Genomic DNA, 55,765 nt, shown 5'->3' with positions numbered 1-55,765 from the left:
TGCTCGGCGAACTCCTCGGCGATGGCGCGACCGAGCCCGCTCGCCGCGCCGGTGACCAGCACTGCGCGCATCAGGCGAACTCCTCGTCCTTGGTCTCGGGCATCGTCAGGTAGACGATCAGCGAGATCAGCGCCGAGCCGGAGACGTAGAGCCAGAGCAGGTCGCTGTGCCCGATGTCGTTGAGCCAGGTCGTGATGTAGGGCGCGGTTCCGCCGAACAGCGCCACCGCCAGGGCGTAGGGCAGCGCGATGCCGGTGGCGCGGACTTCCGGCGGGAACTGCTCGGCCATGATCACCGCGCAGTTCGCCGAGTACCCGAGCACCAGGACCATGCCGACGAGCTGCACCAGGAACAGGCTCCAGAAGCTGTTGCCGAGCAGGTTCAGCAGCGGCCAGGACAGCACCACGAAACCGCCCGCGAACACGCCGAGCGTGGTCTTGCGGCCCACCCGGTCGGACAGGATGCCGACGAAGGGCAGCGCGACCACGAACACCACCAGGCACAACGTCTGCGACAGCAGCGCCTGCGACAGCGGGATCCCGGTGGTGATGTTGGCGTAGGTCGGCAGGTAGTTGACCCAGATGTAGTACGTCAGCGTCCCGGCGATGGTGATGCCGGCGACCCGCAGCGCCGCTCCGGGGTGCTCGACGAACATCGCCTTGAGCGGGTTGGTCCGGGTCCGGCCGTCCGAGCGGGCCCGGGTGAACGAGTCGGTGTCCTCGACCGAGACCCGCAACCACAGCCCGATGAGCCCGAGCAGCCCGCCCAGGACGAACGCGACGCGCCAGCCCCAGGAGTGCAGCGCCGCGTCCGACAGCGCCGAGGTGGCGATGGTGCCCATCAGCGAGGCGATGAGCACGCCGCCGCCGACCGAGACCTGCTGCCAGGACCCGGCGAACGCGCGCCTGCCCGCTGCGGCGGACTCGACGAGGAACGCCGAGGACGACCCGAACTCACCACCGGCGGAGAAGCCCTGGAGCAACCGGGCCAGCAGCAGCACCAGCGGCGCGAACAGCCCGATCGCGTCGTAGCCGGGGGTCAGGGCGATGACGAACGACGCACCGGCCATCAACCCGACGGTGAGCGTGAGGCCCTTCTTGCGCCCGTGCCGGTCGGCGTAGCCGCCGAGCACCGCGGCGCCGATCGGGCGCATCACGAAGCCGACCGCGAACACCGCCAGCGTCGACAGCAGCGCGACGGTCTCGTCGCCGCCGGGGAAGAACTCCTGCGAGATGATCTTGGCGAAGATCGAGTAGAGCGCCCAGTCGACCCACTCGACGGTGTTGCCGATCGTGCCCGCCACGATGGCCTTGCGCTGAGCGCGCGTCATCTTCCCGGCGCTGATCGCCGCGTCCGCTCTCATGAGGTCGCTCCTGCGGTGTCGAGCCGGGTCGCCTCGGCGCGCGCGGCGTCGGCGAGCTCGGCGTGGGTGGCGAACCACACGTCGCCGTGCGCCCGGATGTGGTCGAGCAGTTCCCGCAGCACGACCAGCCGCGAGCGGTGGCCGATGACGTGCGGGTGCGCGGTCAGTTGGAAGACGCCCCCGGCCCGGTAGGCGGCGTCGAACTCGTCGACCCAGATCTCCAGCACGTCGCGCGGGCGGGTGTGGGGCCGCACGGATCCGTAGCGGTCCATCGTGAAGTACGGCGCGTCGTCGCGGATCCAGTCGACGGGGATCTCCACGATCCCGGTCGGCTCGCCCTCGGCGACGATCTCGTAGGGCTCGTCGTCGGCCATCAGCGAGGAGTCGTAGGCGAAGCCGAGCTCGCGGATGGTGTCCAACGTGGACTCGGAGAAGTCCCACGACGGGGTGCGGATGCCGGTCGGGCGCACGCCGGTGATCTCGGCCAGCGACTCCATCGCCCTGGCGAGCAGGTCCCGCTCGTCCTCGCGGGCCAGCAGGGTGTTGCGCTCGTGGATCCAGCCGTGCACGCCGATCTCGTGCGGTTCGCTCGCGTAGTCCCGCGCCTCGGCCGGGTGCAGCAGCGCCGAGACCGCGGGCATGAAGAACGTCGCGGGGACCCGGTGCTCGGCGAGCAGTTCGAGCACCCGGCCCGCGCCGACGCGGGCGCCGTACTCGCCCTGCGCGAGCCGCCCGGGGCTGGTCTCGCCGTCGCGCAGCGGGATCGTCTCGTGGTCCGGGTCGAAGGACAGCGCGACCGCGACCCGCGCTCCGCCGGGCCACTGCTGAGGCACGAGGCGCCGTCCGGCGCGCACGGCTTCGACGTGACGGCGCCAGGCCCGCTCCGGCCACTGCCACGGCTCTGGTGTTTCGGACATGTTCCCTCCGTGCGGTTCTCAGCGGAAGCGGTCGACGCGGGTCCACGCGCGCTTGAGCGTGGCCAGGTGCAAGGTGACGTCCGAGGCGTTGAGCCCGGGGAGCGTGCCGATGACCTCGGTGGTGTAGCCGAACAGGTCGGCCTTGGCGGGCAGCACCATCTGCCCGACGAGGTTGAACCGGCCGGTCGCGGCTGCCAGGAACTTCGTGCCGGGGTGGGCCGCGAGGCGGCGACCGGCCTCGTCGAGGTCTCCCGGGTGAATCGACAGCCAGAGCATGAATTCCACGCCGTAGCCCAGCAGACCGGGTTCGACGAGCGTCCGGAACTGCAATCCGCCCCGCGAGACCATCCGGTCCATCGCGCGGGCGACGCTGGATTCGCTGCACCCGAGCTCGCGGGCGATCGCGCTCACCGGCAACCGGCCGTCCGCGGCGAGTTCCTCGGCCACGGCGGTTTCGAGCTCACCCGGTGCTTTCGGCGGAGTGCCCCAGTCCGCCCGGTCGTAGGGCGGCGCGTGGGTCGGTCGCAGCTCGGCGGCGGCTTCGGGCGGCAGCAGACCGGTGTCCCAGCCCGGTGCCGAGGCGAAGGTGCGGATGACGGCGACGCTCTCGGTCCCGGTGATCAGCTCGGCACCGGGCAGGTCGGTGAACAGCAGCCGCAGCAGCTCGTCGTTGTCGTGGGCGACGAAGTCGACGATGAGGTCGGCGGTGCCGGTCACCACGGCGAGGAACCGCGCCTCCGGCCGGGTCGCCAGCTGCTCGGCGAGGTCCCAGCCCCGCCCGGGCTTGGCCTGCACCCGGACCAGCATCGACGACCCGGCGGCGGTCCGGTCGAGGTCGATGACCCCGACGACGTGGACCAGCCCGCGCTCGTGCAGCGCGGTGAAGCGCCGCTGCACGGTCGTCTCGCTGACACCGGCCCACCGCGCGACCGCGCTCCACGGAGCACGCCCGTTGAGCTGCAGCGCCGCGATGATGCGGCGATCCACCTCGTCCACGGCCTCCACGGCCAGCCCGGTTGTCATGGCCGGGGACGTTAAACACCGGGACAACCCCGGTCAACGCCGGAATCCTGCAAACCACCTGGTTAACACGATGTTTCCCGCCGTTTTTCAGGTCCGCGCGCCGGAAAACACCCACGCCAGCCGAACCGGACCGAAGCCCGGCCCCGCGCCGGATCCCGTCAAGAAGATCTTGAAAATCCCCTCACCAGCACGCGGAAGAGCCGCGCGACGAGGCCGCGCGGCTCATGAGGCGATCTCCGGCGAAGGGCTCAGACCAGGGGTTTGCCCTTGCGCATCCGGCGGCGGAGGTCCCACAGGTGGTAGTTGAACGGGAACCTGCGGAGCGGGGTGGGCAGGCGGAGGGCCACGGCGCCGATGGCTCGGGTGAGCTTGTCGAAGCGGCGCTGGTCGCGGTGGGTCCAGTGCAGGCCCATCTGGTCGCGGAAGGTCTGCGGCAGGAAGCCCGTGGTGATGAACTTGTTGAGCGGCGCGAAGGGGACGCGCAGGATCGCCGGGAGGAACCGGAGCTCGGCGATGTCGAGCAGATGCCTGCGGATCGTGTCGTCGATGCTGACCTCGGCGAGGTTCTTCTCCCAGTAGTCGTCGAACTCCGCCCTCGTCGACGGCCACATCTCCGGCTTGACCTGCAGCGTCGTGCCCAGCGGGGCGGAAGCCGCGAAGATCTCCTCGCGGCGGTCGGCCGGGATGGGCTTGCCGGACATGGCCACGAACGAGTCCTCGTAGCCCTTGTAGAGGCACGCCGCCACCCACAGCTGCAGCTCCGGGTCGAAGGCGTTGTAGGACACCGGGCTCGACTCGCCCGAGCGGACCTGGGCGTGCGATCGGTTCACCGAGCGCCGGTAGGCGCGCTTCTCCTCGTCGGTGCCCAACGTCGCGACCGACAGGTAGGTGAACGTGGTACGGGTGCGCTTGACCGGGTGCTTGAACAGGTTCCCGCTGTCCACGGTGCTCTCGTAGACGCCGTAGCCGACACCGGGCCGGCCCAGCTGCATGATCACGTTCGCCGCGCCGGCCATCAGGCCCGCTCCGACGATGACGTCGCCGAACTCCTCCGCCGGTGTCATGACCACCTCCCTGTGGTTGGAAAGCCCACCTGACCCCCGGGAAGAATCATGACTTCTATTGACCACTTGTCAATAGCTGATTCGGGATTCATCCTCAGGTATACACCGCTGTTGGTCCCTGTTCGCAGCCTTCGCGAACAATCAGGCGACGGCTGTTGACATCTGGGCAACAGCGGTTCAGCGTGTTTCGACGCAGGTTCGCAACGGAGGGAACTGGCCGTGACCACAGCCGAGCAGGTAAGCCGGGCCGTCGAGGGACTGACCATCCCCGGACTGCTGCGCCGCAACGCCCGGGACTTCCCCGACCACCCCGCCCTGACCAGCGGGATCGACGCGGACGCCGGCACCTGGTCCTGGTCCCGGCTGCGCACCGAGGTCGCCGCGCTCACCCGCGGTCTGGCCGCGCTCGGACTCGGCCGCGGCGACCGGATGCTCATCGCGATGGCCAAGCGGCCCGAGCACTGGGTCGTCGACCTGGCCGCCATCCACATCGGCGCGCTGCCCTGCACCACCTACGACACCCTGAGCACCGAGCAGATCCGCTTCGTCGCCGAGCACAGCGAGGCGAGCGTGCTGGTGCTGGAGGGCGAGGAGCAGCTGCGGCGCTGGCGCCCGGTGCTGGCCGACCTCCCCCACCTGCGGGCCGTGGTCACCGTCGACCCCGGCGTCGGAACCGACCCCAGCTTCGTCGACTACACCGACCTGCGCGGCGAACCCGGGCCGCCCGACGCGGCTTTCGAGCGGCTCGCCGACCAGGCCGATCCGGACTCGCCGCTGACCGTCGTCTACACCTCGGGCACCACCGGCGAACCCAAGGGCGTGGTGCTCACGCACCGCAACGCCATCCACGAGTCCTTGATGCAGGACCACCTCGTGCCGGTCGCCGAGCACCCGCGCTCGGTCGCCTACCTGCCGCTGGCCCACATCGCCGAGCGGGTGCTGGGCATCTACATGCCGATCAGCAACGCCGGGCACGTCACCATCTGCGAGGACCAGGCGCAGCTGTTGCCGACGCTGGCCGCGGTGCGCCCGCACGGGTTCTTCGGCGTGCCCCGGGTGTGGGAGAAGCTCTCGGCCGGGTTGTCGGCCAAGCTCGCCGCACTGCCCGCCGAGCAGGCCGCGGTCATCGAGCACGCCCGCGAGATCGCGCTGGAGGTGTTCCGGCTGCGCTCGGCCGATCAGCCGGTGCCCGACGAGCTCGCCGCGCGGCACCGGGCGCTCGACGAGCAGGTGCTGCGGCCGCTGCGCGCGGCGATCGGGCTCGACGACTGCGTGCGCGCGTTCAGCGGCGCCGCGCCGATCCCGACCGCGGTGCTGGAATTCCTCGCGGGCGTGGGACTTCCGGTCTACGAGGTGTGGGGGCTGAGCGAGACGACGGGTGCGGCGACGGTGAGCACACCGGAGGTCTTCGCGCTCGGCGCGGTCGGTCGGCCGGGTCCGGGCGTGGAGGTCCGGGTCGCCGACGACGGCGAGCTGCTGGTGCGCGGCCCGGTGGTCTTCGCCGGATACCTGCAGCGCGACGGCTCGATCGCCGCGGCCACCGACGCCGACGGCTGGCTGCCGACCGGTGACATCGGGACGGTCGACGAGCGCGGGATCGTGGCGATCACCGACCGCAAGAAGGAGCTCATCATCACCGCGGGCGGCAAGAACATCGCGCCCACCAAGATCGAATCGCTGCTGCGGGCGCACCCGCTGGTCGGCCAGGCCGTCGCGATCGGCGATCAGCGCCGCTACGTCACCGCGCTGCTGGTGCTCGACGAGGACGCCGCGCCGGGCTGGGCGAAGTCCCACGGCGTCGACACCACCGACCTCGACGAGCTGGCCGAGCACCCCGAGGTCCGCGCGGCGCTGGAGGAGGCCGTGGAGCAGGCCAACCAGCAGCTGGCGCGCGTGGAGCAGGTCAAGGCGTTCCGGGTGCTGGCGGGGCCGTGGACCGCCGAGAGCGGGGAGCTCACGCCGAAGCTCAGCCTGCGCCGCAAGGTCATCGCCGAGCGCTACGCGGAGACCGTCGAGGGGATGTACCCGTGAGGTATTGGCAGCGTGCCAACACCGCGCGAACCGGCCTCCACCAGCACTGCTGGCCTTCCCGACGGGACGGGTGCGGTATCTTGTTGACGTCGGTACGGCCACAGATGAGGAGTCGGCATGAACGCCCAGCGCCCGGTCCAGCGACGACGGTTGGAGCCCGACGCGCGGCGCGCCGAGATCCTGGCCGCCGCCCGCAAGCTGTTCGGCAAGGGCAACTTCTCCACCGTGTCCACTTCGGACATCGCGGCCGAGGCGGGCGTGGCGCGAGCGCTGATCAACCACTACTTCGGCAGCAAGCAGGAGCTCTACCTCCAGGTCGTCCGGCAGATGCTGGTCGTCCCGGCCTCGGTCTCCGAACGGCTGCCCCCGACCACGGCCGAGGAGCGGCTGTCGATCTGCGTGGACCGCTGGCTGGACGTGGTGGAGCGCAACCGCGACATGTGGCTCTCGGCGATCGGTTCGGAAGCCGTCGGTCACGACGACGAGGTCGAGCGGATCATGCTGGAGGCCGACGAGATCGCGACCGACCGGGTGCTGGAGGCCGCGATGATGGCCGACGTGACCGACGGCCGGGAGAAGCTGCGCGGCATGATCCGCGCGCACAGCGCCATGCTCAAGGCCGCCTCGCGGGAATGGCTCGTGCGCGGCAGCCTCAGCCGCAGCGACCTGCACGTCATGCTCACCCGCACCGTGCTGCACCTGGTGAACGAGGTCTTCCCCGCCGTTCGCGCCGACTGAGCCGGAACCGACTCTCCGCCAACGCCTTTCCACGCGATCCTGCCACGCGCGTGGCGCAACTACCCTTTTCCGCACTTCCACGCGGGGAAACGCGCGCAAGCGGCGCAGCCGCGAGCGGGCCCGAGCCGCTCTCGCAGCCGGCACCGCCGCGGGTTCTCAGCGGTTCTCCGGGGAGGACGCCGCGACGCCGTGTATCGGCATACATCAGAAGTGGCGCCCGGACCCGGAGGGCCGCTGAGGTTCCGCTACCCGCACCGCCCAGCAAGGTGACCCGGGAATCACGGAAGACGAGGGAGAAGCGGATGAGCCGTTCTCCAGGGCCTGTTGTCGACGCCCTGCTGCAAGCCGGTTTGCTGCTGGACTTCGGCGCCCGGGCGCTGGCCGCCACCGCGCGGGTCACCTTCCGGGCCCGGCTGGCGTGGCGGGAATGCCTGCACCAGGTGCACTTCCTGGCCGCGGTGACGACCCTGCCCGCGCTGCTGGTGACGATCCCGCTGGGCGTCGTGGTGGCGCTCAACGTGGGTTCGCTGGCCAGCCAGATCGGGGCGGAGGGCTACGGCGGTGCCGTGGTCGCCTTCGTCGTGGTCGGCCAGGCCGCTCCCCTGGTGTGCGCGCTGATGATCGCCGGCATCGGCGGCTCGGCGATGTGCGCCGACCTGGGCGCGCGCACCATCCGCGAGGAGATCGACGCCCTGGAGGTCATGGGCGTGCGCACCGTCGAGCGCCTGGTCGCGCCGAGGGTGATCGCGGCGGTGGTGACCACGGTGCTGCTGGCCTGCATCGTGATGCTGGTCGGCATCGGCACCACGTTCCTGTTCCAGGTCTCGGTGCTGGGCGCCTCGCCGGGCATGTTCCTGCAGACGCTGGTGCAGTACTCGCGCGTCGAGGACTTCGCGATGGCGCTGATCAAGGCCGCGGCGTTCGCGGTGCTGACCGCGCTGGTGGCCTGCTTCAAGGGGTTGACCGCCCAGGGCGGGCCCGGCGGCGTGGCCAACGCCGTCAACGAGGCCGTGGTGATCTGCTTCGTGTGCGTGTTCATCGCCAACACCGCGCTCACCGAGCTCTACCCCGTGCTCGTCCCGGCCAAGGGCGAGTACTGATGACCGCCCCCGTCACGTCCGCTGTGGACACCCTCGTGCTGGTCGGCAGGCACGTGACCTTCTACGTGCGCGCGATCATCGGCGTCCCGGCCGTGCTGGTGCGCTACCCCAAGCACATCGTGCGGCTGGTCACCGAGATCAGCTTCGGCTCGGCGTCGCTGCTGGCCGGGGGCGGGACGATCGGCGTGGTGTTCGCGATGTCGTTCGTCTCCAGCACCCAGGTCGGCCTGGAGGGCTACCGGGGGCTGGACCTGCTCGGCATGTCGCCGATGACCGGGCTGATGGGGGCGCTGGTCAACACCCGCGAGATCGCGCCGATCGTGGCCAGCATCGCGCTGGCCGCCAAGGTCGGCACCGGGTTCACCGCGCAGCTGGGCACGATGCGGGTGGCCGAGGAGATCGACGCGCTGGAGTCGCTGGCGATCCCGTCGCTGCGCTACCTGGTGAGCACCCGGATGGCGGCGGCGTTCATCTCGGTGATCCCGCTGTACCTGGTGGGGCTGTTCGCCTCCTACATGGCAACGGGTTTCGCGATCGTCTACCTCAACGGCGACTCGCCGGGGACCTACAACTCCTACTTCCACCTGGTGCTCACCCCCACCGACGTGCTGTTCTCACTGGTCAAGGCGGTGGTGTTCGCGCTGATGGTGACCTTGATCCACTGCGCCCACGGCTACTACGCGACCGGCGGGCCCGAGGGCGTGGGCAAGGCCGCCGGGCGGGCGCTGCGCACCAGCATCGTCGCGATCACCGTGGTCGACGTGCTGCTGAGCCTGCTGTTCTGGGGCGTGCGACCGTCGTTGCCCGCGTTGGGGTTGTAGGCGATGGCGCGGCGGAGCGAACGCGCGTCGCTGGCCCTGCGCGGGGCCGCGGCGGTGTCGGTGCTGGTGGTGGGCGCGGTGACCGCGGTGGCGGGCAGCGCGGGGGTGTTCACCGCCGAACCGGAGGTCACCACGACGCTGCCCGCGGCGGCGGGCCCGGTCCGGGAGAGCACGCCCGTGCAGTACCGGGGCATCAAGGTCGGCGAGCTGTCGCAGGTGGTGCCCGACGACTCGGGCGCGCGGCTGACGATGAAGCTGGATCCCGAGCGGATCGGCGAGATCCCGGCCGACGTGCGGGTGCGGCTGCTGCCGCGGACCCTGTTCGGCAACCAGTACCTCGACCTCACCGGCCCCGAGCTGCGCGACGGCACGCGGCTGGCCGACGGCGCGCACGTGCCGCCGGACACCTCGCGGCCGACCGCGCAGCTCTACACCACCTACACCCGGATGTACCGGCTGCTCGACGAGCTGGAACCGGCGCAGCTGCAGGTGGCGCTGACCGCGATGGCGGACTCGCTGCGCGGCCGGGGCGAGCAGCTCGGCGGCATGATCGACGACGGCGCGGCGCTGGTCGACGAGGCCGATCCGATCCTGCGGAACCTCGGTTCGGACCTGGAGACGGTGGCCGCTGTCGGTGACGACCTGCGCGCCGCCGCACCGGATCTCGTGCGCTCGCTGGACAACGCCGTCGCCCTGTCCACCGTGGTCGTCGAGCAGCGGGAGGACATCGGGGCGCTGCTGGGGGGCGGCATCGAGGTCACCGACCGCGCGCAGCGGTTCCTCGACGCCAACGGCGAGCGGACCGTGGAGCTGGTGCGCAGCGCCGACCCGATCACCGACGTCCTCGGCGCGAACCCGGGCGCGTTCGGCAACGCCAAGGCCGGTGTGGACACCTTCCTGGACGGCGCGAACCGCGCCTTCTCCACGGGGTTCTTCAAGATCCGCGCGAAGGCCAGCCTGGAGGAACCCCACCCGTACACGCCGCAGGACTGCCCGCGCTACGGCGCTCTCGCCGGGCCCAACTGCGGGAGGGAGACCGCCATCGGCCCGGTCGGGTCCCCGCAGGAGGACGAGACGATGCGACGGCTCGCCCCGCTGCTGCCCACCCCCGAGCAGGCGCCACCGGCGGCCCCGCCGTCGCCGGACCTGCTCGGCCTGATGCTCGGCCCGATGGTGCGCGGAACGGAGGTGATGACGCCGTGAAGCAGGTGCCGTGGATCCGGCTGGCCGCGTTCGCGCTGGTCGCGCTGCTGTGCGGGACGGTCGTGGTCAACACGATCAGCAACCCGGTGACCGGTTCGACCCGCGAGTACCGGGCGGTGTTCACCAACGCCGAGGGGCTCATCCCGGGCAGCGACGTGATGATCGCGGGCGTGCGCGTCGGGAAGGTCACCGAGATCGAGCTCGACGACGGGCTGGCGCGGGTGGCCTTCGACCTGGCCGCCGACCAGCGGATCCCCTCCGACGGCGTCGCCGCGGTGCGCTACGCCGACATGCTCGGCGGCCGGTTCCTGTCGCTGTCGTCCGGACGCGGGCCCGCGCTGCCCGAGGGCGCCGAGATCCCGGTGGAGCGCACCCGCCCGCCGCTGGACCTGACCGCGCTGCTCAACGGGTTCAAGCCGCTGTTCGACGCGATCGACCCGGGGCAGGTCAACCAGCTGGCGGGCGAGATCGTCGCGGTCTTCGACGGCGAGCAGGGCACCATCACCGACCTGCTGACCAAGGTCGTCGCGGTGACCTCTGCGCTTGCCGAGCAGGACCAGGTCATCGGGCAGGTCGTGGACAACCTCAACGGCGCGCTGGGCACCCTGGACCAGAACCGGGAGCAGATGCGCGAGCTCATCTCCGGGCTGGCGCAGCTGACCTCGGCGGTCGCGCAGCAGGCCCCGCAGATCGCCGAGTCCGTCGACAACGGCGCCGCGCTGGCCGGATCGCTCGACGACGCGCTCGACGACCTGGGTCCGGGCCTGTCGCACGACGTGCGGTCGCTTCGGGAGATCACCTCCGGGATGGTGCGCGACCAGCAGCGCTACGCCACGGCGGTGCACGAGCTGCCGGGGTTCCTCAACGCGATCAACCGCGCGGGCGGCTACGGCTCGTGGATGAACGTCTACGTCTGCAACCTCAGCGCCGCGGTCGGCGGGCTCAAGGTCGACCTCGGGGCGGGACCGCACTCGGAGGTGTGCCGATGACGCACGCGATGCCGCCGAAAGCCCTCCGCAACGGCGCGATCGGGGCGATCACCGCGCTCGCGCTGCTGCTGGCGGCGGTCCTGGTGCCGCAGCTGGCCTTCCGCGCGCGCACCCAGGAGCACGTCGCCGAGTTCGCCAACGCCGCCGGGCTGACCACCGGCACCCCGGTCAACGTCGCCGGGGTCCCGGCCGGCCGGGTGACCGGGGTGGAGCTGGCGGGCGACCGGGTGCTGGTGACCTTCCGCGTCGATTCGGGCCAGCGGCTCGGCACCGCCACCCGGGCCGGGATCAAGATCCGCACCGTGCTGGGAACCCGCTACCTGCAGGTCGATCCGGCCGGTCCGGGCGAGCTGGCGGATCCGATCCCGGTGGAGCGCACCGCCGTTCCCTACAGCCTCGACGAGCTCAGCCGGGGTGCCACGGCCACCACCGCCGGGCTCGACACCGCCGCGCTGCAGCGGATGATCGGCTCGCTGCGCCAGGCCGCCCCCGCCGACTCGCGGCTGACCGGCGACGCGCTGACCGGCATCGGCGACGCCGCCCGGATCCTCGGCGAGCGCGGCGAGCAGATCGACGAGCTGCTGCGCGGCACCCAGGCGGTGACCTCCACCTTGCTGGAGGAGCAGAACTCGCTGGTGTCGCTGCTCGGCGACGCCGAACTGGTCGCCGACGTGCTGCACCAGCGGCGGGCCGTGCTGCGGCAGCTCATCGCCGACCTCGACGGCGTCACAACACAGCTCGACGGGTTGCTGCGCGACAACCGCGACGTCCTCGGCCCGCTGCTGGACGACCTGCACTCGGTCACCGACTCGCTGGAGCGCAGCGACGCCGACATCGCCGAGACGCTGCGCCAGCTGGGGCCGGCGAGCCGCTACGTCACCAACGCCTCCGGAACCGGTCCGTGGGGCGAGGTCTCGGCTCCGCTCGGGCCGATCCCGGACAACGTCCTGTGCGTGGCCGGACTTCTCCAGGGGTGCCGATGAGACGGGCGTGGACGATCGTGGCCGCCGTGACCCTGCTGGCGGTGCTGGCGGCCACCGGCTGGTACACCGTGCTGCGACCGCAGCAGACGTTGGTGGTGTCGGCGGACTTCGCCTTCGCCGACGGCATCTTCCCCGGCAACCGGGTGGCGATCCTCGGGGTCCCGGTGGGCACCGTGCGCACCGTGCAGCCGCAGGGCAGCGCGGTGCGGGTGACGATGGACCTCCCACCGGGCACCGAGGTGCCCGCCGACGCGCACGCCTACATCGTCAGCCCGGCGGTGATCAGCGACCGCTACGTCGAGCTCGGCCCCGCCCACACCGGTGGTCCGACGCTCGACGACGGGGCGACGATCCCGCTGTCGCGCACGCACTCGCCGATCAAGTGGGACGAGCTGACCGCCTCGCTGGACACGCTGCTCAAGGCCCTCGGCCCGCAGGGAGCGGCACCCGGCGGGGTGGGCGAGCTGATGCGCCTCGGCGCCGACTCGCTCGACGGGCAGGGCCCGGCGATCCGGGAGGCGATCCGCACCGTCTCCCAGGCCACCGAGGTCCTCGCCGACGGAAGCGGTGACGTCGAGGCCGTGCTGGCCAACGTCGACCGGCTGCTGCAGCTGCTCGTCGAGCGCAAGTCCACAATAGACTCGCTGGCCACCAGGACTTCCGATCTCACGGCGGACTTCAACGCCCAGAGCGACGACATCAGCGCGGCGCTCACCCGGTTGTCGTCGTCGCTGACGCAGGTCGACGGGCTGATCCGCGACCACGGCGACCGGCTCACCGGCGACGTCGCCCAGCTCACCCGGCTGTCCCAGACCTTGGCCGACCACCAGCAGCAGCTCGCCGAGACCCTCGACGTGCTGCCGCTGGGGCTGGACAACCTGCAGCGCACGATCGCGCCCGACGAGCGGATGCGGTTGCGGCTCAACGTCTCCACCAACCTCCGCCAGTTCGACACCACGGCCGCGCTGTGCGAGACGCTGCCGCTGCCGCTGTGCGACGGGCCCGGCATCGTCAACCCGATCCCCATCCCGCTGCCGCCGCTGCCGCTGCCCAGCGGGACCACCGGAGGTGGCCGATGAGGTTGCGCGCGATCCCCGCGCTCGCCGTGGTCCTGGCCACCGCGGGCTGCGGGGTCAACCTGCAGAACGCCGGTATCGGCACGGGAATCAGCGGTCCGAGCAAGCACGTCACCGCCGTGTTCACCGACGCGGGACGGCTGCCGCTGGGCGGCGTGGTGCGCTCGGGGCAGGCCGAGATCGGCCGGGTCACCGCGATCCGCACCCGCGACTTCCGGGCCCTGGTGGAGATGGACATCGCCGCCGACGTCGACCTGCCCGGCGGCACCACCGCGCAGCTGCAGCTCGCCTCACCGCTGGGCGAGGCGTTCGTGATGCTGGAACGCCCGCCGGGAGGGCCGATGCTGGGCGACGGGGCGGTGATCCCGATCGAGCGCACCACCCGAGGCCCCGACATCGAGGACACCCTGGCCGCCGTCGGCACCGTGCTCAACGGGTCCGGGCTGGACCAGGCGCGCACCGTCGTCGGCGAGCTCAGCACCGCGCTGCACGGGCGCGAGGGCGAGGTGCGAGACCTGCTGCACGAGCTGCAGGCGGTGCTCGGGTCGTTGCAGCGGCACCGCGACGACATCAACCACGTCATCGCCGCCCTGCACTCCACCTCCGAGGAGATCGCCCGCAACAAGCCGCTGCTGGAGGCCACGTTCACGCAGGTCAAACCAGGTGTGGACGTGCTGCTGGCGGAGCGGGAGCGGTTCGGGGCGCTGCTGGCCAACACCGCGTCGCTGAGCGCCACCGCCGACGGGCTCGCCCAGCGCACCGCCGGAACGCTCACCGGCGAGGTGCACCAGCTGCGGCCCGTCCTCGACGAGCTGCGCGGGTTCGACGGCGAGCTGGCGGGCACCCTCGACGGGCTCGCCCGCTTCTCGCAGCTGTTCCAGCAGGCCACGCCGGGCGACTACGTGCTGTTCAACGGGACGCTGGACGTGCCGGGCACGCTCGGCGAGGTCGTGGCACCGGGAAGGGGCGCGCCGTGAGGCGGAACCGGTTGATGCTGGTGCAGATCGCGCTGTTCGCGCTGATCAGCATCGGCTGCACGGTGTACGTCGTGACCAACGTCGTGCGCCCGCACATGATCTCCGCACCGCACCACGTGACGGTGCGGATGCCGGAAGCCTCCGGCATCACCCGGGACTCGCTGGTGACGTTCCGGGGCGTGGAGATCGGCGCGGTGACCGGGGTGCGCATCGAGGACGCCGGGGTGAGCGTGCTCGTGGCGATCGATTCCTCGGCGCGGGTGCCCGCCTCCGCGCGGGCGGTGATCGCGATGGACACCCCGATGGCTCTGCAGCACCTGGACCTGCGGGCCGACACCGACGCGGGCCCGTTCCTGCGCGACGGCAGCGTCATCCAGCACGAGCGGACCGCCCGGCCGCTGCCGCTGGAGACGTTGCTGACCGACTTCACCGCGATCAGCGACAGCGTCGACCCGCGCGACGTGGACCGGCTCGGCGAGGCGCTCGCCACCGGCCTCAACGGCACCGGCCCGGAGCTGACCCGCATCCTGGACAACAGCGCGGAACTGCTGCGGGTGACCCGGGAGAACGTGCCGCGGCTGCGCAGCACCCTCGACAACGGGCGCGCCCTGGTGGGGCCGAACGGCGAGCAGGGCGACCGGTTGCGGGTGCTGGCGGCGAACCTGCGGTCGCTGACCGACCAGGTGCGCGCCGACGAGCCGCAGGTGCGGTCGCTGCTGTCCACCGCCCCGGACACGACGCGGCAGGTGGCGCGGTTGATGGCCGACAACGAGCCGTCGGTGACCGCGCTGCTGGGCAACCTCGTCACGACCGGGCAGATCGTCAGCGTCCGGGGTCCGGCGATGCAGCAGGCATTGGTGTCGCTGCCCGGCACGTTCGGCGGGCTGGGGCGCATCGTGCACGGCGACACCGCGGACTTCGACCTGGTCATCACCCAGGGGCCGTCGTGCGTCACGCCGATCGAGCGACGCTCGCCCACCGACACCGAGCCGCGCGAACCGTCCCTGGACTGGCACTGCCCGGGCGACGACCCTCGGATGGGCCAGCGCAGCGCCGCGAACGCGCCCCGGCCGATGGGCACCTACGACACCACCACCGGCGACACCGGCGCCGGCTTCACCCTCGGCACCTCCGGTGGGCAGAGCGAGGTGCTCGGTTCCCGCTCCTGGTACTCGATCCCGCTGCAAGGAGTCCGCTGATGACCGACACCCGGACCGAGCCCGAGACCGCCTCCCGCGCCACCTCTCGCCCCGCTCTTCGCAAGCCGCGAGTCCTGGTCGCGGCGGTGATCGCAGCGGTGCTCCTCGGCGCCCTGGGCTACACCGGCCTGCAACTGCGCGCCCACGTCGCCGCGGAGTCGGCCCGCGCCGCCGCCCAGGAGGCCGCCCGGCGCTACGCGACGGACCTCTCTACCTACGACTACCGGCGCCTGGACTCCAACTTCGCCGCCGTCACCGCCAACGCCCACGGCCAGTTCGCCCAGCAGTACGAGCAGGTCAGCTCCAGCCTCACCGAACTGATCCGCCAGAACCAAGCGATCTCCGAGGGCACGGTCCTCACCACGGCCACCGTCTCCGCCGACGAGAACCACGCGGTCGTCGCCCTCTTCGTCGACCAGAAGATCACCAACAAGAACACCCCGGAACCCCGGGTGGACCGGAACCGCATGCAGATGACCCTCATCCACGACGACGGCCGCTGGCTCATCGACAACATCCAACTCCTCTGATCCCTCCCCGATCGTGCCCCTCAAGACGAGAACCGCGGTTTTCGATCGGTGAGAACCGCGGTTCGCGTCGCGTCGAAAACCGCGGCATTCGTCGGTCGAATACCGCGGTTCTTGACGTGAGGGCACGATCGGGGGGATCAGAGGCCGTAGGTCTTGCCGATGATGTCCCGCTGGATCTCGCTGGTGCCGCCGTAGACGGTCGAGACGACCGTGGAGCGCAGCATCGACTCCATGTCGTACTCGGTGGCGTAGCCGTAGCCGCCGAGCATCTGCATGCCCTCCAGGGAGACGTGCTTGGCGAGCTCGGTGCTCTTGAGCTTGACCATCGAGGCCTCGCGGGCGAAGACCTTGCCGGGTTCGCGGTCGATGGCCGCGGCGACGCTGTAGAGCAGCAGCTGGGCGCACTCGATCTCGGTGGCCATGTCGGCGATGCGGTGCTTGAGCGCCTGGAACGACCCGATCGGCTTGCCGAACTGCTCGCGCTGCTTGACGTAGTCCAGCGTGTCGTCGAAGGCCCGCCGGGCAGCTCCGACCATGTTGGCGCCGAGGATCATCCGCTCCAGGTTCAGCCCGGCCATCAGCTGCGACCACGCCTGCCCGACGGTGCCGACGACGGCGGAGTCCGGCAGGAAGCAGTCGGTGAAGTACAGGTCGTTGACCTCGCGGCCGCCCATCGTCTCGATGCCGCTGATCTGCAGCCCGTCGACGCCGGTCGGCACCATGAACTGGGTCAGCCCGCGGTGCTTGGAGTCCTCCTGCGAGGTGCGGGCGATGAGCAGGATGTGGTCGGCGATGTGGGCGTTGGAGCACCAGGTCTTCTGCCCGTTGATCAGCCAGCCGCCGTCGACCTTCTCGGCCCGGCACACCAGCGCGCCCACGTCGGAGCCGGCACCGGGTTCCGACATCGACACGGCCTCCACCCGCCCGCGCACGACGCCTTCGAGAACGGTGCGCTTCTGCTCCTCCGAGGCGAACTTCTCGTAGGCGGCGGCGGTGATGATCGTGGTGGCGAAGCCGCTCATCGGGGCGCGGCCGTAGGCGGTCTCCTCCAGGAACAGGCACAGCTCGGTCATGCCCTGCCCGGATCCGCCGTAGGCCTCGGGCAGCGAGATGCCGAGCCAGCCGAGGTCGGCCATCTTGTCGTAGAGGTCCTGGTTGTGCGGCTCGGAGCCGTGCGCGGTGAGCTTGTCCCGCTGCTCCTTGGTGCCGCACTCGCGGCGGCAGAACTCGCCGACGGCGTCGACCAGGTCGCGCTGCTCATCGGTCAGGACTCGTGGCATGACGTGCCTCCATGGCTGCTGAATGTTTCTCAGCGGAGTCTGGCGACACTGTTGTCACTCTGTCAATAAGAACTCTCACCCGATCGGCAGGTAGCCCTAGGACAAGCGTTCCTGACAGCCTTTACACCCTGTTGACCCACGACCAACAACGATCTACGTTCGAGTGGTCGACCGCAGTTGGGGAGGTACCTGGGATGCGGCGCTTCGACCGCCTGAAGACGATCCTCGCGATGGACCCGGAGCGGGACTGCGACGAGATCTACCGACTGCTGTTCCAGTACGAATTCCCCTGGGACTTCACGCGTTCCCTCGAACTCGCGCTGTTCCGCACCTACGCGGTGCCGACCATCGGACGGCTGCTCGACCGCACCGGCGAGTTCGAGCGCGGCACGCAGAAGCGCTACGACGACACGGTCCTGGTGCTCTACGAGATCCTCATCCCCGACTCGCCGAGCTCGCGGGAGCGGGCGGTGGACCGGCTCAACCAGATCCACTGGCGCTACCGGATCAGCAACGACGACTACCTCTACACGCTGGCGACGTTCGTGGTGATGCCGGTGCGCTGGATCAACGAGTTCGGCTGGCGTCGCCTGCACCCCAACGAGATCCGCGGCCTGACCGCGATGTGGCGGAAGTTGGGCGAGGGCATGCGGATCGAGGGCATGCCGGAGACCTACGCGGGGTTCGAGCGGTTCCTCGACGACTACGAGCGCGAGCGGTTCGCCTTCGACGAAGGCGGCAGGCGCGTCGCCGACTCGACGATGCGGCTGTTCGGCTCGTGGTTCCCGCGCCCGCTCTCGGCCCCGGTCAGCGACGCCACCCGCCTGCTGATGGACCCGCACCTGCTCGACGCCCTCGACATCCCCCGCCCGCCCGAGCCCGCCCGCCGCGCGGTCCGCCTGGCGCTCAAGGCCCGAGCCCTGCTCCTCCGCCTCGGCTCACCGCGCCCCGACTCCCGCCCGGTCGCCCCCCGCCCCCGCACCTACCCGTCCGGATACACCCTCGACGACCTCGGGCCGGACTCCTACCGCCGCAACCCGACCCACCGCGACGCTCCCCCGGCGTGCCCGATCGCGAGGTAGGGCGGTTTTTCCTCGAATCACCCATGATCAATGTCCGTTATGTCCGGTCAATTCGAGGAAAAACTGCCCCCTGCCCCACGCCTCCACGACCTGACCGCCCTCGTGACACTGCAGTTGAAAACGGTTATCGTTATCGTGTCATTGGGTGAGCTAGGAGGAGGTCGTGGTGGAGTCAGCGACTCGGACCGTGGGATTCACGGCGGTGGTGTGCGACGACTGCCGGGAGCAGCTGCCGGTGCTCGACGCGTTGCGGGAGTCGGTGAGCCGGACCCCGCACGGCGTGCTGGTCAGCGCGCCCTGCCAGCTCGGGAGCCTGTGGTGCCGCACCCGCGCGCAGACCTCCGGCGACGGGACGGTGGTGCTGGTGCAGCCGTGCGACCTCAAGCGACGTCCCACCGGCCCGGTGATCCCCGTGGGCCCGCTGCGCGACCGCGCCGACCTGGCCGCGCTGACCGGCTGGATGACCTCCACCCCGCTGAGCGCGGACACCCTCCCGGCACGCCTGCGCACCCGCACCCCCGCGACTCACGCGCAGAACAACTAGCGGGACGACGAGGCCCGGCATCGCTGAGATGCCGGGCCTCGTCGTGCGGTCAGTGACCCGCGATCGGAGTCGCGATCTCGTTGGGGGCCTGGGGAAGCGCTCCGGTGGCGGTCTTCTGCCCGGAACCCAGGTCGATCGCGTGGATCTCGCGCTTGGCGGGGTCGGTCACGTAGGCCGTCCCGCCGCGGACGAACAGCGCCGGACGCGGTTGCTGCCACTCCAGCGGCTCCTCCCACTGCCCGATGACCGGGATGCTGCGGACCACGCGGGCCTGCACCGGGTCGATCACGTGCAGCTGCCCGTCGGTGCCCAGCACCAGCGCCTCCCCGGCCGGGCCGCGGCCCAGCGAGCGGAAGGTGTAGCTGGTGCCCAGGTCGACCAGCTTCAGCGACGAGTCGGCGGTGTTGACCAGCGCGACCTGCTGCGGGCGTTCGAGCTCGGCGTGCTCGTCCTGCTTGTAGTCGCCGAGCACGATCGGCGAGTGCTCGCTGCCTGCCTGGTTGCCGATCCGGCCGTAGGGCGTCGGGCTGGTGATCTTGGTGATCTGCCCGTCGCGGTACACCAGCGCGCCGTTCTCGCACCCGATGACCACCGCTTCGCCCTGCGCGACGGCCTCGCCGTGCACGCCGGGGCAGTCCTCGTTCCGGGTGATCTCGTGGCGGTGCTCGTCGAGGACCGCGATGCCGGTGCGGTCCTCCTCGTTGCCCAGCGAGAGCACCATCTGCCCGTTGGACAGCTCCACCGCGACGCCGTGGTGCGCCTCGGCGGCGGTGTGCTTGTCGGTGGCGGGCGCGCCGTTGGCGAGCTCGGCGGTGTCGAACGAGGTCACCTCGCCGGTCCCGTCGGCGAACAGCACCGTCCGGCCGGCGTTGCGCACCACGTGCCCGGGCTTGGGCGCCGGGAACTGCACGTCGGTGAGCCGGGCGTGCACGGCGTCGAGCGCCTGGAAGCCCGTCGACGTCGACACCATCACGTGCTCGGCGTCGCCGGCCGGGTTCAGCCGGTTGAAGCCCGGCAGCGGGATGTCCTGGGCCACGGACAGGGTTTTGCCGTCCAGCACCAGGATGCCGCCGTCGTAGGTGGTGACGATCGGGTCGGTGACCGCCTTGGCGGGTTCCACCGGCGCGGGTCCTGCGGCCTGCTCGGTGCCGCACGCGGCCAGGGCCAGCGCCGTCGTGGCGACGGCGATCGGTAAGCGAGCCCGTTTCAACATGGTTTCCTCTCCCTCTTTCCAGGTCAAGCGCCGAGTCCGGAGGCGATCGCCTCGGTGTTGGCGCGGGTCATCTCCAGGTAGGTGGCGGCACCCCGGCCCGGAGCGGTGAGCGATTCGGAGAACAGCGGCGTCACCCGCACGTCGAGCCCGGCCTGCTCGGCCAGCACTCGCGCCAGCCGGTCCGGCTGCGACGAGTCGGCGAAGATCGTGCGCACCCCGGCTCGGCGGACGGCGTCGGCCAGCGACGACAGGTCGGAGGCGCTGGGTGAGGCCAGCGTGGTGCCGCTGGGGATCACCGCACCGATCACCTCGAAGCCGTAGCGCTGCGCGAGGTAGCCGAACACGTGGTGGTTGGTGACGAGCTTGCGGCGCTCCGGCGGGATCTGCTCGAACCGCTGCGCCATCTCGCCCTCGACCGCGAGCACCTGCGATGCGTACTGCGCCGCTTGGTCCTTCACCGCCGCCGCGTCGATCCCGTCCACGTTGGACACGACGTGGTCGGCGATGATGCCGACGGCGCGGGCGACCCGCGCCGGGTCGGTCCAGAAGTGCGGGTCGGCCTGCGAACCCGGTCCGGCGATCGGGAGCGGGTCGACCTGCTCGGCGACCGCGAGGGTCGGAACCCCTTCGGCCCGGGCGGTCTGGACGTGGCGCTGCACGCCCTCCTCCAGGCCGAGCCCGTTGTGCACGACGAGGTCGGCCTGTTCGAGCTCGGCGGCCTGCTGCGCGGAGATCCCGAAGGAGTGCGGGTCGGCGCCCGCCTCCATCAGCACCGACACCGACGCGCGGTCGCCGACGATCTGCCGGGTGATGTCGCCGAGGATGTTGGTGGTCACGACCACCTCGGCGCGCGGCTGGGCTCCGGCGGAGCAGGCGGTGGCGGTGAGCAGCAGGGTGAGCAGCGCGAGGATCGCGCGCGTCGCGGTGCGCTTCACCGGCCCGTCTCCACCACGTGCGCGGCCTGCCCGCCCAGCTGGAAGCTCCGGGCGACGCGGAGACCGTCGTTGTAGTCGATCTCGTGCACCGTCCCGGCGGCGACGTCGTTGACGTACGCGCGGGAGGTGTCGACCTGGATGCTCGGCGGTGGCCCGCCGGGGGCGACGACCTGGTTGCGGGCGATCTCGGTGCCGTCCTGCCGGTAGGCGCGCAAGGTCCCGTCGGTGCCGACGGCCAGCAGCGAACCGCCCGCCCCGACGGCGTTGACGGCGGTCACCGGACCGGTGGGCACGTGCGTGAACGAGCGCTGGGACAGGTCCAGCAGCCAGGCGCCGTCGGTGCCGGCGAGGGCGGCGAGGGTGTCGCTGCCGGGCCGCATGTGGAACTCGGTGGCGCGCGGTGCGTTCGACGGGTAGGGGATCTTCTCGCCGCGGAACTCGCCGTCGTCCGCGGTCACGAGCAGGGCTCCGTCGGCGCAACCGAACACCACGCCGCGCCGCGTCACCGCCGTCCCGGTGGGTTCGGCGCAGGGCTCGGCGATGCGCCCGGTCTCGGCGCCGTTGCGGTCCAGCACCCGCACGCCGGTGTCGGACATGGCCAGCACGCGCTGCTCGTAGGGCACGGCCGCCGTTCCGGGCCGCACGCGGAGGTTCCCGGCCCGCTCGATCTCGCCCTTCTCCAGCGGTTCCCGGTTCAGCAGCGCCACCTGGCCGTCGGCACCGGACAGCGCGACGACCACCTTGTCGCTCTGCGCCTGCGCCGGGGTGGCGAGCGGAACCTCCCCCAGCTCCCGGATCTCGGCTCGGTAGTGGTGGACGTGGTCGCTGTGATCGACGGTCCAGCCGCCGCTGTCGACGACGTGCACCGAGTCGGCGTCGGAGAGGTAGGCGAAGCGGCCGTCGGTGGCGGCCTCGCGCACGCCCGGAACGGGCGCGAGCTCGCGCACCTCCTCGGTGAGCAGGTCCAGCACCCGCACCGCTCCCCCGCCGTCGGCGACGACGAGGCGGGACTGGGTCTCGGCGGTCTCCTCGGCGCCTTCGACGTAGCCGTGCGGGACCGGTGGTGGCGGGGGCGGTGGTGCGGAACAGGCTCCGAGGGCCAGCACGGCGGCACCTAACGAGAGCGCTCTCAGGCTGCGATGTTTCACGCGACGGGCTCGACTTCCTTCTCGACTTCTTCGGTGCTCAGGACCCGGTCCCGCAACGCGGAGACCAGGGCGGACAGGAAGAACAGGGCCACCGAGGTGGCGGCGATGCTGGCGCCGGCGGCGGTTCCCCAGTGCCAGGAGGCCAGCAGGCCCAGCACGGTGGCGGCGGCGCCGACCGCGGCGGCCCCGGCCATGACCACCGGCACGCGGTTCGCCCACAGCAGGGCGGCGGCGGGCGGGGCGATGAGCAGGCCGAAGACCAGCAGCGTGCCGACGACCTGGAAGCACATCACCATCGCCAGCGTCACCAGCCCGGTCATCAGCAGACCGGCCAGGCGCGGGCGCATCCCGAGCGTGTGCGCCTTGCGCGGGTCGAAGGTCAGCGCCAGGAACGGGCGGTAGGCGGCCACCGAGATCACGACCGCCACGACCAGCGCGATGCCGAGCCGCACCAGGTCGCCGTCGGTGACGGCGAGGACGTCGCCGAACAGGAACCCGGTCAGGTCCACGGCGAAGGACTTCGAGTGCGACACCACGATCACGCCGGTGGCCAGCATCCCCACGAACAGCAGACCGATCCCGGTGTCCCGGGACAGTCGGCGCGAGCGGTCCAGCGCCGAGACCCCGGCGGCCATCGCGCCCGCGCTCAGCGCCGCGCCCAGCAGCAGGTCGCCGCCGAGCACCGAGGCGATGGCCACGCCGGGCAGCATCCCGTGCGACATCGCGTCGGTCAGGAACGCCATTCCCCGCAGCACGACCCAGGTTCCGGCGAGCGCGCAGATCACCGAGACGAGCAAACCCGCCCAAAGCGCGCGTTCGACGAAGGAGACCCCGAACGGGACTAATAGCCATTCCATGTGGTTCAACCTATAATGGAAACGATTGTCGTTCTCAAGGTTGTGGCGTGACTTCGCCCACGACGACCGGAGGGGAAACCGTGAGCATCGCGTCCCGACCCGCAGTCGAACTCAGCCGGTTGCAGGCCGGATACCAGGGAAAACAGGTGCTCGACATCGAGGCTGCGGCGATCCCGGCCGCCTCGCTCACCGCCGTGGTGGGACCGAACGGCGCGGGCAAGTCCACCCTGATGGCCGCGCTCGCCGGCACGCTGACCGGAAACGGCGCGCTGCGGACCGGCTACCGCGGGCGACCGGCGTTCGTGCCGCAGCACAGCGCGGTCCCGGAATCGCTGCCGTGCACGGCCTTCGACGCCGTGGCGATGGGGCGGTGGGCCGAGCGCGGCCCGTGGCGCAAGCTCACCGCGGCCGACCGCGCGGCGATCGGCGAGGCGATGGAACGCCTGGAGATCACCGCGTTCGCCCACCGCCGCCTGGGCACCCTCTCAGGAGGTCAGCGCCAGCGCGTCCTGGTCGCCCAGGGGCTGGCCCAGCAGGCGGAGCTGCTGCTGCTCGACGAACCCGACGCCGGCGCGGACCCCCAGGCACGCGGGCTCATCGCCGACGCGATCCGCGCCGAAACCCGCCGGGGCCGCGCGGTCGTCCAGGTCTCCCACGACCTCACCGAGGCCCGCCGGGCCGACCACTGCCTCCTCCTCCACCGAGGGCACCTCCACGCCGCAGGCCACCCCGACGACGTCCTCACCCCCACCACGATCAACCAGGTGTGGGTCCCGTCCTGATCCGTCGGCTCCAGGAGCAGCACGGTTCTTCCTCGAATCACCCATGATCAATGTCCGTTATGTCCGGTCGATTCGAGGAAAAACCGTCCCCTGCCCCCACCTGCACACCTCCGACCACCGGGGAACCGCGGTTTTCGTCTTGCGTCGCTCGGTCGTGCACGGATTGGCGAGGGGGTGTGCGCGGATTGGTGATCTGGTGGGGGTGGGCGGGGGTTGTAGTGACCGGTGACAACGGAGTCACCGGAGGTACCCATGCCGATCACCACCCGCACATCGATCATCCGTCAGGTGCCCGGGACGTACGAGACCGCTGAGGTGGAGCTCGACGATCCGCGGCAGGGCGAAGTGACCGTGAAGCTGGCCGCTTCGGGGCTGTGCCATTCCGACGACCACGTGGCGACCGGGGACGTGCCGGTCGGGGTCCACCCCTACGCCGGTGGCCACGAAGGGGCCGGGGTGGTGACCGCGGTCGGGCCGAACACGCCCGGGTTCGCAGTCGGCGACCACGTCGTCTTCTCGTTCCTGCCCGCCTGCGGTCGCTGCGAGTTCTGCGCGCGCGGGCTGTCGAACCTCTGCGACCTCGGCGCCTCGCTGCTCACCGGAGCCCGGGCCGACGACCCGACCAGCTTCCGGATGCACCTCGACGGCCGGCCCGTCGGCCAGCAGTGCGGCATCTCGACCTTCAGCGAGCACACCACGGTCTCCATCGACTCCGTGGTCAAGATCGACAAGAGCATCCCGCTGCGCTCGGCCGCCCTCGTCGGCTGCGGCGTGCCCACCGGCTGGGGTTCGGCGGTGCGCTCGGCGAACGTGCAGCCCGGCGACACCGTGATCGTGATGGGCATCGGCGGCATCGGCGTCAACGCCCTGCAGGGCGCCGCCCACTCCGGGGCGACCACGATCATCGCCGTGGACCCCGTTGCGGCCAAGGAGGATTGGGCCAAGCAGTTCGGCGCGTCCCACTTCTTCACCTCGATCGAGGAGGCCGCCGAGCACGCCCGCTCGGTCACCAACGGCCAGGGCGCCGACGCCACGATCGTCACCATCGGCGTCGTGCGCGGCGAGCACATCGGCGAGGCGCTGGCCTCCATCCGCAAGGCCGGCACGGTCGTGGTGACCGGGCTCGGCGACATCACCGCCGTCGGCGCCCCGATCGCGCTGGGCGACCTGACGCTGATGCAGAAGCGGCTGCAGGGGTCGCTGTTCGGCGAGTCCAACCCGCGCCGCGACATCCCGAACCTGCTGCGCATGTACCAGAACGGTCAGCTCAAGCTCGACGAGCTCGTCACCAAGACCTACACCCTCGACCAGGTCGCCCAGGCCTACGAGGACATGCACGCGGGCCGAAACCTGCGCGGCGTCATCGTCTTCGACTGATCCAGGAGGAGTTCCCTTGCGCACGGACATGTTCATCGGCGGGAAGTGGACCGGCGGTGGTGGCACCACGTTCTCGACCCGCAACCCGGCCACCGGGGAGGTCATCGCCGACCTGCCCGAGGCGTCGAAGTCCGATGTGGACAGCGCGGTCGCGGCGGCGCGGGAGGCGTTCGGCTCGCCGGAGTGGGCCGGGATGCTGCCCGCGCAGCGCGCCCGGGTGCTGTTCAAGGCCGCCGACCTGCTGGAGGAGCGGGCCGCCGAGTTCGCCCGGCTGGAGACCACCGACCAGGGCCAGCCGCTGTCGATCAGCGCCGGGTTCTCGGTGCCCAACGCCGTGGAGCACCTGCGCTACTACGCGGGCTGGGCCACCAAGATCACCGGCGTCACCACTCCCCTGTCGGTTCCCGACGTCGACCACCGCACCCGGCGCGAGCCGCTGGGCGTGTGCGGGCTGATCACGCCGTGGAACTTCCCGCTGATGATCCTGGTGTGGAAGCTCGCCCCGGCCCTGGCCACCGGCAACACCGTGGTCATCAAGCCCGCCGAGCAGACCCCGCTGACCACCCTGCTGCTCGCCGAAGTCCTGGAGCAGGCCGGGATTCCGCCGGGTGTGGTCAACGTCGTCACCGGCGGGCCCGAGGCGGGCAAGGCGCTGGTCAGCCACCCCGACGTCGTCAAGATCTCCTTCACCGGCTCCACGGCCGTCGGCCGCGAGATCGGCGCCGAGGCCGGACGCGCGCTGAAGAAGGTGTCGCTGGAGCTGGGCGGCAAGGCGCCCAGCATCATCGCCGCCGACGCCGACGTCGACGCGGTCATCGAGGGCAACCTGATGTCCGGGCTGCTCAACTCCGGCCAGGTGTGCGCGGCGGCGACCCGGTTCTACGTCGACCGCAGCCGCGCCGACGAGTTCGCCGAGAAGATGGCGGGCGCGGCCGGGTCCATGAAGCTCGGTCCAGGCCTGGACGAGTCGACTCAGCTGGGGCCGGTGGCCTCGCTGGAGCAGCTGGAGCAGATCCAGCGCTACGTCGACATCGGCAAGGCCGAGGGCGCCCAGCTGCTCACCGGCGGCAGTCGCGCCGACGGGCACCTCGCCGACGGCTACTTCTTCCGGCCGACGGTGTTCGGCGGGGTCGGCCAGGACATGCGCATCGCCCGCGAGGAGATCTTCGGGCCGGTCCTGACGGTGCTGCCCTACGACGACCCGGAGGAGCTGGCGCCGCGCGCCAACGACACCGAGTACGGCCTGGCCGCCTACGTCTGGAGCCGCGACATCGGCACCGCGAACCGGCTCGCGCACCAGGTCAAGGCGGGCACGGTGTGGATCAACATGCCGCCGCTGCTGGACGCCGGAGCACCGTGGGGAGGGATGAAGTCCTCCGGTTCGGGCCGGGAGATGGGCTGGGACGCGATCGAAGCCTTCACCGAGGTCAAGAGCATCTGGACCAGCCTGGCCTGACGGCGGAGATCCGGCGGGCGGCTACCGCGCCGTCCGCCGGATCTCCGCCGCCGTCATCCCGAACTCGGCCTTGAGCGCGCGGCTGAGGTGGGTGCCGTCCAGCACGCCCCAGCGGGCCGCGATCGCCGCGGCGGTGCGGTCGGCGAGGACCGGGTCGGCGAGGTCGCGGCGGATGCGCTCCAGGCGCTGCCGCCGGATCCAGGCCGACAGCGTCATCGGGCTCCCGGCGAAGACCTTGTGCAGGTAGCGCACCGAGACGCCGTGCACGCGGGCCACCGAATCCACGGTGAGCCCCGGGTCGTCGAGGCGGGTGAGGCAGTGCGCCCGGACCCGGTCGGCGAAGTCCTCACCGGGTTCGGGACGCAGCTCGGCGAGCTCGGTGAGCACCATCGACACCAGAGCGTCGGTGAGGTGCCTGCCCACGTCGCCGCTCAGCCCGCCGGTGTCGTCGCCGAGCGCGTCGGTCATGGTGCGGAAGAACCCGCCGACGACCCGCTGCACGCCCTGCGAGGTCGGCACCGCGACCGCGCTGCGGCTGGCCAGGGTGTCGACGTGCCCGCCGAGCAGCGATTTCGGCACCGCCACCACGGTGATGTCGTAGGACTCGGGGAAGCGCAGCCGGTACGGCCGGTCGGTGTCGTAGTTGACCAGGTCGCCGGGGGTGAGCACGCAGCGCCTGCCGTCCTGCTCGACCTCGCCGCGACCGGCGGTGAGCATGGTGACCTTCACCAGCTCGCGGTCGCCCGAGCCGATCAGCCGCGGCGTGCGGCGCACCTGGCAGGGCGCGCACCGGATGCGGGTGACCGCCACGTCGCCGGCCGAGGCGGCGCGCAGCGAGTTCGGGAACGGCCCGGGCCGCAGCGGCCGGATGCGCAGCGGGGCGAAGACGGTCGAGGCCGAGGCCTCGAACTCGCCGATCTGCTCGTCGACGTCGACCGACATCATCCGTCCTTACCGATCGTTCAGTAACCGAACACACTACGTCCCCACCTGCACCGATGGCAACGGTCCCCGGAACCGGCACTGGCGGGAGACCGATCCGACCGGTTTTAATCCCAGGCGACCGGACACGTCGAGGAGGCGCGCATGGCACTGCTGCCGCCGGTCGCGTTCGCGACCGAATCCGTGCTCGCGTGGCAGCGGGTCATCTCGTCGTCGTTCGTGCCGCTGGTCGTCGACGACCTCAGCGACGGCCGGTTCGCCGGCACCATCCGGGGGCGCGTCCTCGACGACGTCTTCTTCGCCCGGCTGCGGGTCACCCCGCACGAGGTGCACCGCACCCGGGCGCTCATCGACGCCTCGCAGCGGCTGTTCTACAAGGTGACGCTGCTGCTGGAGGGCACCGGCGAGCTCGTCCAGGACACCCGCCGGGCGCTGATGCTGCCCGGCAGCGTCAGCGTCTACGACACCGCGCGCCCCTACGACCTGCGCTTCCCCGACCCGATCGACGCGGTGGTCGTGATGTTCCCGCGCGATCTGGTCGATCCCAGCCCCGACCACGTCCGCGCCATCACCGCCACCTCGCTCGGTCCCGAGGAGGCGCTGACCAGGCTCGTCGCTCCCCTGCTGACCGAGATCTCGCGCGACTTCACCGCGCTGGAAGGCCCCGCCTCCACCCGGGTGGTGCGCACCGCCGTCGAGCTCATCTCGGCGCTGCTGAGCACCGCCGCGCTCGCCCGCACCGACGACCACGACCGGGAGCACCTGTCGCTCATGCTGCGCATCCGCGAGTACATCCTGGACAACCTCGGCGACAGCGAGCTGAACCCGGAGGGCATCGCCCGCGCCGTGTTCATCTCCACCCGCCACCTGCACGCGCTGTTCCACCAGCAGGGCACCACCGTGTCGGCCTGGATCCGGGAGCAGCGGCTGGAGGCGATCCGCCGCGACCTCGCCGACCCGCTGCACGCGCACCGGCCGATCTCGGAGATCGCCACCAGCTGGGGCTACCCCGACGCGTCGCACTTCTCGCGGACCTTCCGGCAGCAGACCGGCGTGGCGCCCAGCGCTTTTCGCCGCGCCGCGCTGGAGGAAGCGCGGCGCGGCGGTGACGAGCGCAGCGGGGGCGACGAGCGCAGCGGGGGCGATCAGCGCGTCAGCACCGGGTAGTCGAGGACGACGGCGCCGCCGGTGGCGTAGTTCGGCACGTCGGCCTGCACCGCCCGGCCTTCCGGGGACGCCAGCGCCGCGGCCATCGTGGCCGCGTCCGGGAAGTCGGCCTCGAACAGCGCGAAGTACGGGCTCTCCGGTTCGGCGTGGACCTCGAAGGAGTAGCGGTGGTCCAGCATGCCCGGCAGCTTCGCCGCCAGCGGCAGGTGCGTGCCCTCGTAGTGCGCCTTGAACGCCTCCGGGTCGGTCGGGTGCGGGTACAGGACCAGGAGCTTGTGCATCAGGAGACCTTTCCGTGGGTGGGGTCGGTGCCGAGCGCGGCGTGCCGGGCGATCGCGGCGTCCACGCGGTCCGCGGTGGCGACCATGTCGCCGTTGCGGTGCGGGTAGCTGAAGTTCTCGGTGAACTCGTCGCAGAGCGTGCGCATCTGGGACATGGCGCCGAGCAGCTTCTGCAGGTGCGGCGGCGTCGGGGTGGCGATCATCGTGTTCACCCAGGTGGACAGGCCGTCGACGCGTTCCCGGCGGCGCAGCGCGACCTTCTGCGCGAAGCGCTCGTCGACCACGCCGTCCTCGATGATGGCGTCGGCGGCCACCTGCGCCTCGAACGAGGCGGAGTTGGCGCCCTGGCCGGTCACCGGGTCCACGGTGGAGTGCGCGTCGCCCAACGACAGCACCACGGTTCCGTCGGGCAGCAGGCGGTAGTCCTCGCGCACGACCGGGCGGACCGCCCCCTGCAGGACGTCGCCCGGGCGCATCAGCTTGAACCGCGACTCGTCGATGCGCTCGTGGACGGTCGGGTGGTGCTCCTTGAGCTTGTCCAGCGTGAGCCTGCGGTAGGCCTCGGGGTCGTCGGACTCCTTCTGCGTCATCAGGACTTCCAGGTCACCGCCCGGGACGTTCTCGCAGAGCAGGGCGCTGGCCCAGCCGTCGAAGGTGGTGATCGGCAGGTCCAGCAGCTCGCCGTGGCCGGGCGAGATGGACATGGTCACCGCGCGCGGTTCGGTCTGCGCGACGCCGTCCCAGAAGCCGACCGCGAGGTGGCGCTGCGGCTTGGCGTAGGGCGAGACGTCCGGGCGTTCGCCGAAGTACTCGGCGAAGGAGCGCTTGCCCGCGGCGACGACGATGAGGTCGTGGTGGCGGGCCAGCTGCTCGAAGTCGCCGGGCTCGATCGAGCGCTGCTCGATGGTGCCGCCGCGCTCCTCGTACTCGGCCATCAGGCGCGGCAGGTAGATGCGGTAGTCCAGCACCCGCGAGGGCCGCAGGAAGTCGCCGCGGAACACCGGAGGGCCGTCCGGGACGTTGAGGTGGTGGTAGTGCACCTGGTACCCGTACTCCTCGACCGGCCAGAAGTTCACGCCCATCGCCTCTTCGCGGGCGATGGTGGGCGCGTGGTGCGAGACGCTGTTCTGCGGTCGTCCCGACGCCACCTGCTCGGCGGTCTGGTTGGTGTAGATCCGGGTGTCCACCCCGGCCTGCTGGAGCAGCAGTGCGAGGTGCAGGCCCGCGGTTCCGGCTCCGATGATTCCGATGTTCGGCATCTGCGTCTCCTCGTTGAGGCGTGCCTGGGTCGCGGTCATCGTGGCCCGCCGCGCGGTGTTCCGGGTAGTGCGACGGGCCGTTGTTCGCTGAGGGGCAGGTCTGCTGCGCTGGCAGTCAAGTTGCCACCCGGGGCCGGGCGGGCGCTGTCCTCCGAGCGCACGGGTCTGTGCAACCAGGGCACGGCACCCCGCGGCCGTTGCCCGGCCTCGCGGGCGTTCCTACCGTCGATCGGTACCGGAGCGGCCCCGTCCCGGGCCGCCACGACCTAGGAGCGATCGACGATGACCGCAGCCTCGGCCGAGACGCAGGACTTGCGCGGGTGCTTGGGACGGTTCGCCACCGGTGTGGCGGTGGTGACCTTCGACGGGTTCGCCGACGGCGAGGTGAAGCGGCACGGGTTGACGATCAACTCGTTCACCTCCGTCTCGCTGGACCCGCCGCTGGTGCTGATCGCCGTGCAGCGCACGGTGCGCGCCCACGCCCTGCTGGCCGGGCGGCCGTTCGCGGTCAACGTCCTGGCCGCCGAGCAGCGCGACCTCGCGATGCACTTCGCGGGCCGCCCCAACACCGAGCCGACCTGGATCGAAGGCCGTCACGCACCTCGGCTCGCGGAGACGGCGTCCTGGTTCGAGTGCACCCCGTGGACCGAGCACGACGGCGGTGACCACACGCTGTTCCTCGGCAAGGTCGAGCGCTTCGACCTCCGCCCCGGCCCCTGCCTCGGCTTCGCCGACGGCACCTTCTTCACCATCCCCGAACCGACCTGAACCCCGCTCGCCCCTGTCGTGGGTGTGGGGAAGTTTTCATGAAAACCTCCCCACCCCAGGTCACGCGACAGGACCGATGCTGGGACGGATCACCAGTTCGCTCGGGAGGCGCTTCTCCCTGCGCCGCAGTCGCTCCGGCGAGTTCAACCGGGTGTTGAGCATCTCCACGGCGTGCTTGGCCAGGTCGTCGAGGCGATGCCGGACCACCGTCAACGGCGGCGAGGTCAGCGCCGTCCACTCGGCGTCGTGGAACACGACGACCGAGAGTTCCTCCGGCACCGAGATTCCCGCAGCGCGCAGGTGCGTGACCACGCTGGCCGACACAGCGGTGTTGCCGACGATCAGGGCGGTCGGCGGTTCGGGCAACGCGAGGACTCCGGACAGCGCCGAGTCGGCCTCGACGTGGCGGAAGGCGAGCTCGACGATCAGGGACTCGTCCTCGGTGACACCGCGTTCCCGCAACGCGCGCCGGTAACCGGCGATGCGCTCGCGGCCGGTCGAGGTCGTGCTCGGACCGCTGAGCAGCGCGATCCGCCGGTGCCCTCGTTCGACGAGCGCCGTGGTCGCCGAGTGCGCGGCGTGCTCGTTGTCCATCCCGACCACGTCGATGCCCGGGATGCGATCGATGAACCGGTCGACGAAGGTCAGCTCGACGCCGAGCTCGCGCATGTGCCGCCACGCCGAGGCGTTCTCGGTGCCCGGTGCCGCGATCACCCCGCCCACCCGCTTCTGCAGCAGCAGCTCGATGCTCTTGAGCTCCATCGCCGGGTCTTCCTGCGTGGTGGTCAGCAGCACCCCGAGCCCGGCGTCCGCGGCGTGCCGGACGATGTGATCCGCGAGCTGGGAGAAGAACGGGTTGGCGACGTCCGCCAGGACCAGGCCGATCGTGTTGGTGGTGCGGGTGCGCAGTTCACGCGCGGCGCTGTGCGGTCGGTAGCCGAGCTCCGAGATGGAGGCGAGCACCCGTTCCCGGGTCCGTTCGGACACCGAGCCGTTGGCGTTGACCACGCGGGAGACCACACCGGGCGAGACGCCCGCGTGCTCCGCCACGTCCTTGACCGTGGGTTCACGACCTCGCGCCATGGTCCCCTCTCTCGTCGGGTTCGGGTCCGCTCGCGCCAGCCTATGGGTTGACAGCGCAGCGGCCGGATGACACAAAGTACAACGTTGCACTCGGAGTATAACGTTATACATGACTGACGAAGGAGTCAGCATGCACGGCATCGGAGTCACCCGACCGCCCTCGGCAGCAACGGGATTCGTCGCAGCGGAGGTGCGGAGATGAGCACGCAGGACGCCGGTCTGCCCGCAGAGCAGGCGCGATTGCCGGAAGTACCCCCGGAACTGGCCAAACGTCGGCTCAGCTTCGGGACGATCGTGAAGTTCTTCGGCCCCGGGGCCATCATCGCCTCGCTGACCGTGGGCAGCGGGGAGACCGTGCTGGCCTCGCGGATGGGCGCGGTCTTCGGCTTCGCGGTGCTGTGGGTCGTCGTCGTGGGAGCCGTGGCCAAGGCGGCCGTCATCTACTCCTCCAACCGCTACATCGTGCTCACCGGGGAACATCCGATGCGCGGCATGGCACGGGTGATCCCGGGACCGCGCGGGTGGTTCCCGATGCTCATCGGCGCGCTCGCGGTCCTGTCGTTCCCGTTCGTGGCCAGCGCCCTGGCCTCGGGGATCGGCGGATACCTCAACCGGGTGGCCGGTGGTCCGGCCATCGCCTGGGGCCTGATGCTGCTCGTGCTGGCTGCGGCGATCGCCTGGTTCGGCTGGTACGCGCTGCTGGAACGCGCGCAGATCGCCATCGTCGCGCTCAAGGTCAGCCTGGTCGTCGTGGCGGTGTTCGCGGCCGATCCGCAGTGGCTGGAAGTGCTCGCGGGCTTCGTGCCGCAGCCCTTCGCCTACGAACCGTTCGTGCACGTCGAATACCCGGACATCGCCGCCGAGTCGGCGTGGGTGGAAGCCGTGGTGTTCATGGGCGGGCTCGGCGGCGGGATGTACGACTACATCGGCTACGCCGGGCTGATGCGCGAGAAGCGCTGGGGCGCGCTGGGACTGCCGGGCCGCGCGGACGACGTCCCGGTCGTGGAGCCGCTGTCGCTGCCCGACACCGACGAGGAGCGCCGCCGCGCGCGGGGGTGGTCTCGCGCGCCGCTGGGCGACGTGGTGCTCAGCTTCGCCACGATGGCCCTGACCGCGGTCGCGTTCATCATCACCGGCAAGGAGATCCTCGGCGCCGCGCACAACGTGCCCAGCGGCAACGACGTCCTGACCTACCAGGGCGATGTGCTGGGCGTGATCCACCCGGTCTTCCAGTACTTCTACATCGTCGCGATCATCATGGTCTTCCTGGGCACGATGTACGCGATCTGGGAGGTCTACACCCGCACCACGCACGAGTCGCTGTCCGCGGTGTCCGAGCGCGTGCACTCCGGTGGCGTGGCTCGGACGCGGCGCTGGGTGTACGGCTACGTGCTGGTCGGCGGCATCGCGCTCATCCTCACCGGCGGTGATCTCGTGAAGCTCATCAGCCCGGCCAACATCGTCGGCGGGACGGTCGCGGTGGGCGCCTACGGCTTCGGCCTGCTCGTCCTGGAGAAGCGGGTGCTCCCGGCGCGCTTCCGGATCGGCCGCGCCGGCCGGGCGCTCATCGCGGCGTCCTCGTTCGTCCTGCTGGTGGCCGGCCTGATCGCGCTGGCCCAGTACGTGGGGTTGGTCCGATGAGGACGATGACACCGGGGTACGCGATCGGCGCGGGCTGCTTCCTCCTGCTCGCCGGGTTCCGGTTGTCCGAGGGCTCGTGGGTGTGGGCGCTGGTGTTCACCGTCGCCGCGGCTTGCCAGGTCTACCTGGGGCTGCGGGCCGCACCGGCCACCGCACCCCGGCCGACGGCTGCCGCGACCGACCGCGAGCAGCGCACCTGGCGGTTGCTCGCCGTCTCCTCGTGCGGGCTCACCGCCGGACTCCTGGTCCTCCAACCGGCCCTCAGCCCGATCGCCGCCGCGACCGGCCTGTACTGCCTGTGGAGGCTCACCCACCGGCGTCCCGCCTGACCGTCCCGGGGTGGCACGATTTCAATGGAAACCAGGAATCCGATTTCAATGGAAATCAGATCCACGAGTTCCATGGAAATCGTGCCGCCCGGGAGGTCCGGATCAGAGTCGGCCCTTGGCCTCGTCCCCGCAGGGCAGGGCGGACATCGTCACCACGTCCGGGGCCGACTGGAGCAGGCCGACGACCTCGGCGTTGAGCCGGGCGACGGCGTCGGCGCGCTGGTGCGCGGCGAGCAGCTCCCGGGATTCCCACCGCTCGATGAGCACCAGCGTCTCCCCCGGTGCCTCGTGCAGGGCGTAGAGCAGGCAGCCCTGCTCCTCGTGGACGTCCGGGATCACCGATTTCAGAACGGTTTCCAGCTCGTCCCGCTTCCCCGGGACCGGGTGGAACACGGCGGTGACGACGACTTCTCGTGACATTGCGGTCCTCTCGGTGGCGATGCTCATCGGCGTGTTGCGGTGCTCGAACGTTCCAGGAATTCCGCCGGCACGCGCACCCTGCGCGGGGCGGGCGGAAGCTTCTGCCGCATCCGCGCGTGCACCAGGTCCACCGAGTGCAGCGCGAGCATGTCGATGGGCTGGCGGACGGCGGTCAGCGGTGGCCGGATCAGCTCGGTCCACGGGTTGTCGTCGAAGACCACCACCGAGAGCTCGTCCGGAACCGACACCCGGGCCTGCGTGAGCATCCGCAGCACTGCTCGCACCTGGGCCGTGTTGGCGACGACCACCGCTGTCGGCGGTTCGTCCAGGGCGAGCATCTGCGCCATCACGTCGGCACCGGTCTCGCCCCGGAACGGGACGGGCCGCACCAGCCGCTCGTCGAGATCGACGCCGCGTTCGGCCAGCGCTCGCTCGTATCCGCGGACGCGTTCGCTCCCGGTGGTGGTGTCCAGCGGCCCCGGGACGAGCCCGATGCGCCGATGCCCGCGGTCGAGCAGGTGTCCGGTCGCGGTGGCAGCGGATTCGACGTTCTCGATGCTGACGACGTCGACCTGGTCGAGCCCGTCGATGGCGCGGTCGACGAAGACCACCGGCATCTCCAGGTTCGCGAGCTTGTCCCAGTGCTCGACGTTGTGTCCGGTGGGCGTGCCGATCACCCCGCCCACCGAGCGGTCCAGCAGCGTGTTCAGGGCCTGCTGCTCCAGGTGCGGGTCCTCCTGGGTCGTCATGAGCACGACCTGCAGCTCACGAGATCGGGCTTCGGCGACGACGCGGTCGGCGAGGCGGGCGAAGAACGGGTTGGTGAGGTCGGCGAGCAGCAGCCCGATCGTGTCGGGCCGGTCCTGACCGAGCTGGCGGGCGGCCGCCTTCGGCCGGTACCCGAGCTGTTCCACCGCTTCCAGCACCGCGGCGCGCTTGGGCGCCGACACCGGCCCGGTGTCGTTGAGGACGCGGGAAACCACGGAAACCGACACGCCCGCGCGTCCGGCGACGTCGCGAATGGTCGCCGCTTTCTTCATCGCCCCTCCTCCACAGGACTGCTCGGACCCTAGTCCACGGCCGCCGGTCCCCATCCAGCCGTTGACACCCGGGAAACCGTGGTGGTACAAAACTGGAACCGTTACCACATGCTATCAGCTGGGGAGTTTCCGGTGAACTTGCACGATTTGCTGCTGGCCCGCGAGAACGACGGCAACCCGATCCGCGTCGGCGTCATCGGCGCCGGCCGGTACGGCACGATGTTCCTCGCCCAGGTCCGGAACACCCCGGGAATCCGGGTCGCGGCCATCGCCGACATCAACCTGGACCGGGCCCAGCAAGCGCTGAAGCTGGTCGACTGGCCGCAGGACGCGGTCACCGCGGACGTCGACGAGGCGCTCTCCGGCGACCGCACGGCCGTGGTGGCCGACGCCGCCGCGCTCTTCCGCGAGGACATCGACGTGATCGTGGAAGCCACCGGCAACCCGATCGCCGGTGCCGCGCACGCCCTGCGCGCCTTCGACTCCGGCCAGCACGTGATCATGGTGACGGTCGAGGGCGACGCGCTCGCCGGTCCGGCCCTGGCCAAGCGCGCGGCCGAACGCGGGCTGGTGTACTCGCTGGCCTACGGCGACCAGCCCGCGCTGATCATGGAGCTCGTGGACTGGGCGCGCACCTCCGGATTCGACGTGGTGTGCGCGGGCAAGGGAGCCAAGTACCTCCCCCACTACCACGAGATGAACCCCGACAACGTCTGGGAGCACTGGGAGTTCTCCCGGGAGCTCACCGATTCCGGCCAGCTCAACCCCTACATGCACACGGCGTTCCGGGACGGGACGAAAGCCGCCATCGAGATGGCCGCCGTCGCCAACGCGGCCGGGTTGACCCCCTCGGACGACGGCCTGACCTTCACCCCCGGCGACCTGGAGGAGATCGCCACGGTCTGCCGCCCGAAGGCGGCGGGAGGAGTGCTCGCCCACGAGGGCTCGGTGGACGTGATGTCGAGCGTGACCCGCGACGGCGAGTGGATTCCGCACAACACGCAGGAAGGCGTGTTCGTCGTCGTCAAGGCGACCAACGACTACGTCTCCGGCTGCTTCTCCGAGTACCCCTGGCACCCGGACCCGTCCCAGCGCTACGCGGCGCTCTACCGCCCCTACCACTACGTGGGCCTCGAACTGGGGATCTCCATCGCCAACGCCGTGCTGCGCGGAGTGCCGACCGGCGCGCCCAAGGGGTTCTTCGGCGACGTGGTCGCCACCGCGAAGAAGGACCTGCGCGCGGGTGACGAGCTCGACGGCGAGGGCGGTTACTCGGTGTGGGGCAAGCTCATCTCGGCGCGCGAGTCGGTCGAACGCGGCGCGCTGCCGATCGCGCTGGCCCACCACGTGCGGCTGCGTCGCGACATCCCGAAGGGGGCGACCCCGACCGTGGCCGACGTCGAGCTCGACGAGCGGTTCGACCAGGTGCTGGAACTGCGCCGGGAGACCGTGGAGCTGCTGGGCCGATGACTCCGTCCGACGAGGTGTCGCTGCTCGGGCTCGGCCCGATGGGCGAACCGATGGCGGCGAACCTGATCCGCGAACTGGGCTCGCTGACGGTGTGGAACCGGACGCCGGAACGCGCCGAGCGGGTCGTCTCGCTCGGCGCCCGGCAGGCCACGACGCCCGCCGAGGCCGCTGTCGACGTCGTGCTCACCGTGCTGCCGGACCTGCCGCAGGTCGAAGCCCTGCTCCCGGGCCCCGGAGGGCTGCTCGCGGGGTGGCGCGCCCGCGACGTCACGCGACCGGTACTGGTCGTGCACGGCACCGTCTCCCCGGTGGCGGTGCGCGAGTTCGCCGCTCGCCTCGCCGCGGAGCACGGCGTGCGGGTCGTGGACGCACCGATGAGCGGTGGTGTGCCCGGCGCAGAACGCGGTGAGCTGAGCCTGATGATCGGCGGCGACGAGTCCGCGGTGGAATCGCTGGCGCCGGTGTTCGACGCCGTGGCGCGAACCGCGGTGCGGATGGGCGGGACCGGGTCCGGTCAACTCGCCAAGGCGTGCAACCAGATCGTGGTCGCCGGAACGATCGCCGCGCTCTGCGAGGCGCTGACCTTGGCGGAACTGCACGGCTTGTCCAGGGCCGACCTGCTGACCGCGCTGGGCGACGGGCTGGCCGGCTCGGAAGTGCTGCGGCAGAAGGCCGAGCGCTGGCTCAGCGGTGACTACAGCGGCGGCGGCAGCGCCCGCAACCAGCTCAAGGACCTCGTCTTCGCCCGCGACGCGGCCGACGACGCCGGAGCCCCCTCCGACGTCGTCGACCTGCTGCTCGCCCAGTTCGACCGCGTGGTCCGCGCGGGCGACGGCGACCTCGACCACTCCGCCCTGCTCCGCACGATCACCCGCTGACCTCGGTCCCCTCTCGCACCGAGGGCGGGTTCCACCGCGACCACCTCACGTCCCGACGTAGGTGACGGGAGCGGGGTGTCGGGTCAGCGGGCGTAGAAGTCGGGGCGCTCGGCGAGGTCGACTTCCGCCCTGGTGGCGGTGGTTTGGGCTCGCACGCCCGCTTCGCAGGCGGCGGCCGCGGCGTAGCCGTCCCAGGTGGTGGCCGCGGTGGGGTCGGTGCGGCCGTGCCGGGCCGCGTCGGCCCAGCGCTGGAACTCGCGGTCGAAGGCGGCGCCGAAGCGGTCGCGGAAGTCGTCGCTGATCGTGCCGCCCCAGTTCCCGGAGCGGTGGACCAGCGGGCCGCCGTCGGCGCCGATGAGGGCGGTGCCCCGCTCCCCGACGGCCTCGCAGCGGACCTGGTAGCCGAAGCCGCAGTTGACGAAGATCTCGACGTCGACCAGTGCGCCCGAAGTGGTTTCCACGGTGACCACCTGCGGGTCCAGCAGCCCGTCCGGGGCCGCGGAACTCGACCGCGGAGCGCGGACGGTGACCGCCGCGATCTCGCTGCCGAGCAACCAGCGGGCGGTGTCGAACTCGTGCACCACCGAGTCGTAGATCATCATCTCGCTGGTGAACCCGGGCGGTGTCGCGGCGTTGCGGTGCACGCAGTGCAGCATCAGCGGTGCGCCCAGCTCACCCGCGTCGAGCAGCCGCTTGAGCTCGGCGTACTCGGCGTCGAAGCGGCGCATGAACCCGACCTGCACCAGGTGCTTCCCGCGGGCCTCCTCGGCTTCCACCACGCGCAGCGAGGACTTCGCGTCCGGCGTCAGCGGCTTCTCGCACAGCACCGGCACACCGCGCTCGATGGCCGCGAGCAGCAGCGGCTCGTGCACCGAGCCGGGCGAGGCGATCACCAGGGCGTCCACGGCGGAGTCGTCGACCACCTCGAAGGCGTCGGCGGTGGCGCGGGCGCCGAAGCCGCCCGCGACCTGCTGCGCCCGGTCCAGGTCGGGGTCGGCGACCGCGGCCAGCCGCGCACCGCTGATGCGCTCGTGGATCCGCAGCGCGTGATCGGCGCCCATCTTGCCCGCGCCGATGAGCCCGACGCGAAGTTGCTGTTCCTGCACGGGTTTTCCCTTCCTCTGGTGGCTTTCAGCGCTTGAGCTCGCGGGTGATGCGGTCGAGCATGAACGTCGACGACTCCACGGCGCGGTCCTCCCAGGCGAACACGCAGGCGGTGGCGATGCCGTCGAAGTTCATCTCGCGCAGCGTCGAGAAGAACGCGTCCCAGTCGACCTCGCCCTGGTCGATGTCCAGGTGCTGGTGGATGCGCGCGGGCGTGCCGGGCGGGTTGAGGATGTAGCGCAGCCCGGAGGACGCCTTGTGGTTGAACGTGTCGGCGATGTGCACGTGGGTGAGCTTGTCGCCGGCGTAGCGCAGCATCGCCGGGATGTCGGCTCCGGTGTCCTCGCCGGAGAGGTGGAAGGTGTGCGGCGCGCAGTACAGGTAGTTCACCCACGGCTCGTTGATCGCCCGCACCAGATCGACCGCGGGCGCGTTGACCTCGCAGAAGTCGTCCGGGTGGGCTTCCAGGTTCAGCGCGATGCCCTCGCGCTCGAACACCGGCAGCAGCTCCTCCATCGACCGCCAGAACGCCGCCTCGCTCTCGGCGGGCCGTTCCGGGCGGCCGTTGAACTCGGAGTTCATCTGCGTGCAGCCGAGCTCGGCGGTCACCTCGATCATGCGCTTCCAGTACCGCACCGCCGCCTGGCGCTCGGTCTCGTCCGGGCCGGACCAGCGGTAGAGCGGCAACACGCTGGCCAGCCCGACTCCGGTCTCGCGCAGGGCGGACTTGAGCTCGGCGACCCGCTCGTCGTCGGCGCGCGGGTGCAGGAAGAAGGGCATGAAGTCGTCGCGCGGGGACAGCTCGATGTGCTCGTAGCCGATGTCGGCGACCGTGCGCACCATCTCCCGGATCGGGAGCGCGCGGAACATGTGCGGATCGATTGCGATCTTCATGGGAGGTCCTCAGCGGAGAAGGGTTCAGGAGTAGCGGACGCGCAGCTCGGTTTCGAGCGTTTCCAGGGACTTGCCGCGGGTTTCCGGCACGAACTTGGCCACGAACGCGATGGCCAGCACCCCGACCGCGACGAACACCAGGAACGTGGTGGCGATGCCCAGCGCGTCGACCAGGATCGGGTAGGTCAGACCCACCAGGAAGTTCGCCGCCCACAACGTCAGGCTGGCCAGGCCGAACGCGAAACCGCGCATCTTCAGCGGGAAGATCTCCGAGAGCATCAACCACGTGACCGGTGAGGTCGCTCCCTGCTGGAACGCCAGGAAGGTCACGGTCAGCGCCAGCACCAGGACACCCCGCAGCAGCCCTTCGGGCATCGTCATCGACACCACCGCGAGGAGCAGCAGCGCGGTGGCCGTGCCCGCCTGACCGATCAGCAGCATCGGCCTGCGGTTGATCCGGCCGAGCAGGTAGATGCCGACGAAGGTGGCCAGCACCGAGATCACGCCGTTGGCGATGTTGGCGACGATCGCGCCGTTGGCCGAGAAACCGGAGCTCTTCAGGATCTGCGTGCCGTAGTACATGATCGTGTTCACGCCGCTGACCTGCTGCACCACGGCGATGCCGATGCCGACCACCAGCAGCCGCCGCACCCACGGCACCTTCAGGTCGGCCCAGCCCCCGGCTCGCTGCTGCTGGTCCTGCTCGGCCAGGCGCCGCACCTCGGCGAGCTCGGACTCGGCGCGCTGGGCGGTGCGGACCTGCCGCAACACCTCCAGGGCTTCGCCGAGCCGTCCCCGGGAGGCCAGCCAGCGCGGGCTCTCCGGCATCACCAGCATCCCGAACCACAGCACCACGGCGGGCAGCGAGGCGATGACCAGCATGTAGCGCCAGACGTGCGCGGATTCGCCGAGCGCCCCGGCGATCGCGGCGTTGAAGGTGAACGCCGCGAGCTGACCGCTGACGATCATCAGCTCGTTCTGCGTGACCAGCCGACCCCGCCGTTCCGCGGGCGAGATCTCGGCCAGGTAGGTCGGCACGGTCACCGAGGCGCCGCCGACGGCCAGGCCGAGCACGAAGCGGGCGATGACCATGAACGTGGCGCTGGGCGCGAAGGTGCAGGCCAGCGCACCGACGAGGAAGATCGCGGCGAGCCAGAGGATGATTCGCCGCCTGCCTCGCTGATCGGCGAGCCTGCCCGCGGCGAAGGCGCCGATCGTCGCGCCGAGCAGCAGCGAGCTGGTCACCAGACCTTCGGTGAGCGGGGTCAGCCCCAGATCGGACTGCATGTACGGCAGCGCACCGTTGATGACGCCGGTGTCGTAGCCGAACAGCAGACCGCCGAAGGTCGCCACGACGGTGATGACCTTCAACCTCCGGGACTGGGCCCCGGATCTCGGTTCGGTGGCAGGAGCGGGCACGTCGCTGTGCACATCGGACATTCGAACGGACTCCTTCGTAGGACGCCCAAAGGGGCGCACTGCAAACCTCTGGGTGCGAGAACCGCAGTTCCCGTCGGGGCGAGCACCGCCCCGGGTGGTGGTCAGCGGTGCTCGGGGCGGCGGGTTCCGGTGAGGCCGCATCCGCCGAGGTATTCGCGGGTGCGCACGGCGATGGGCATCGGCACGTCCGGTGCGCACGGGTAGAGGTCCTGCTCGACGATCACGAACAGCTCCGCGTCCAAGGTGGACAGTTCGCGCACGACCTCGCCGGGGTCGGGCACGCCGGCCGGGGGTTCGACGCACACGCCGCGCTGGACGGCCTCGCCGAACGACAGGCCCTCGGCGGAGACCTGCGCGAGCACCTCGGGGTCCATCTGCTTGATGTGCACGTAGCCGATGCGCTCGGCGAACCGCCGGATCAGGTCGAGGTTGTCGCCGCCGCCGTAGGCCACGTGCCCGGTGTCCAGGCAGAGGTTGGCGTAGCGGGAGTCAGTGGCGTCGAGGAACCGCTCGATCTCCGGCTGGGTCTGGATGTGGCTGTCGGCGTGCGGGTGCAGGCACAGCCGGACGTCGTGCTCCTCCAGCAGGATCTTGCCCAGCTCGTCGGCGGCCGATCCGAGCGCGCGCCACTGGTCGGCGCTCAGCTGCGGGGATTCGGTGAAAGCGCCCGTCTTCTCGTCCCGGAACATCGGCGGGATGAACACCAGGTGGTGCGCGCCGACGGCGGCGGTCAGCTCGGCGACCGCGCTCACCTCGGCGAGCATCCGCTCCCACTCCTCCGGCCGGTGCAGCGCGCCGAAGGTGGTGCCGCCGGAGACCTGCAGGCCCCGGGAGCCGACCTCGTCGGCGAGCCGCTGCGGGTCCAGGGGCAGGTAGCCGGGCGGACCGAGCTCCAGCCAGCGGTAGCCCGACTCGACGAGCTCGTCGAGGAAGCGGGTGTAGGGCACCTGGTGCTCGTCCTCGGGGAACCACACGCCCCAGGAGTCGGGGGCGGAACCCAGGCAGAGGTTGCCCGCGACGGTGCGCGGGGTGGTCTCGGACGTCGCTGTCATCGAACCCTCCTCGGTCCGGCGTGGTCGCCGGTGCGTCTCAATCGCCGGGATCGGCGAGAGGTCAGGTCTGGCGCGCGCCGACTAGCGCGCTCTAGTCTCGAACACTATGTTGGCGGTCACATCAATATGTCAAGACGTTCTGGCAAAGTCATTCGGCTTTCGAATGGGGCAGGATCGGCGACGTGATCGACGAACCCGCACGCCCTGACGGCACCGGCGGCCGACGGCCCACGATGGCCGACGTCGCCCGCGCCGCAGGGGTTTCCCGCGCGCTGGTCTCGCTGGTGTTCCGCAACAAGCCGGGCGCGGGCGAGGAGACCAGGCAGCGCGTGCTGCAGGCCGCGGACCGGCTCGGCTACCGGCCGGACACCGCGGCCCGGATGCTGGCCAGCCACCGCAGCCGCACGCTCGGCGTGATGCTGACCGTGCACCAGCCGTTCCAGGCCGACCTCGTCGAGGCGATCTACCCGGAGGCCGAACGGCTCGGCTACGAGGTCCTGCTGTCGGCCACCGCGCCGTCGCGCGACGAGGCGAAGGCGGTGGAAGCGCTGCTCAGCCACCGCTGCGAGGCGCTGATCCTGCTCGGCCCGCGCGCCGCGGCGGACCTGCTCGACGAGTGGGGGCGCCGGGCCGTGGTCACGGCGATCAACGCGCGCGAGGAGTCCACCCGGATCGACAACGTGCGCACCGCCGACGAGGCCGGTGTCCAGCAGGCCGTGGACCACCTGGTCGACCTCGGACATCGCGAGATCGTGCACGTCGACGGCGGCGACGAGCCCGGATCCGCCGAACGCCGCGCGGCCTACCGGAAGGCGATGGACGCGCGCGGTCTCGGCGAGCGCGCGCGGGTGCTCGCGGGCGCGCACACCGAGCAGGCCGGGCAGGACTCCGCCCGCCGGCTGCTCGACGAGGCGGAGCCGCCGACCGCCGTGCTGGCGAGCAACGACCGCTGCGCGCTGGGCGTGCTGCGCGCGTTCGCGCTCGCCGGCGTCGACGTTCCCGAGCGGGTCTCCCTCGTCGGCTACGACGACAGCCACGTCTCGCACCTGGCGTCCGTCGCCCTCACCACGATCCGCCAGGACGCCGAGCAGATGGCCCAGCACGCCGTGCGGCTGGCGGTCGAACGACTCGACGATCCCGCGCGCGCTCCGCGAGAGGTGGTGCTGGACCCCAAGCTGGTCTCCCGGGGCAGCACCGCCCCTCCGCGGTGAGCCCTCAGCCGTTGCTGGGGAAGCCGAGGTCGACGCCGCCGTCGCCGGGGTCCGGCCAGCGGGTGGTGATGACCTTGCCCCGGGTGTAGAAGTGCACCCCGTCGTTGCCGTAGACGTGGTGGTCGCCGAACAGCGAGTCCTTCCAGCCGCCGAAGGAGTGGTAGCCCACCGGCACCGGGATCGGCACGTTCACGCCGACCATGCCGGCGCGCACCTCCAGCTGGAAGCGCCGGGCCGCGCCGCCGTCGCGGGTGAACAGGGCGGTGCCGTTGCCCCACCGGGAGCGGTTGATCAGCGCCAGCGCCTCCTGGTAGTTCTCCGCGCGCACGACCGCCAGGACCGGGCCGAAGATCTCGTCGGCGTAGACGTCCATGTCCGGGGTGACCCGGTCGACGAGGCTGACACCGGTGAAGAACCCGCCCTCGTGGCCCTCGACGACCAGTCCGGTCCCGTCCACCACGACCTCGGCGCCCTGCTCGCGGGCCCGGGGCACGTAGGAGGCGACCCTGTCGCGGTGCTCGGCGGTGATCAGCGGGCCCATCTCGGAAGCCGGGTCGTCGCCCGGCCCGATGGTCAGCGCGCGGGCCCGGTCGGCGATCTTGCCGACGAGCTCGTCGCCGATCGGTTCGACGGCCACCACCACCGACACCGCCATGCAGCGCTCGCCCGCGCTGCCGTAGGCCGCCGACACCGCCGCGTCCGCGGCCTGGTCCAGGTTCGCGTCGGGGAGCACGAGCATGTGGTTCTTCGCACCGCCCAGCGCCTGCACCCGCTTGCCGTGCGCGCTCGCGGTGTCGTGGACGTGCTTGGCGATCGGGGTGGATCCGACGAAGCTGACGGCCTCGACGTCGGGGTGCTCCAGCAACCGGTCCACGGCGGTCTTGTCGCCGTGAACGAGGTTGAGCACGCCGTCCGGAACGCCCGCCTCGTGGGCCAGTTCCACCAGCCGCAGCGTCGCCGACGGGTCCTTCTCGCTCGGCTTGAGCACGAAGGTGTTGCCGCAGGCCAGGGCCACCGGGAACATCCACATCGGGACCATGGCCGGGAAGTTGAACGGGGTGATGCCCGCGACCACGCCGACCGGCTGGCGGATCGACTCCACGTCCACGCGGGTGGAGACCTGGGTGGAGGTCTCGCCCTTGAGCAGCTGCGGGATGCCGCAGGCCAGCTCGACGATCTCCAGACCGCGCGCGACCTCGCCGAGCGCGTCCGAGTGCACCTTGCCGTGCTCGGCGGTGATCAGCTCCGCGATCTCGTCGCGGTGGGCGTGGACGAGCTCCCGGTAGCGGAACATCACCTGCGTGCGCTTGGCCAGCGACGCGGTCCCCCACGGCTCGAAGGCCTTGGCGGCCGCCGAGACCGCGGTGTCCACTTCGGACACCGAGGCGAGCGGGACCTGCCCGGTGGCCTCGCCGGTGGCCGGGTTGGTGACCGTGCCGCGACGGCCGGAGGTGCCGTCGGCGTGCTTGCCGTCGATGAAGTGCTGGATGGTCTTCACTGCTTCCTCTCACAGGTGGTGGCGGCGCGCTGCCGCCTGGTCCTCGTAGCGCTTGCGTGCCTCGCGGGTCGATTCGCGGGTGGCGACCTCGGCGACCGGGACGTCCCACCACGCCTCGGGCGGCAACTGGGCCTTGGCCGGATCGGTTTCGACGTGGACCGCCGTGGGGCGGGGGTCCTCCCGGGCGTCGCGGAGGGCTCGGCGCAGCTCGTCGTTGGTCTCGGCCCGCAGGACCCGCATGCCCAGGCTCTCGGCGTTGGCCGCGAGGTCGACGGGCAGCGGCGCGCCGGTGAAGGTGCCGTCGTCGGTGCGGTAGCGGTAGGCGGTGCCGAACCGCTCACCGCCGACCTTCTCCGACAGGCCGCCGATGGAGGCGTACCCGTGGTTCTGGACCAGCACCAGGTTGATCTTGATGCCTTCTTGAACGGCGGTGACCAGCTCGGTCGGCATCATCAGGTAGGTGCCGTCGCCGACCAGCGCGAACACCTCGCGCGACGGATCGGCCAGGCGGGCACCGATCGCGGCCGGGATCTCGTAACCCATGCAGGAGAAGCCGTACTCGACGTGGTACTGCTGGGGGTCCTTGGCGCGCCACAGCTTGTTGAGGTCCTCGGGCAGCGAACCGGCCGCGTTGATGACCACGTCCCGCTCGCCCAGGACCTCGTCGAGCGCTCCGATCACCTCGGCCTGACCCGGGCGTTGGTCCCCGGCGCCGCGCGTGACCGAGTCGACGACCTCGGCCCACCTCCGCGCCCCGGCCCTGGCCCGTTCGGCGTGCTCGGCGGGAACGCGGTGGCCGGACAGGGCCTGCGACAGCTGCCGCAGCGCGGTGCGCGCGTCGCCGATCACCGGTGCGGCGGCCTGCTTGTGCGCGTCGATCGAGGCGATGTTGACGTTGACGAACCGCACGTCCGGGTTCGCGAACAGCGTCCGCGAGGCCGTGGTGAAGTCCGAGTAGCGGGTCCCGACGCCGATGATCAGATCGGCGTCGCGGGCCAGGTCGTCGGACACCTCGGTGCCGGTGTGCCCGATCGAACCCATCGCGCACGGGTGGTCGTGGCGCAGCGAGCCGCGACCGGCCTGCGTCTCGGCCACCGGGACACCGGTGCGCTCGGCCAGCTCGGCCAGTTCCCGCTCGGCTCCGCTGTGGTGCACACCCCCGCCGGCGATGATCAGCGGCCGGCGGGCTCCCCGGATCGCCTCGACGGCGTCCGACACCGACTCCGGGTCGGCGACCGGGCGGTGCACCCGCCACACCCGCTCGGCGAAGAACTCCTCCGGCCAGTCGAACGCCTCGGCCTGCACGTCCTGCGGCAGCGCCAGGGTCACCGCGCCGGTCTCCACCGGGTCGGTGAGCACCCGCATCGCCTCCAGCGCAGAGGGCATCAGCGCTTCGGGCCGCCAGATGCGGTCGAAGTAGCGCGAGACCGGGCGCAGGCAGTCGTTGACCGACACGTCCTTGGCGTGCGGCACTTCCAGCTGCTGCAGCACCGGATCGGCGGGCCGGGTGGCGAAGACGTCGCCGGGCAGCAGCAGCACCGGCAGGTGGTTGATGGTGGCCAGCGCCGCGCCGGTGACCAGGTTCGTCGCGCCCGGCCCGATGGAGGTGGTCACGGCGTAGGTCGACATCCGGTTGCGCTGGCGGGCGAACCCCACCGCCGCGTGCACCATCGACTGCTCGTTGCGCCCCTGCAGGTAGGGCATCCGGTCCCCGGACTCCAGCAGCGCCTGCCCCACACCGGCGACGTTGCCGTGCCCGAAGATGCCCCAGCAGCCCTCGATCAGCCGCTGCCGCACCCCGTCGCGCTCGGTGTGCTGGTTGGCCAGGAAGCGCACCAGCGCCTGCGCGACGGTCAGCCTGCGCGTCGTCATCGTCCCTCCACTTCGGACGGTGCTTGGTAGAGCGGTAGCCGGGCGTCGACCGGCTGATCGGCCCAGGTGCCGCGCACCCACGCGTGCGCGGGGTCGTCGCAGATCAGCCAGGCGCGATCCGGCGAGGGACCCGCCATGACGTTGAGGTAGTACATGTCGTACCCGGGCACCGCCATCGACGGCCCGTGCCAGCCGTCCGGGATCAGCACCACGTCCCCGCTGCGCACCTCGGCGAGCACGTCGGTGGCGCTGTCCGGACCCGACGGGTACACGCGCTGGTAGCCCACACCGGGCGTGCCGTGCGAGTCAGCGATCTCGAAGTAGTAGATCTCCTCCAGCCGCGACTCGCCCTCGCGGTCCTCGTCGTGCTTGTGCGGCGGGAAGGACGACCAGTTGCCCGCCGGGGTCAGCACCTCCACCGCGATCAGCCGGTCGGCCTCGAAGACGTGCGCCGCGCCGAAGTTGTTGACCTGCCTGCTGGCCTGTCCCGCACCCCGCAGCTCCACCGGGACTCCCGAGGCCGGGCCGTAGCGCGCGGGCAGCCGGTTCTCGCAGCGCGCGCCGGTCAGCGCGAACCGGCCACCCGCGGGGCTGCTGATCCGCACCTGCGCGTCCCTGGGCGCGTAGGAGAAATCGGTGACGCCGCCGAACACGCTCGTCCGCCCGGCCAGCTCGAAGGTCTCGCCGTCGCAGGTCACCGAGCAGGAACCGTTGAGCGGCAGCACGATCCACTCGCTGTCGCCGGTGTCGAACGCGCGCGACTCCCCGGCCGACAGCTCCAGCACGCGCAGCGAGGAATATCCCCAGCCGGCCGTTGCCGGGTCGACGAAGGTGCGGTACCCGTCGCGCGCCGATTCTCCGTCGGCGAGGTGAAATCCCTTGTTGCTCACCACTTCTCCCCTCCTACAGCAGGGCGACCGCGGCGTCGACCGCGCCCGCGACGTCGTCGTCGTGCGGGTAGAGCAGGCTCCGGCCCACGACCAGCCCGCGCACGTTGGGCAGTTGCAGCGCCTTGTGCCACCGCTCCTGGGTGGCCGCCGGGTCGTCGGGCACCTCGCCGCCCAGCAGCACCGTCGGCAGCGTGGTGGCCTCCAGTGCGCGTCCGATCTCGTCGAGCTCGTCGACCACCGGCACCTTGAGCCACGTGTAGGCCGAGGTGCCGCCCAGCCCGGAGGCGATCGCGATCGAGCGCGCCACCGCCTCGGCCGAGAGGTCGTTGCGCACCTTGCCGTCCACCCGCCGGGACAGGAAGGGCTCGACCATCGCGATCAGCCCGCGCTCGGCGAGCTCGTTGACGGCGTCGGCCGCGCCCTGCATGGTGTTCAGCGATCCGGGGTCGTCGAGGTCCAGCCGCATCAGCAACTTCCCCGCGTCGAAGCGCATCCGGTGCAGGTCCTCGGCGCGGTGGCCGGTGAACCGGTCGTCGAGCTCGAACGCCGAACCGGCCAGGCCGCCCCGGTTCATCGAGCCGATGACGACCTTGTCCTCCAGCGCCCCGAGCAGCAGCAGGTCCTCCAGCACGTCGGCGGTGCCCAGCACCCCGTCCACGCCCGGGCGTTGCAGCGCGGTGCACAGCCGGTCCAGCAGGTCCGCGCGGTTGGCCATCGCCAGCGGGTTCCCGCCCGCGGCCAGCGCGCCGCGCGCGGGGTGGTCGGCGGCGACGATCATCATGCGGCCGGATTCGCCCAGCAGCGGCCGTCTCGCGCGCAGCGCGGCGGCCTCGGCGATGGCCTCGGGTCGCGTCGCACGCGCGTCGAGCAGTTCGGTGATGTTCAACGGTGACACCCGGATCTCTCCTTCGGCGGTGCTCATGCGCTCAGCGCCGAGTTCTTGGACAGCGTCTCCTCGACCTCGTGCGCGTAGGGCATGGCCGAGGAGCACGCGAGGCGGCCGGCGACCAGCGCGCCGGCCGCGTTGGCGAAGCGCATGGTCCGCTCCAGCGGCCAGTCGTGCAGCAGTCCGTGGCAGAGCGCGCCGCCGAAGGCGTCGCCGGCCCCCAGGCCGTTGACGACGTCGACCGGGACCGGCGGCGCCACGGTCTTCTCCCCGCGGGTGCGCGCGAGGACGCCGTTCGGGCCCTGCTTGACCACCGCCAGCTCCACGCCGCGCTCCAGCAGCCGTTCCGCGGCCTCCTCCGGATCGCGGGTGCCGACGGCGGTCTCGACCTCGTCGAGGTTGCCGACCGCGACCGTGACGTGGGCGAGCGCCTCCTGGTACCAGCGGCGCGCTTCGCCCTGGTCCGGCCAGAACATCGGCCGCCAGTCCAGGTCGAAGACCGCGGTGCCGCGCTTGGCCCGGTGGCGCAATGCGGCGAGCGTCGCCGAGCGGCTCGGCTCCTCGGCCAGCCCGGTGCCGGTCATCCAGAAGATGCGGGCGTCGGCGATGGCGCTCAGGTCCAGCTCGTCCTGGTAGATCTCCAGGTCAGGAGCTTTGGGGCGGCGGTAGAAGTACAGCGGGAAGTCGTCCGGCGGGAACAGCTCGCAGAAGGTGACCGGGGTCGGGTACTGCTCGACGGAGCTCACCCACCGGTCGTCGACGTCGAAGCCGCGCAGCGCCTGGTGGACGTACTCGCCGAACGGGTCGGCTCCGGTGCGGCTGATGACCGCGCTGCGGTGGCCGAGACGGGCGGCGGCGACGGCCACGTTGGTGGCGGTGCCGCCGAGGTACTTGCCGAACGTCTCCACCTGCGGCAGCGGAACACCGGTCTGCAGCGGGTAGATGTCGACCCCGATCCGACCCATCGTGATCACGTCGAACGGATCGCTCATCGCAGATGCCCTCCATCGGGACGCGGCCGCTCGCGGCGGCCGGAGCACGGACTCCCCTTGTCTACGTGCGCGCCACATCGCTGTCAAGACTTTGTCAGCACATACGGACTTATTTACGTCGTGTGTTCTTGATATCGTGGCGACGTGACGGCCATGCGACACCGATCCCAGGAACCGCAGTGGGATCCAGCCAGGCAGATCTCGGTCGACCACCACAGCCCGGTCCCGCTGTACTTCCAGGTGGCGAGCCAGATCGAGGAGGCCATCGCCTCCGGCGCGCTGCCGGTCGGCGCGCGCCTGGACAACGAGATCGAACTGGCGGGCAACCTGGGGCTGTCCCGCCCGACCATCCGGCAGGCCATCGGCTCGCTCGTCGACAAAGGACTCGTGGTCCGCAAGCGCGGCGCGGGCACCCAGGTGGTCTTCAACCGCGTCAAGCGCTCGCTGGAGCTGAGCAGCCTCTACGACGACCTCAGCGGCATCGACCAGCACCCCACGACCCGCGTGCTGACCAACGAGCTCTGCCACCCGCCCGAGGAGGCGGCTCGCGCCCTGGGACTGTCCGAAGAGGACGAGGTCCTGCACCTGGAGCGGGTCCGCTACGCGCGCGGCGAGCCGATCGCCCGGCTGCGCAACTACCTGCCCGCCTCGCTGATCACGCCGACCGACGAGGACCTCACCGACCGGGGCCTCTACCAGCTGCTGCGCGCGGCGGGCATCCACCTGCACGCGGCCCAGCAGACCATCGGCGCCCGGACCGCCGCGGACGACGAGGCCGAACTCCTCGACGAGCCCGCCGGGGCCGCGCTGCTGACCATGCAGCGCATCACCCACGACCACACCGGCGCCATCGTCGAGTTCGGCACCCACGTGTACCGGGCCTCCCGCTACAGCTTCGACCTCACCCTCCGCGGGGACACCTGAGGTGCCGGTTCGCGCTTCGGCAACCCACCGAACGACGCAACTGACTCGGCGTGATGCACACTCGTCGGGATGCTGCTGACCGGAAAGGGCGTGTGGTGACCGAAGTGCCCGAGGAGGAACCCCGCGTTCCGCTGCGCGACCAGGTCCACGACGAGCTGCAGGCCCGGATCAGCGACGGCCGGTTGCGGCCCGGCGACCGGATCTTCGAGCAGGAGCTGGCCATCGAGTTCGGCGTCTCCCGCGTGCCGGTGCGCGAGGCGATCCGGATGCTGCAGAGCGCCGGGATGGTCGAGGTCCGACCGCGGCGGCGCGGCGTGTTCGTGCGCAGCCTGGACCGCCAGCAGCTGGAGGAGCTCTTCGACGTCCGCGAGGCCCTGGAGGCGCTGGCGGCCAAGCTCGCCGCCGAGCGCAGCGAGTCCGCCGACGTCGAGCACCTGGGCGAGCTGGTCGCGCGAGCGCGGGAGGCGTTGGAGTCGCAGGACACCGACGCCATGTCGGAGGCCAACACCGAGTTCCACGACAAGCTCGTCGCGCTGTCCCGCAACGACCTGCTGGCGTCGATGCTCGAACCGCTGCACGGCAGGCTCGCGGCGCTGTTCCGGCTGAACCTGGAGCCCGAGCGGGTCTGCGGCGAGCACGAGGAGCTCTACTCCGCCATAGCGGCCGGCGACGCCGAGCGGGCCGCCGAGCTCGCCCGGGGGCACGTGCGCGCGAGTCGCGCGATGGTCCTCGAACGCATGGTGTTCTGAGCCCCGATCCCACCCTTGACCTGCGGAACTCCCCAGCCGTAAGTTACGTATACATTCGAATATACTTTTGTATCGTGGAACTTCAGGGGAGGTAGCGCGGTGGCTCAGCCTTACGATCTGGTCTTCCGGGCGCAGCGGCTCATCGGGCCGAACGGCGAGACGTCCGGCAGCGTCGGCATCCGGGACGGCCGCATCGCCGCCGTCGACGCGTTCGACGCCGAGCTGGACGCCCACCGGGTCGTCGAGCTCGCCGGCGACGAGGTCCTGCTGCCCGGGCTGGTCGACACGCACGTGCACGTCAACGACCCCGGCCGCGCCGAGTGGGAGGGCTTCGAGACCGCCACCCGCGCGGCCGCCGCGGGCGGCGTGACCACCATCGTCGACATGCCGCTCAACAGCCTGCCGCCGACCGTCGACGTCGACGCGCTGGAGCTCAAGCGCAAGACCGCCGCGGCCAAGGCGCACGTCGACGTCGGGTTCTGGGGTGGCGCGATCCCCGGCAAGCTCGACGAGCTGCGGGGCCTGCACGAGGCCGGGGTGTTCGGCTTCAAGTGCTTCCTGCTGCACTCCGGGGTCGACGAGTTCCCGCCGCTGGACTCCGCCGAGCTCGACACCGCGCTGCGGGAGCTGGCCGGGTTCGACGCGATGATGATCGTGCACGCCGAGGACTCCGAGGCCATCGAGCAGGCGCCGACCCCGCACGGCGAGGACTACGGCGACTTCCTCGCCTCCCGCCCCAAGGGCGCCGAGAACCTCGCGATCGCCCAGGTCATCGAGCTGGCCCGGCGCATCGGCGCCCGCGTGCACATCCTGCACCTGGCCTCCGCGGACGCGCTGCCGCTGATCGCCTCGGCCCGCGCCGACGGCGTCCGCGTCACCGTCGAGACCTGCCCGCACTACCTGAGCTTCACCGCCGAGGAGATCCCCGACGGCGCCACCCAGTTCAAGTGCTGCCCGCCCATCCGCGAGGCCGCCAACCGCGAACTGCTGTGGAAGGCGTTGGCGGACGGCACGATCGACTGCGTCGTCAGCGACCACTCCCCCTGCACTCCCGAGCTCAAGCGCCTCGACATCGGCGACTTCGGCGTCGCCTGGGGTGGCGTGTCGAGCCTGCAGCTGGGCCTGCCGGCGATCTGGACCCAGGCGCGCCAGCGCGGGTACTCGCTGTCCGACGTCGTGACCTGGATGGCGCGCAAGCCCGCCGAACTCGCCGGGATGCGCACCAAGGGTTCCATCGCCGTGGGCAACGACGCCGACCTGTGCGTGTTCGCCCCGGACGACGCCTTCGTCGTCGACGTCGCGAACCTGCAGCACCGCAACCCGGTCTCGGCCTACCACGGCCGCCCGCTGGCCGGCGTCGTCCGCAGCACCTGGCTGCGCGGCACTCAGATCGCCGGCAACGGCACCGACACCACCGCGCCCCAGGGCAAGCTCCTCACCCGCGGCGAGGTGTGAGCGTCACCAGGCGACAGTTCTAGTGAAAACTGTCGCCTCGCGAAGGGGACGATTTCAGCCAAAACCGCCCCCTGCCAACGCTCACTGTGACAACAGCCGTTGGCAGGGGGCAGTTTTAGTGAGAACTGTCCGGACGAAACGGACATGATCATGGGGTGATTCGAGGAAAAACTGTCCCCGCGCGAGGGAGGCACCCCACGCGACCACGAAGCCGGGCCCCGAGGATCGGGTCCCGGCTTCGCCGTGCTCAAGGCCGTCAGGACGGGGGCCAGTTGGTCATCTCCTTGGGGCGCGGGGGCGCGTAGGTGCGGACCTTGGAGGTCTTCAGGCCCAGCCGGACCAGGGACTCCGCGATCGTCACCGCCGCCGTGACGCCGTCGACGACCGGGACGCCGGTGCGCGCCACGACGCGCTCGGACAGTCCCGCCATGCCGCCGCAGCCCAGGCAGATCGCCTCCGCCCGGTCCTCGCGCACCGCGCGGACCGCCTCCTCGGCGATGGCGTCCACCGCCGCCTGCGGGTCGCGCTCCAGGTCCAGCACCGCCATGCCGCTGGCCCGCACCGACGCGCACCGGTCGCTGAGACCGGCCGCGCGCAACCGGTCCTCGATCAGCGGGACCGTGCGGTCGAGGCTGGTCACGACCGAGTAGGTGCGGCCCACGAACTGCGCGGTGGTCGCCGCGGCCTCGGTGATGTCCACGACCGGCACGTCGAAGAGCTCCTGCAGACCCTCCCGGCCGTGCTCGCCGTAGCCGGCCTGGATGATCGCGTCGAACGGCTCCGGGTAGGCCTTCACGGCCTCCATCACCGCGATCGCCGCGAGGTAGCTCTCGTAGTTGCCCTCGACCGACTCCGCGCCGAAGGACGGTGTCAGCGGCACGATCTCGGTTCCGGGCGCGGCCACCGAGGCCGCCTGCTCACCGATCGACTCGGTGATGGACTTGGTCGTGTTGACGTTCACGACGAGGATGCGCATGGACTCGACTTTCTCGAAATTGCTTGCAGCGGAGGATCATTCCGCCGCGACGGCGATGGACTCGCCGTCCACGTCCTGGGCGTCGGGCCTGCGGTCGCCGATGACCGCGTAGATGATGGCGCCCAGGATCGCCCCGATGAACCAGGAGAACCCGCCGACCGCGCTGAACGCCGGAACCAGCGCCAGCACCACCGCGATCGCGGCGGCCGGGATGAACGCCCACACCGCCTTGGGGTTGTAGCCACCGGTGTAGTGGTACTCGCCGTCGGCGTTCTCGGTGTAGAGCTCGGGGACGTTCACGCGGGTCTTCCGGATCAGCCAGTAGTCGGCCATGATCACGCCGAACAGCGGGCCGAGCAGAGCCCCGAGACCACCCAGGAAGTAGTTCACCACGACCGGGCTGTCGTAGAGGTTCCAGGGCAGGATGACCAGGCCGATGATCGCGCTGACCAGGCCCGCGCGCCGGAAGTTCAGCTTCTTCGGGAAGAGGTTGACCAGCACGTAGATCGGGGCGACGAAGTTGGCCAGCAGGTTCACCGCGATCGTGAGCACGATCAGCGCGAGCGAGGCCAGCGCCAGCAGGTAGGTGTTGGGGATCGTCTGCACGATGTCGGTCGGGCTGGTGATCACCCGTCCGTTGATCTTGAACTGGGCTCCGCTGAGCACCACCACGATCCCGGCGAAGAACAGCATGTTGACCGGGATGCCGACCAGGTTGCCCACGACGATCGAGCTGCGGCTCTTGGCCGAGCGGGTGAAGTCGCAGAAGTTCAGCACGAACGTGCCGTAGATGACGACCCACAGCGCGGCGCCCTGCAGGATCTGCAGCCACATCGCGCCGCCGGTCAGCGGCTGGGCGGTGGACATCGAGATCGAGAAGTCGGCGCGTGCGAACATCCAGATCGCCAGGCCCAGCATGGTGATCAGCGTCGTCGGCGCGGCCACCGCCATGTACTTGCGGATGACGTGCATGCCGTAGCTGACGATGAGGACCTGCACGGCCCACAGCGCCAGGAACGTGATCCAGCCGAGCAGCGAAAGTCCCAGCACCGACTGGTCTTCCAGCGATTTCAAGCCCGGGAAAATCGCCACGAGCAGCGCGTCGAGCACCGAGGAGGCCAGGTAGGTCTGGATGCCGAACCAGGCGATCGCCACGACGCCGCGCACCGCGGCCGGGATCTGCGCGCCCTTGGTGCCGAAGGCGATGCGGCTCATCACCGGGAACGGCACGCCGGCCTTGTGCCCCATGTAGCCCGACATCGTCAGCAGCAGGAACAGCAGCGCGGAGGCCAGCACGAAGGCGGCCAGGATGCCCCAGACGTTGAGCCCGAGCGCGAACAGGCCGATCGCGAAAGCGTAGTTGCCGAGGCTGTGAACATCGTTGGCCCACAACGTGAAGACGTTGTAGGCGCCCCAGCGGCGGCCGTCCTTCTTCGTCGGCGCGAGGTCGTAGCTGTACAACCGCTCGCTCGACGCGGGAGGGATGTCCAAACCGGACCGGTCGTTCGTGGCAGTCACCAGCCGCCTCCAAAGCCCCCACTCCGCGACATTGCTGGAGTGGATCGAGTTTCGCGATGCGAAAGTATACGTGAGAGTTGGGAAGACCGTAGGCGGTGTTCACGGCCTCGTCAACACTCTCCGGCCGAGCGGCCGAGTGTGATCTCCTCCGCGGCTCCGGGGGCTTCCGCACGGCGTCGGCGTTGCTTATCCTGCACCCGACCCCGCTTTTGTATACATGGATTGTGCAGGTCATGGCCTTGCACTGGGTTCGGGGTTGTCGAGGAGGAGCCAGCTTGAACTCGCCGTCGTACTTCGCGCCTGCCGGTGGGCTGCCGCCGCAGACCGATCTGCTCACC

The 55,765-nt window shown here is 71.0% G+C and carries 53 protein-coding genes (1 of these 53 cut by a window edge); 26 read left to right on the top strand and 27 right to left on the bottom strand.

The genetic code is table 11. The features are described 5' to 3' along the window. The 5 genes from QFW96_RS17015 to QFW96_RS16995 form a co-directional block, all read right to left on the bottom strand. On the bottom strand, positions 1-71 hold the 5' portion of the coding sequence (locus QFW96_RS17015) for an SDR family NAD(P)-dependent oxidoreductase (protein ID WP_281456646.1). The gene continues 691 nt to the left of window position 1, outside the view; the window shows 71 of its 762 coding nt (coding positions 1-71); it begins with the start codon at positions 69-71; the stop codon falls past the left edge of the window. Continuing rightward, positions 71-1,363, bottom strand: coding sequence for an MFS transporter (locus QFW96_RS17010; protein ID WP_281456645.1), 1,293 nt, complete (start codon positions 1,361-1,363; stop codon positions 71-73). The genes QFW96_RS17015 and QFW96_RS17010 overlap by 1 nt, the downstream gene beginning before the upstream one ends. Next, positions 1,360-2,280, bottom strand: a complete 921-nt coding sequence (locus QFW96_RS17005) for a polysaccharide deacetylase family protein (protein WP_281456644.1) — start codon at positions 2,278-2,280, stop codon at positions 1,360-1,362. Before QFW96_RS17005 ends, QFW96_RS17010 begins: the two co-directional genes overlap by 4 nt. An 18-nt stretch (positions 2,281-2,298) precedes the next feature. After that, on the bottom strand, positions 2,299-3,303 hold the full coding sequence (locus tag QFW96_RS17000; RefSeq protein WP_281456643.1) for an Lrp/AsnC family transcriptional regulator: 1,005 nt from the start codon (positions 3,301-3,303) through the stop codon (positions 2,299-2,301). Positions 3,304-3,551: 248 nt separating this feature from the next. Then, positions 3,552-4,367 carry an oxygenase MpaB family protein gene (locus QFW96_RS16995; protein WP_281456642.1) on the bottom strand — a complete coding sequence of 272 codons (816 nt, stop codon included), beginning with the start codon at positions 4,365-4,367 and terminating at the stop codon, positions 3,552-3,554. Positions 4,368-4,586: 219 nt separating this feature from the next. On the opposite strand from QFW96_RS16995, the gene QFW96_RS16990 reads away from it, so the two are divergent. The 11 genes from QFW96_RS16990 to QFW96_RS16940 all read left to right on the top strand — a co-directional run bounded on the left by QFW96_RS16990 (position 4,587) and on the right by QFW96_RS16940 (position 16,014). Then, positions 4,587-6,398, top strand: a complete 1,812-nt coding sequence (locus QFW96_RS16990) for an AMP-dependent synthetase/ligase (protein WP_281456641.1) — start codon at positions 4,587-4,589, stop codon at positions 6,396-6,398. A 117-nt stretch (positions 6,399-6,515) separates the two neighbouring features. Next, the gene (locus QFW96_RS16985) at positions 6,516-7,136 is read left to right on the top strand and encodes a TetR/AcrR family transcriptional regulator (RefSeq protein ID WP_281456640.1); all 621 of its coding nucleotides are present in this window, start codon (positions 6,516-6,518) and stop codon (positions 7,134-7,136) included. Between the two features lie 302 nt (positions 7,137-7,438). Next, the gene (locus QFW96_RS16980; RefSeq protein ID WP_281456639.1) at positions 7,439-8,236 is read left to right on the top strand and encodes an MlaE family ABC transporter permease; all 798 of its coding nucleotides are present in this window, start codon (positions 7,439-7,441) and stop codon (positions 8,234-8,236) included. After that, the gene (locus QFW96_RS16975) at positions 8,236-9,057 is read left to right on the top strand and encodes an MlaE family ABC transporter permease (protein WP_281456638.1); all 822 of its coding nucleotides are present in this window, start codon (positions 8,236-8,238) and stop codon (positions 9,055-9,057) included. The genes QFW96_RS16980 and QFW96_RS16975 overlap by 1 nt, the downstream gene beginning before the upstream one ends. Before the next feature lie 3 nt (positions 9,058-9,060). Continuing rightward, a complete protein-coding gene (locus tag QFW96_RS16970) occupies positions 9,061-10,260 on the top strand; it encodes an MCE family protein (protein ID WP_281456637.1) in 1,200 nt (399 codons plus the stop codon). Continuing rightward, a complete protein-coding gene (locus tag QFW96_RS16965; protein WP_281456636.1) occupies positions 10,257-11,249 on the top strand; it encodes an MCE family protein in 993 nt (330 codons plus the stop codon). Before QFW96_RS16970 ends, QFW96_RS16965 begins: the two co-directional genes overlap by 4 nt. Continuing rightward, entirely contained in the window at positions 11,246-12,232 is a 987-nt protein-coding gene (locus tag QFW96_RS16960) for an MCE family protein (RefSeq protein ID WP_281456635.1), read from the top strand. The genes QFW96_RS16965 and QFW96_RS16960 overlap by 4 nt, the downstream gene beginning before the upstream one ends. Further along, entirely contained in the window at positions 12,229-13,311 is a 1,083-nt protein-coding gene (locus tag QFW96_RS16955) for an MCE family protein (RefSeq protein ID WP_281456634.1), read from the top strand. Before QFW96_RS16960 ends, QFW96_RS16955 begins: the two co-directional genes overlap by 4 nt. Further along, positions 13,308-14,285 (top strand): MCE family protein, encoded by a 978-nt coding sequence (locus tag QFW96_RS16950; RefSeq protein ID WP_281456633.1) that lies wholly within the window; start codon positions 13,308-13,310, stop codon positions 14,283-14,285. Before QFW96_RS16955 ends, QFW96_RS16950 begins: the two co-directional genes overlap by 4 nt. Continuing rightward, positions 14,282-15,484 carry an MCE family protein gene (locus QFW96_RS16945; RefSeq protein ID WP_281456632.1) on the top strand — a complete coding sequence of 401 codons (1,203 nt, stop codon included), beginning with the start codon at positions 14,282-14,284 and terminating at the stop codon, positions 15,482-15,484. The genes QFW96_RS16950 and QFW96_RS16945 overlap by 4 nt, the downstream gene beginning before the upstream one ends. Further along, positions 15,484-16,014: a hypothetical protein gene (locus QFW96_RS16940; protein ID WP_281456631.1), complete on the top strand. Its 531-nt coding sequence runs from the start codon at positions 15,484-15,486 to the stop codon at positions 16,012-16,014. Before QFW96_RS16945 ends, QFW96_RS16940 begins: the two co-directional genes overlap by 1 nt. Positions 16,015-16,151: 137 nt before the next feature. Here QFW96_RS16940 and QFW96_RS16935 read toward each other — a convergent pair whose 3' ends face one another. Further along, entirely contained in the window at positions 16,152-17,294 is a 1,143-nt protein-coding gene (locus tag QFW96_RS16935; protein WP_281456630.1) for an acyl-CoA dehydrogenase family protein, read from the bottom strand. A gap of 194 nt (positions 17,295-17,488) precedes the next feature. Here QFW96_RS16935 and QFW96_RS16930 point away from each other — a divergent pair, with 194 nt between their 5' ends. After that, the gene (locus QFW96_RS16930; protein WP_281456629.1) at positions 17,489-18,376 is read left to right on the top strand and encodes an oxygenase MpaB family protein; all 888 of its coding nucleotides are present in this window, start codon (positions 17,489-17,491) and stop codon (positions 18,374-18,376) included. A 166-nt stretch (positions 18,377-18,542) separates the two neighbouring features. Then, on the top strand, positions 18,543-18,920 hold the full coding sequence (locus tag QFW96_RS16925; protein ID WP_281456628.1) for a hypothetical protein: 378 nt from the start codon (positions 18,543-18,545) through the stop codon (positions 18,918-18,920). 49 nt (positions 18,921-18,969) lie between these two features. Here QFW96_RS16925 and aztD read toward each other — a convergent pair whose 3' ends face one another. The 4 genes from aztD to aztB are packed head-to-tail and all read right to left on the bottom strand — an operon-like array spanning position 18,970 to position 23,073. Continuing rightward, positions 18,970-20,133: a zinc metallochaperone AztD gene (gene aztD, locus QFW96_RS16920; RefSeq protein ID WP_281456627.1), complete on the bottom strand. Its 1,164-nt coding sequence runs from the start codon at positions 20,131-20,133 to the stop codon at positions 18,970-18,972. A 23-nt stretch (positions 20,134-20,156) separates the two neighbouring features. Next, positions 20,157-21,068, bottom strand: a complete 912-nt coding sequence (gene aztC / locus QFW96_RS16915) for a zinc ABC transporter substrate-binding protein AztC (RefSeq protein ID WP_425524767.1) — start codon at positions 21,066-21,068, stop codon at positions 20,157-20,159. Then, positions 21,065-22,174, bottom strand: coding sequence for a hypothetical protein (locus QFW96_RS16910; protein WP_281456626.1), 1,110 nt, complete (start codon positions 22,172-22,174; stop codon positions 21,065-21,067). The genes aztC and QFW96_RS16910 overlap by 4 nt, the downstream gene beginning before the upstream one ends. Before the next feature lie 38 nt (positions 22,175-22,212). Next, positions 22,213-23,073: a zinc ABC transporter permease AztB gene (gene aztB, locus QFW96_RS16905; RefSeq protein ID WP_281456625.1), complete on the bottom strand. Its 861-nt coding sequence runs from the start codon at positions 23,071-23,073 to the stop codon at positions 22,213-22,215. An 80-nt stretch (positions 23,074-23,153) separates the two neighbouring features. Here aztB and aztA point away from each other — a divergent pair, with 80 nt between their 5' ends. The 3 genes from aztA (at position 23,154) to QFW96_RS16890 (ending at position 26,688) form a co-directional block, all read left to right on the top strand. Then, positions 23,154-23,855 carry a zinc ABC transporter ATP-binding protein AztA gene (gene aztA, locus QFW96_RS16900; RefSeq protein WP_281456624.1) on the top strand — a complete coding sequence of 234 codons (702 nt, stop codon included), beginning with the start codon at positions 23,154-23,156 and terminating at the stop codon, positions 23,853-23,855. A gap of 252 nt (positions 23,856-24,107) precedes the next feature. Further along, positions 24,108-25,232 carry an NDMA-dependent alcohol dehydrogenase gene (locus QFW96_RS16895; RefSeq protein WP_281456623.1) on the top strand — a complete coding sequence of 375 codons (1,125 nt, stop codon included), beginning with the start codon at positions 24,108-24,110 and terminating at the stop codon, positions 25,230-25,232. A 16-nt stretch (positions 25,233-25,248) separates the two neighbouring features. After that, positions 25,249-26,688: an aldehyde dehydrogenase family protein gene (locus QFW96_RS16890; RefSeq protein ID WP_281456622.1), complete on the top strand. Its 1,440-nt coding sequence runs from the start codon at positions 25,249-25,251 to the stop codon at positions 26,686-26,688. 21 nt (positions 26,689-26,709) lie between these two features. On the opposite strand, the gene QFW96_RS16885 is transcribed toward QFW96_RS16890, so the two are convergent. Next, positions 26,710-27,630, bottom strand: a complete 921-nt coding sequence (locus tag QFW96_RS16885; RefSeq protein WP_281456621.1) for an AraC-like ligand-binding domain-containing protein — start codon at positions 27,628-27,630, stop codon at positions 26,710-26,712. A 144-nt stretch (positions 27,631-27,774) separates the two neighbouring features. Here QFW96_RS16885 and QFW96_RS16880 point away from each other — a divergent pair, with 144 nt between their 5' ends. Further along, the gene (locus QFW96_RS16880) at positions 27,775-28,797 is read left to right on the top strand and encodes an AraC-like ligand-binding domain-containing protein (protein ID WP_281456620.1); all 1,023 of its coding nucleotides are present in this window, start codon (positions 27,775-27,777) and stop codon (positions 28,795-28,797) included. Here QFW96_RS16880 and QFW96_RS16875 read toward each other — a convergent pair. Both QFW96_RS16875 and QFW96_RS16870 read right to left on the bottom strand, forming a co-directional pair. Beyond that, the gene (locus tag QFW96_RS16875) at positions 28,776-29,078 is read right to left on the bottom strand and encodes an EthD family reductase (protein WP_281456619.1); all 303 of its coding nucleotides are present in this window, start codon (positions 29,076-29,078) and stop codon (positions 28,776-28,778) included. The genes QFW96_RS16880 and QFW96_RS16875 overlap by 22 nt on opposite strands. Continuing rightward, complete coding sequence (locus QFW96_RS16870) at positions 29,078-30,337, bottom strand: styrene monooxygenase/indole monooxygenase family protein (RefSeq protein ID WP_281456618.1); 1,260 nt, start codon at positions 30,335-30,337, stop codon at positions 29,078-29,080. Before QFW96_RS16870 ends, QFW96_RS16875 begins: the two co-directional genes overlap by 1 nt. A gap of 282 nt (positions 30,338-30,619) precedes the next feature. Between QFW96_RS16870 and QFW96_RS16865 the strand changes: the two genes are divergently transcribed. Beyond that, positions 30,620-31,105, top strand: coding sequence for a flavin reductase family protein (locus QFW96_RS16865; protein ID WP_281456617.1), 486 nt, complete (start codon positions 30,620-30,622; stop codon positions 31,103-31,105). Positions 31,106-31,165: 60 nt separating this feature from the next. On the opposite strand, the gene QFW96_RS16860 is transcribed toward QFW96_RS16865, so the two are convergent. Beyond that, complete coding sequence (locus QFW96_RS16860) at positions 31,166-32,188, bottom strand: LacI family DNA-binding transcriptional regulator (RefSeq protein WP_281456616.1); 1,023 nt, start codon at positions 32,186-32,188, stop codon at positions 31,166-31,168. 198 nt (positions 32,189-32,386) lie between these two features. On the opposite strand from QFW96_RS16860, the gene QFW96_RS16855 reads away from it, so the two are divergent. After that, entirely contained in the window at positions 32,387-33,829 is a 1,443-nt protein-coding gene (locus tag QFW96_RS16855) for an Nramp family divalent metal transporter (protein WP_281456615.1), read from the top strand. 5 nt (positions 33,830-33,834) lie between these two features. Then, the gene (locus QFW96_RS16850) at positions 33,835-34,158 is read left to right on the top strand and encodes a hypothetical protein (RefSeq protein WP_281456614.1); all 324 of its coding nucleotides are present in this window, start codon (positions 33,835-33,837) and stop codon (positions 34,156-34,158) included. Positions 34,159-34,260: 102 nt separating this feature from the next. Here QFW96_RS16850 and QFW96_RS16845 read toward each other — a convergent pair whose 3' ends face one another. Both QFW96_RS16845 and QFW96_RS16840 read right to left on the bottom strand, forming a co-directional pair. Next, on the bottom strand, positions 34,261-34,578 hold the full coding sequence (locus tag QFW96_RS16845) for a putative quinol monooxygenase (RefSeq protein WP_281456613.1): 318 nt from the start codon (positions 34,576-34,578) through the stop codon (positions 34,261-34,263). Between the two features lie 23 nt (positions 34,579-34,601). After that, positions 34,602-35,618 carry a LacI family DNA-binding transcriptional regulator gene (locus QFW96_RS16840; RefSeq protein ID WP_281456612.1) on the bottom strand — a complete coding sequence of 339 codons (1,017 nt, stop codon included), beginning with the start codon at positions 35,616-35,618 and terminating at the stop codon, positions 34,602-34,604. Positions 35,619-35,750: 132 nt separating this feature from the next. On the opposite strand from QFW96_RS16840, the gene QFW96_RS16835 reads away from it, so the two are divergent. Next, positions 35,751-37,088 (top strand): NAD(P)H-dependent oxidoreductase, encoded by a 1,338-nt coding sequence (locus QFW96_RS16835; protein WP_281456611.1) that lies wholly within the window; start codon positions 35,751-35,753, stop codon positions 37,086-37,088. Then, complete coding sequence (locus QFW96_RS16830) at positions 37,085-37,966, top strand: NAD(P)-dependent oxidoreductase (protein WP_281456610.1); 882 nt, start codon at positions 37,085-37,087, stop codon at positions 37,964-37,966. The genes QFW96_RS16835 and QFW96_RS16830 overlap by 4 nt, the downstream gene beginning before the upstream one ends. Before the next feature lie 83 nt (positions 37,967-38,049). Here QFW96_RS16830 and QFW96_RS16825 read toward each other — a convergent pair whose 3' ends face one another. From QFW96_RS16825 to QFW96_RS16810, 4 genes are all read right to left on the bottom strand, one after another. Next, on the bottom strand, positions 38,050-39,072 hold the full coding sequence (locus tag QFW96_RS16825; RefSeq protein WP_281456609.1) for a Gfo/Idh/MocA family protein: 1,023 nt from the start codon (positions 39,070-39,072) through the stop codon (positions 38,050-38,052). Positions 39,073-39,097: 25 nt separating this feature from the next. Beyond that, on the bottom strand, positions 39,098-39,964 hold the full coding sequence (locus tag QFW96_RS16820) for a sugar phosphate isomerase/epimerase family protein (RefSeq protein ID WP_281456608.1): 867 nt from the start codon (positions 39,962-39,964) through the stop codon (positions 39,098-39,100). A 24-nt stretch (positions 39,965-39,988) separates the two neighbouring features. Beyond that, a complete protein-coding gene (locus tag QFW96_RS16815) occupies positions 39,989-41,404 on the bottom strand; it encodes a sugar porter family MFS transporter (RefSeq protein WP_281456607.1) in 1,416 nt (471 codons plus the stop codon). A 101-nt stretch (positions 41,405-41,505) separates the two neighbouring features. Next, entirely contained in the window at positions 41,506-42,456 is a 951-nt protein-coding gene (locus QFW96_RS16810; RefSeq protein ID WP_281456606.1) for a TIM barrel protein, read from the bottom strand. A 182-nt stretch (positions 42,457-42,638) separates the two neighbouring features. On the opposite strand from QFW96_RS16810, the gene QFW96_RS16805 reads away from it, so the two are divergent. Beyond that, positions 42,639-43,667 carry a LacI family DNA-binding transcriptional regulator gene (locus QFW96_RS16805; protein WP_281456605.1) on the top strand — a complete coding sequence of 343 codons (1,029 nt, stop codon included), beginning with the start codon at positions 42,639-42,641 and terminating at the stop codon, positions 43,665-43,667. A 4-nt stretch (positions 43,668-43,671) separates the two neighbouring features. Here QFW96_RS16805 and QFW96_RS16800 read toward each other — a convergent pair whose 3' ends face one another. From QFW96_RS16800 to iolC, 5 genes are read right to left on the bottom strand one after another with little or no spacing between them, the layout of a single operon-like run. Next, on the bottom strand, positions 43,672-45,165 hold the full coding sequence (locus QFW96_RS16800) for a CoA-acylating methylmalonate-semialdehyde dehydrogenase (protein WP_281456604.1): 1,494 nt from the start codon (positions 45,163-45,165) through the stop codon (positions 43,672-43,674). A gap of 9 nt (positions 45,166-45,174) precedes the next feature. Further along, positions 45,175-47,037: a 3D-(3,5/4)-trihydroxycyclohexane-1,2-dione acylhydrolase (decyclizing) gene (iolD, locus tag QFW96_RS16795; protein ID WP_281456603.1), complete on the bottom strand. Its 1,863-nt coding sequence runs from the start codon at positions 47,035-47,037 to the stop codon at positions 45,175-45,177. After that, positions 47,034-47,927, bottom strand: a complete 894-nt coding sequence (gene iolB, locus QFW96_RS16790) for a 5-deoxy-glucuronate isomerase (RefSeq protein WP_425524766.1) — start codon at positions 47,925-47,927, stop codon at positions 47,034-47,036. The genes iolD and iolB overlap by 4 nt, the downstream gene beginning before the upstream one ends. A gap of 13 nt (positions 47,928-47,940) precedes the next feature. Next, a complete protein-coding gene (locus QFW96_RS16785; RefSeq protein WP_406689948.1) occupies positions 47,941-48,849 on the bottom strand; it encodes a Cgl0159 family (beta/alpha)8-fold protein in 909 nt (302 codons plus the stop codon). After that, positions 48,846-49,805 (bottom strand): 5-dehydro-2-deoxygluconokinase, encoded by a 960-nt coding sequence (iolC, locus tag QFW96_RS16780; protein WP_281456600.1) that lies wholly within the window; start codon positions 49,803-49,805, stop codon positions 48,846-48,848. The genes QFW96_RS16785 and iolC overlap by 4 nt, the downstream gene beginning before the upstream one ends. Before the next feature lie 153 nt (positions 49,806-49,958). On the opposite strand from iolC, the gene QFW96_RS16775 reads away from it, so the two are divergent. From QFW96_RS16775 to allB, 3 genes are all read left to right on the top strand, one after another. Then, on the top strand, positions 49,959-50,729 hold the full coding sequence (locus tag QFW96_RS16775; RefSeq protein WP_281456784.1) for a GntR family transcriptional regulator: 771 nt from the start codon (positions 49,959-49,961) through the stop codon (positions 50,727-50,729). A 95-nt stretch (positions 50,730-50,824) separates the two neighbouring features. After that, positions 50,825-51,478, top strand: a complete 654-nt coding sequence (locus QFW96_RS16770; protein ID WP_406689946.1) for a GntR family transcriptional regulator — start codon at positions 50,825-50,827, stop codon at positions 51,476-51,478. A 99-nt stretch (positions 51,479-51,577) separates the two neighbouring features. Then, positions 51,578-52,933 carry an allantoinase AllB gene (gene allB, locus QFW96_RS16765; protein ID WP_281456599.1) on the top strand — a complete coding sequence of 452 codons (1,356 nt, stop codon included), beginning with the start codon at positions 51,578-51,580 and terminating at the stop codon, positions 52,931-52,933. Between the two features lie 256 nt (positions 52,934-53,189). Here allB and QFW96_RS16760 read toward each other — a convergent pair whose 3' ends face one another. Together QFW96_RS16760 and QFW96_RS16755 are read right to left on the bottom strand one after the other, a co-directional pair. Then, a complete protein-coding gene (locus tag QFW96_RS16760) occupies positions 53,190-53,909 on the bottom strand; it encodes an aspartate/glutamate racemase family protein (RefSeq protein ID WP_281456598.1) in 720 nt (239 codons plus the stop codon). 36 nt (positions 53,910-53,945) lie between these two features. After that, entirely contained in the window at positions 53,946-55,427 is a 1,482-nt protein-coding gene (locus QFW96_RS16755; RefSeq protein ID WP_281456597.1) for an NCS1 family nucleobase:cation symporter-1, read from the bottom strand. Between the last annotated feature and the right edge of the window lie 338 nt (positions 55,428-55,765).

Source organism: Saccharopolyspora ipomoeae (assembly GCF_029952525.1).
Lineage (GTDB): Bacteria > Actinomycetota > Actinomycetes > Mycobacteriales > Pseudonocardiaceae > Saccharopolyspora > Saccharopolyspora ipomoeae.
This window is presented reverse-complemented; position numbering and strand designations above follow the sequence as displayed.

Excerpts from the sequence above, each read along its gene's own strand:
- QFW96_RS17010 (WP_281456645.1), bottom strand. The coding sequence starts at position 1,363 with ATGAGAGCGGACGCGGCGATCAGCGCCGGGAAGATGACGCGCGCTCAG.
- QFW96_RS17005 (WP_281456644.1), bottom strand. The coding sequence starts at position 2,280 with ATGTCCGAAACACCAGAGCCGTGGCAGTGGCCGGAGCGGGCCTGGCGC.
- QFW96_RS17000 (WP_281456643.1), bottom strand. The coding sequence starts at position 3,303 with ATGACAACCGGGCTGGCCGTGGAGGCCGTGGACGAGGTGGATCGCCGC.
- QFW96_RS16995 (WP_281456642.1), bottom strand. The coding sequence starts at position 4,367 with ATGACACCGGCGGAGGAGTTCGGCGACGTCATCGTCGGAGCGGGCCTG.
- QFW96_RS16985 (WP_281456640.1), top strand. The coding sequence starts at position 6,516 with ATGAACGCCCAGCGCCCGGTCCAGCGACGACGGTTGGAGCCCGACGCG.
- QFW96_RS16980 (WP_281456639.1), top strand. The coding sequence starts at position 7,439 with ATGAGCCGTTCTCCAGGGCCTGTTGTCGACGCCCTGCTGCAAGCCGGT.
- QFW96_RS16975 (WP_281456638.1), top strand. The coding sequence starts at position 8,236 with ATGACCGCCCCCGTCACGTCCGCTGTGGACACCCTCGTGCTGGTCGGC.
- QFW96_RS16970 (WP_281456637.1), top strand. The coding sequence starts at position 9,061 with ATGGCGCGGCGGAGCGAACGCGCGTCGCTGGCCCTGCGCGGGGCCGCG.
- QFW96_RS16960 (WP_281456635.1), top strand. The coding sequence starts at position 11,246 with ATGACGCACGCGATGCCGCCGAAAGCCCTCCGCAACGGCGCGATCGGG.
- QFW96_RS16955 (WP_281456634.1), top strand. The coding sequence starts at position 12,229 with ATGAGACGGGCGTGGACGATCGTGGCCGCCGTGACCCTGCTGGCGGTG.
- QFW96_RS16950 (WP_281456633.1), top strand. The coding sequence starts at position 13,308 with ATGAGGTTGCGCGCGATCCCCGCGCTCGCCGTGGTCCTGGCCACCGCG.
- QFW96_RS16940 (WP_281456631.1), top strand. The coding sequence starts at position 15,484 with ATGACCGACACCCGGACCGAGCCCGAGACCGCCTCCCGCGCCACCTCT.
- QFW96_RS16935 (WP_281456630.1), bottom strand. The coding sequence starts at position 17,294 with ATGCCACGAGTCCTGACCGATGAGCAGCGCGACCTGGTCGACGCCGTC.
- QFW96_RS16930 (WP_281456629.1), top strand. The coding sequence starts at position 17,489 with ATGCGGCGCTTCGACCGCCTGAAGACGATCCTCGCGATGGACCCGGAG.
- aztD (WP_281456627.1), bottom strand. The coding sequence starts at position 20,133 with ATGTTGAAACGGGCTCGCTTACCGATCGCCGTCGCCACGACGGCGCTG.
- aztB (WP_281456625.1), bottom strand. The coding sequence starts at position 23,073 with ATGGAATGGCTATTAGTCCCGTTCGGGGTCTCCTTCGTCGAACGCGCG.
- QFW96_RS16895 (WP_281456623.1), top strand. The coding sequence starts at position 24,108 with ATGCCGATCACCACCCGCACATCGATCATCCGTCAGGTGCCCGGGACG.
- QFW96_RS16885 (WP_281456621.1), bottom strand. The coding sequence starts at position 27,630 with ATGTCGGTCGACGTCGACGAGCAGATCGGCGAGTTCGAGGCCTCGGCC.
- QFW96_RS16880 (WP_281456620.1), top strand. The coding sequence starts at position 27,775 with ATGGCACTGCTGCCGCCGGTCGCGTTCGCGACCGAATCCGTGCTCGCG.
- QFW96_RS16875 (WP_281456619.1), bottom strand. The coding sequence starts at position 29,078 with ATGCACAAGCTCCTGGTCCTGTACCCGCACCCGACCGACCCGGAGGCG.
- QFW96_RS16870 (WP_281456618.1), bottom strand. The coding sequence starts at position 30,337 with ATGCCGAACATCGGAATCATCGGAGCCGGAACCGCGGGCCTGCACCTC.
- QFW96_RS16865 (WP_281456617.1), top strand. The coding sequence starts at position 30,620 with ATGACCGCAGCCTCGGCCGAGACGCAGGACTTGCGCGGGTGCTTGGGA.
- QFW96_RS16860 (WP_281456616.1), bottom strand. The coding sequence starts at position 32,188 with ATGGCGCGAGGTCGTGAACCCACGGTCAAGGACGTGGCGGAGCACGCG.
- QFW96_RS16855 (WP_281456615.1), top strand. The coding sequence starts at position 32,387 with ATGAGCACGCAGGACGCCGGTCTGCCCGCAGAGCAGGCGCGATTGCCG.
- QFW96_RS16850 (WP_281456614.1), top strand. The coding sequence starts at position 33,835 with ATGACACCGGGGTACGCGATCGGCGCGGGCTGCTTCCTCCTGCTCGCC.
- QFW96_RS16845 (WP_281456613.1), bottom strand. The coding sequence starts at position 34,578 with ATGTCACGAGAAGTCGTCGTCACCGCCGTGTTCCACCCGGTCCCGGGG.
- QFW96_RS16840 (WP_281456612.1), bottom strand. The coding sequence starts at position 35,618 with ATGAAGAAAGCGGCGACCATTCGCGACGTCGCCGGACGCGCGGGCGTG.
- QFW96_RS16830 (WP_281456610.1), top strand. The coding sequence starts at position 37,085 with ATGACTCCGTCCGACGAGGTGTCGCTGCTCGGGCTCGGCCCGATGGGC.
- QFW96_RS16820 (WP_281456608.1), bottom strand. The coding sequence starts at position 39,964 with ATGAAGATCGCAATCGATCCGCACATGTTCCGCGCGCTCCCGATCCGG.
- QFW96_RS16815 (WP_281456607.1), bottom strand. The coding sequence starts at position 41,404 with ATGTCCGATGTGCACAGCGACGTGCCCGCTCCTGCCACCGAACCGAGA.
- QFW96_RS16810 (WP_281456606.1), bottom strand. The coding sequence starts at position 42,456 with ATGACAGCGACGTCCGAGACCACCCCGCGCACCGTCGCGGGCAACCTC.
- iolD (WP_281456603.1), bottom strand. The coding sequence starts at position 47,037 with ATGACGACGCGCAGGCTGACCGTCGCGCAGGCGCTGGTGCGCTTCCTG.
- QFW96_RS16785 (WP_406689948.1), bottom strand. The coding sequence starts at position 48,849 with ATGAGCACCGCCGAAGGAGAGATCCGGGTGTCACCGTTGAACATCACC.
- iolC (WP_281456600.1), bottom strand. The coding sequence starts at position 49,805 with ATGAGCGATCCGTTCGACGTGATCACGATGGGTCGGATCGGGGTCGAC.
- QFW96_RS16775 (WP_281456784.1), top strand. The coding sequence starts at position 49,959 with ATGCGACACCGATCCCAGGAACCGCAGTGGGATCCAGCCAGGCAGATC.
- QFW96_RS16760 (WP_281456598.1), bottom strand. The coding sequence starts at position 53,909 with ATGCGCATCCTCGTCGTGAACGTCAACACGACCAAGTCCATCACCGAG.